The organism is Streptomyces sp. MA5143a, from assembly GCF_900290235.1.
Classification (GTDB): Bacteria; Actinomycetota; Actinomycetes; order Streptomycetales; family Streptomycetaceae; genus Streptomyces.
Window position 1 is genome coordinate 1 of the sequence record NZ_OLMK01000031.1, and the last position, 55,239, is coordinate 55,239.

Sequence of the window (55,239 nt, forward strand, 5' to 3'; positions counted from 1 at the left end):
CCGTCGCTGCACTTCGGCTGGTCGCTGTGGTGCGGGCTGACCATCGCGATCGTCGCCCCACGGTGGTGGATGAAGGCCCTGGGCCTGCTGCACCCGACGTTCACGGTCGTCGCGATCGTCGCGACCGGCAACCACTGGGTCCTCGACGCGGTCGGCGGGGCCGCGGTCGTCGGCGCGGGCTTCGCCCTCACCCACCTCCTGACCGGACCACGGGCAGCCCCGGGCACGGACGAGGACGACGGGAAGACGGACGACGGGGCCCCGCGGACCGCCACAAGCGGCCCACGCGACCCCGTCCGTGGCTGACCATCAGTCCCGACGCGTCCGTGGCTGACCATCAGTCCCGACGCGTCGGCGGCTGACCATCAGTCCCGACGGCGGCAGGCCATCAGCCGATCATCCACAGGGAGACCGCAACCGTCATCGTGGAAGCGGGCACACGGCTCAGAGACCTGAAGCCCGCCCTGGCCCGGGAAGGCCTGTCCCCCACCGACGCGGGCGACATCAGGGAGCAGACCGTCACCGGCGCGACCAGCACGGCCGCTCATGGCACCGGCCGCAGCCCGGCCGCGAACGCGACCCGGATACTCGGCCCTGAAGCAACCGGTGACGGCCGATGTCGGTCTTGGGCCATTGCCTGAGCGGTTGCCTGGGGCACGGCAGGCCTGGAGGGGAGTTCGGCAGTTCGATTTACGTGGCGATCGCGTGCTCGGGTCGGAGTCTTTGTCGTTTCATGGTGAGAGGGGACTCCGGACGGATGGCGCCGGGGAGGTAGGTTGTCGACCATGAGTTCGATCTTCGAACGCGAGCAGCCCGCTCAGCGGTTGGCAGGCAAAGTAGTCGTCGTCACGGGAGCGGGCCGCGGACAGGGCGCGGCCGAGGTTCGGGCGCTGGCTCGAGCCGGTGCCACCGTGGTGGCCACCGATGTACGTCCCGAGGGCGAGGGATGCCGGCGGCTCGACATCAGCAGCGAGAGCGACTGGGACGAACTGGCCGCCGAACTGAAGGACACGTACGGCCACGTCCACGGGCTGGTCAACAACGCGGGGATCATCGAGAGGAAGCGGCTCGACGACGTACGCCCCGAGGACATGGCGCATGTGCAGGCGGTGAACACCACTGGCCCGCTGCTGGGCATCCAGCGGCTGTCCCCGCTCATGCCGCCCGGCTCGTCCATCGTGAACATCGGGTCGGCGACCGCCCTCACCGGCTACTACCCCGTCGCCTACACCGCGAGTAAATGGGCACTGCGTGCCGTCTCGAAGATCGCGGCAACAGAACTCGGGCCGAAAGGGATCAGGGTCAACACCGTACTCCCCGGCTACATCGAGACCGAGATGACCGCCCAGGCCACACAGGCCTTTCGTGACGCGACCATCAAGGAGACCCCACTCGGCAGAAGCGGGACGGTCGATGACATCGCCCCGCTCGTGGTGTTCCTGCTCTCGGACGAGTCGTCCTTCATCAGCGGTGCGGAGATCGCGGTGGACGGGGGGCTCACGGCGCACGGCGGCGTCAAGTCCATCTCGGACGCCCTGAAGAGCTGAGGAGCTTGAGCGGTCTGCTGCCCCGACGACTTTGAGCGGCCGGCCTGAGCGGTTACCGGCGGCGGCAGCAGAACTCGGCATGAGTAGCACGGGGGAAGGCGCGGGAGACGATGTCGAATCCGGCTCGTCGCAGCATGCCCTCTACGATCCAGGTGTAGGTGGAGAACTCCTCTCGGACGTGGGCTTCGAAGTCGGCCCTGGTGAAGCCCTCGCCGTCCGGACGGCCTGCGGTGTTGATCCACTGCTGCAGGTGTGTCTCCGCGCTGGAGGGCTCGAAACTGAAGATCACGTCCCACAAGTAGAAGGACCCGCCGGGGCGGAGCATCCTCGCCGCGTTGAGCAGGGCCCCACGCACGGCCGCGCCTTCCGCCAGTACGCAGCCGATGCCCTGGACCTATGGGCCCGATACCGCAGCTACGGCACTGCCGACGACGAACTCGACGGACACCTGCGGGTGTTCGCCTCCGTCACCGCGTGCCACACCCTCCTGCCCAAACTGCTCACCCCCTTGCGCGCCGCGCACCCGCGCGTGAGCATCTCCTTACGCACCGGCGACGCCGCGGCCGCCCTTGCCCTGCTCGACCAGGGCGAGACCGACCTGGCCGTCGCTGCCCTCCCCGCCCGGATCCCCGCCACAGTGCTCGCCCGGCAGATCACACAGACCCCGCTCGTCCTCGTCCAGGCCGGGTCCATACTCGCCCACGAGGAGTTCACCGCCGCTGAGGAGCCCTTCGTCCTGCCACGGCAGGGGCTTGTGCGCGCTGCCGCAGACCGGTGGTTCCGAGACCTGAGCATCCATCCGCACATCGCTGCCGAAACCGAGGGCCATGAAGCGCTGCTCACCCTGGTCGCTCTGGGCTACGGCACGGGTGTCATCCCCGACCTTGTCCTACAGCACAGCGGACTCCGCGCGAGACTTCGGCAGGTGACCGCCCCATCCGTACCAGATCGCCTCACCATCGGCGTCTGCATCCGACGGGCCGACGTACACCGCCCCTTGGTGGCCGCAGCCTGGGCGGCAACCCAGCCGGACACAGCGGACCACCTGGCTCAGCCGCGAGATGGGTTCAAAAGCACGCACTGACACCGCGCAGTGGCCCGCCGGCCCATCCCCCGCATGCCCAGCCGCTCGACACCGCACCCACGCTGCCCGGCCCTGCTCAGCCACGACAGCGAGGCCCGCTACCGAACCGGTGACACCGGCTCCGCGCCGAACACCTGACCGTCAAGGAACCACTCGACCTACAGGACGCTCCGCGCAAGGTGGCCGACAAGTGCACCGCTCTCTCGGCCTCCCGCAGGTATGTCTTCGGACCTCATCAGTCATTCGGGCATCGTCGCAACCTCGATATCACAGCCGATGACGGGTCCGCGTTGTGAATCGACCGGCCGCCCTGTCAGGCTGCGGCTTCTTGGTGGGCGGCCCTGGGTGCGGCCAGGTCCGCCGCGCGCCTGACCGAATCGGCTGAGGCGGCCAGCAGGGGCAGCCGGACGGCTGGGCTGGGTATACGGCCCTGAGCGTGCAACACCCCCTTGATCACAGCCGGGTTCGGTTCGGCGAAGAGCGCGGCGGACAGCCGGGCCAGCTCGGCTCCGAGTCTGCGGGCCGGTCCGGCGGCGTCGCGCTGCCACAGCGAGATGAGCTCGGCGAAGTCAGCGGTGCGGACGTTGGCCGACGCGAGGATGCCGCCGCGGGCGCCCGCCGCGAGCAGCGGCGAGATGACGGCGTCATCGCCGCCGAGCACCGAGAAGCCTGGGACCGGCGAGCCGAGCAGTTCCATCGCGGCCGCGTCGAGCACACCGGTCGCGTACTTGACCCCGACGACCTGCGGCAGGTGGCCGAGCGCGGTGAGCGAGCTGGTGTTGAGGCGCTGACCGGTGCGGTACGGGATGTCGTAGACGACCAGCGGCAGCCCCCCGTGTTCGGCGAGTGCCGTGAAGTGCGCCAGCGTTCCCGCCTCGCCGGGCCGGGTGTAGGGCGGTGTGGGAACCAGCGCCGCGGCGACATCACCGCTCCGAGCGAGCTCCCGCAACGTCGTGATGGCGGTGGCGGTGTCGTTCGTGCCTACGCCGACGATCAGTGGGGCGCCGTGTGCCCGGCAGGCAGCCGAGCAGATTCGGACCACGGCCCGCTTCTCCTCGGTGGTCAGCGTGGCCGCCTCCGCGGTGGTGCCCAGGGCGACGAGTCCGCGAGCGCCGCCGTCCAGTGCCTCGTCGGCGAGGCGGGCGAGCGCGTCCGGGGCGAGGCGCAGGTCGGCGGTGAACGGGGTCACCAAGGGGACAAACAGGCCGGTGAGGTTCGCTTCGGGCTTCATGTGCCCAGCCTGCCGACCCAAACCCGGTAGATCCAGTTCATGTTTCTACGCTCACACGTAAGCTCACCTTATGCTCGATGTCCGACGTCTCCACCTGCTGCGCGAACTGGACCGACGCGGCACCATCGCGGCCGTCGCCGAGGCGCTGACCTTCACCGCCTCGGCCGTCTCCCAGCAACTGAGCGTGCTGGAGCGCGAGGCGGGCGTACCCCTGTTGGAACGAAGCGGCAGACGGGTGGTGCTCACCCCGGCGGGCCGCACCCTCGTCACCCACGCCGACGCCGTCCTGGAACGCCTCGAACTGGCGGTCTCCGAACTGGCCGGGGCACGCGAGGGCATCGGCGGGCCGCTGCGCATCGGGACGTTCCCCTCCGGCGGCCCCGCGATCGTGCCCGCCACGCTGGCCGAACTGGCGCAGCGGCATCCCGCGCTGGAACCGATGGTGCAGGAGATCGACTCGACGCGGGTCTCCGACCGGCTACGCGCCGGCGAACTCGATGTGGCCCTCGTCCACGACTACGACTTCGTGCCCGCCTCCCCGGACACCACGGTCGACCAGGTGCCCCTGTTGGAGGAGCCGATGTACCTGGCCACGGGCGCCGCCATCGACACCGATCCCGCGAGAGGTACCGCCGCCCGCGGTGACACGCTGGCGGAACTGCTCGGACCGTGGGCCACGACCCCATGGATCACGGCCCGGGACGGCACGACCGGTCACGCGATGGCCGTACGCGCCTGTCAGGCGGCTGGTTTCCAGCCGCGCATCCGCCATCAGGTCAACGACTTCCGTACGGTGCTGGCACTGGCCGCCATCGGGCAAGGCGCCGGATTCGTACCGGAGATGGCTACGGAACGCACCCCCAAGGGCGTGTTCCTGACCCGGCTGCCCCTCTTCCGCCGCTCGAAGGTCGCCTTCCGTGCGGGCGGCGGCACTCACCCGGCGATCGCCGCGTTCGTGGCGGCGGCGCGAGCAGCGGTGGGCGCCACGGGCCTCACTTCCTCCGTGTCCACCGGGAGGCCGGCACCCTCCCGGAATCGGGAGTGAGCATCGCCTCCGGCGGCAACGCCGGTCTCGCGGGCGCGGGCGTGTGGGCCCGCCCTCCAGCAGGGCGTACCCGCGTCCTCACCGTCTGCCGGGTGTACGCCACCACCACCCGTACCCGAGTCGAACAGCAAGCAGCCGGCTGACCGCTTGATCTTCGGGCTGACGCCCCCTACCGTCGGACGATCACTCGCCTTCCCCACTGGAAGTGCCCATGCCTCGCCGGTCACCGGGCGAGATCAGAACCGAACGACGCCGTCGCGGATACGCCAGCAACCGCCGGGTCATCCCTGGTCTGTCCGCTGCGGCGAACCGACAGATCGCACAGTTCGAAGTTCAGTGCCGGTTGCCTCCCGGTCACGTCGCCCAGGCCTTCCGGGCATGGGCTCTGGCGCTTCACCCATGGCCGGGGAACCACCCTCTGGAGGGACAGGCACGCGCGAACACTGCTGCAAGGCGCGGCCTCGGCCATGAATCGCAAGTCGCGCCGTGAACTTCTCAGCGTGGTCGCTCCCCTGGACGACCGCTTCCTGACCGCTGACGGAAGTTACGGGCCCGCAGCGGTCCGCCCTGCGGAGCGGTGAAGAGCAACTCCTCATCTCCCCGCCCCTGGACATGGGGCTCCAGCTCCTCGGCCAGGAACCGCGGGATCGGCACCGACCGGCGCTCGTGGTTGTTGGGGGTGTCGAGGTAGAGCTTGCCGTTGTCCTCGGCGTACGCCTCGACGATGCGGGCTCGGCAGACGTCCAGATCTACGCGGCCCACCTTCAGCGCGGACGCCTCGCCCCAGCGCAAACCGGTGTAGGCCATCAACAGGATGAACACCCGGTAAGCACCTGACGCGTTGGCCAGCGCGTCGACCTGCATGTCATCGAGGTACACGTGGTCGGCCGGCGCCGCCTTCGGCAAGGGCACGCCGACAGCCGGGTTGACCGCCAGACGACGAGCCTTGACCGTGTAGCCGAGAACGCGGCTGAGGACGCCGTACGCCTTGCGGACCGAGCGGGGGCTGAGCTTCCGACCGCCGGTCGCCTCGCCGGACAGCAGGTCCGCGAGCCACTCGGCGATGTCCTCGAAGTTGATGCGGTCCAGTGGAGTGGTGCCCCACTTGGGGATCACGTGGACGTCGAGAACGCCGCGATACCGGCCCCGAGTCGAACGCTTGAGATGGATCTGCGCGGCCAGCCAGGACTCGGCCACCTCTGCGAACTTCACGCGGGCGGCTGCGGGATCGCGGTAGGAGCCGTCGTTGAGGCGGGACTCCATCTTCGTTCGCTCCGCGTCGGCGTCGACCTTGCGGGCGAAGGTCTTCATCTTCGGCTTGCCGTCGGGGTCGTACCAGCGGACCCGGTAGCGCCCGGGTGGCGTACGGCCAGCCCTCTTGGCATCAGCCACGGCACGTGCGTACGCCGCGTGCCCTATGCGGTCCTCAATCCAGACCCGTGCCAACTAGCACCCCCTCCGGTCATCGCTGGACACCGACGGGGGCGGCAGGAGCAGGTTCGTGGGAGGAACACCGAGCGCGGTGGCGATGGCGACGAGGTCGTCGATATCGCAGCGTCGGTGGGCGCGTTCGGTTCGGCTGAGGGCCGTGTTGGACATCGGGCGGCCCAGCGTCGTACAGCGGGCGGCGAGCTGGTGCTGGGTCAGGCCGCGCACGAGGCGTAGGCGCTCGATGGCGCGGGCGGTGTGGAGGCCGGCGGGGCCTATTTCGACAGGTCGGGTTGCCATGACAGGTAGCCGTAACTTGCGTCCGGCCGTCATGGCAAGAGTTAGTTCTTAAACCCTATAGAAGTCACCCGGGCCGAAGTGGTGTTCGTCTCGTCGAATTCCGGCACATCACGAGCCTTTTCAACTGAGAGGCCGTGCTATCTTCCCTCCGCGTAATGAAGATGGGCGATTTGAGCAACTATCGACCACAGTGCCCGGCGGGCTACAGCGGCACTGATGACTGCTGGTCGCCATCTCTGAGCTGCGGAGGTAACGGATTCCGACCCCTCTGCCAGCCGTTGGGCCACAGAAAAATTTCAGCCTCCGCAGAAGCGATTTCGGCAGCCGGGGATCCGCCCTTACTGTTTGGTCTCCCCCGGCCACGCCGACAGAAATAGTACAGAGTTTTAGAACTAACTCTGGACTTTTCTCTGGGCGGTGTGGCTGTGTTGTCCATGCCCGTTCTGCAAGACCGAAAAGGAGCCTTGTGCCGAAGACCTCTACCCGCAATACCAACGCCTCCGCCACCACCGCGACTGCCCAGCGCGGCCCGCTGGCCACCCCTGCGGAAGTCGCCGCGTACCTCGGGGTACCGGTGAAGACGCTCTACCAGTGGAAGTACCGGGGCATCGGCCCGAACGTGCACAAGGTCGGCCGTCACCTGCGCTACCGCTGGCACGAGGTGGACGCCTGGCTGAACTCCCAGTCCGCGTACGACTTGGCGGTCTGACGCCGCTTCTGGGACAGCGAAACGGCTCTCGGCGAGCCACCGCCGAGAGCCGCACAGTGCCTGCCCCATCGCCCCTGAATGACCGATCCGGTGGGCCGGGCCTTGCCCGTCCGGCCCACCAGGGAGGAACGCCTGTGGACGAACCTACGTCCTCCACCACCCCTACCCCATCCCCGACGCCCACCTGGCCGCCCGTCGCCGTCCCCGGCCAGGCAGCTCCCGCAATACCCGAACCCTCGCCCGCCGAGGACGAGAAGCCGCCCCAGGCTCCAGAGGGCGCCGCCTTGCTGGACGAGCTGCGGGAAGCCATCGCCCGGTACGTGATCCTGCCCAGCAGCGAGGCGCTGACCGCCGTCACACTGTGGGTCGCGGCCACGCACATCCAGCCCGCCCTCCAGCACGCGCCTCGTCTCGCGGTGGTCGGACCGGCGAAACGGTGCGGCAAGTCCCGCCTGCTGGATGTGATCACGGAGACCGTGCGCGAGCCGCTGATCACGGTCAACACCAGCCCGGCGGTCGTCTTCCGCGCCATCGGCGATGACCCGCCCACCCTGCTGGTGGACGAGGCCGACACCATCTTCGGCAGCATCAAGGCCGCCGAGAAGAACGAGGAGCTGCGCGGCCTGCTCAATGCCGGCCACCAGCGCAACCGACCCGCCCTGCGCATCTCCGGGCCCGAGCACAAGCCTCAGGCGTTCCCCACCTTCGCCATGGCAGCGCTCGCCGGCATCGGGGATCTACCGGACACGGTCATGGACCGGGCGGTGGTGATCCGCATGCAGCGCCGCAAGGATGGTGAGCGGGTCGAGCAGTTCCGCTCCCGCCGCGACATCCCGACCCTGCACGGCCTGCGCGACCGGCTGACCGCCTGGCTGCGCCCCCTGATGGACACCGCAGCGGACTTGGTACCGCCGATGCCGGTGCAGGACCGGGCGGCAGACACCTGGGAACCGCTCGTAATCGTCGCGGAACTGGCGGGCGGCACCTGGCCCGAGGAGGCCCGTGCCGCGTGTGCGTCCATGTGCGCGGCCGAGGCAGGCAAGGACGACGAGTCGAACCTGAAGACCCGCCTGCTGCAGGACATCCGGCGCGCCTTCGCACGCTGCGGTGATCCCGACATCATGCGCACCCGGGACCTGCTGGACGAACTCCTCAAGGACCAGGAGGCGCCGTGGGCCGAGTACGGCACCGCCGGCCTGAGCCCACGCCACCTGGGCATCCTCCTCAAGGACTTCGATATCAAGGCCGCCACTCACCGCTTTGAAGGCGGCCGGCAGGCCAAGGGCTTCGCCCGCCTCCGCTTCGCCGACGCCTGGGCCCGCTACTGCCCCGAGGAGCCGACGCCCGACAGCGGCGACGAGAGCACCGCCCCCGGCCCGGGCCTGCACTCGTAAAGACTCGTCGCACTCGTCGCGTCGCAGGTCAGCCCCGCGACGAGTGTCCTCGCCGTGACGAGTCCACTCGTATCACGCCAACCTTCCGTACCTGCTGTGACCAGGCACGCGACGAGTGCGACGAGTGCGCACCCCCTCCCACCAGCCTCACTCGGTGCCCATGGCACCCGCTCCCCGCCTGGAGTACCCCGCTTGCCTTCACGCACCGCCCAAGCTCCCTCGCCAGTACTGACCGCAGCGATCCGCCTCGGGGTCGCCCTGGACGGCACGATCGGCTTCGCCCTCTCCTACGACGCTCTGCGGCAGATGGCCGTCGCCATCCACGTCCGCGGAATCCTCACGTACGCCTTCCCCCTGGTGATCGACGGTTTCATCGCCATCGGCGTCGCCGCCCTGCTCATCCTGCGCACCGCACCCTGGCGCTCCCGGCTGTACGTCTGGGCACTCGTCGGCATCGCCACGATCACCAGCATCTGGGCCAACGCCCTGCATGCCGTCCGCCTCAACCAGCAGGCTCACACCACCGGGCTCCACCTGGACGACATCACCGTCGGCGCCCTGTCAGCCATCGCCCCGCTGGCACTGGCCGGAGCCGTCCACCTTGACCTGGTCATCCGCCCCCACCCCACACGCCACGTTCAAGAGGTCGCCACCACAAAGAGCCACAACGCCCCTGGCTACGGCCACAACCACACCGACTACGCCGAGCCGACTCCGTCATCCGAGGGCAACGCCGGTCTGCCAGAGCAAGCAGAGATGCCCGATGTGGCCGGTCGCCCCCGCGACGTGGTGCGGGACGCCGCCAATGTGCCGCAGGCTCGGAAACCGCTCGCCACGGCAGAGGGCCACGAACGCGACGTCACCTTCGACGAACTCCTCGCCCTCGCCCGCACGGCACCGCTGGGACGCGGAGGCCGCGCGTCACGCCGCAACATCGAGGCGGCGATACGAGACGCCGGCTACCGCATCGGCAAGGACCGCCTGACCCGGATCAAGGACTGGGTGCAGGCCGAACTCGACCAGGCCGCCAGCCAGTGGCGGGCCGAGCCCGACAAGGAACCCGCCAACGCCCTCTGAGGCTCCCAGCAGCACCCACCACCCTGCGAACTCGACTTCTCTCGCTCGTCCCCGCGCTGACCAGTACGGGGACGAGCCAGCCGTCGAATCGCGTCACCGTCGCACCGCAACACCACATGGAGAACCGCTCTATGCCCGACCTCCACAATGAACTCCCCACCAGCCAGCAGGAGGTGACCACCGCCGTCACCCAGCCAGCAAGGTATGACGTTGGACCGTCCAAGGGCCGGTCCAACGCGGACACCTCCGCCCCGGGGGTGGCGGAGGACTTCGGGCACCAGGGGGTGCCCGAGGAGGAGGCACCCGCCGACGCAGCCGAGCAGTCGCCCGCCGCCAGCGCCGACGAAGTCACCTTGTGTCGTCTCGCCCGCCGCCGTTCCCGCGAGGACGTCCAGCGCAAAAAGCGTGTCGACGTCCGCTACAGCGTCGACGAGAAGACCCGGATCCTCACCCGGGCCCGTGAGATGGGCATCGCCGGCGCCCACCTCGTCGGCGCCGTGATCATGGCCTACCTCGATGGCGATCTCACCGTGGGCCTGGCCGGGCAGCGCACCCAGCTCGATGATTGCCTCGACAAGCTCGACGCCCTGCGGGCCGAGGTCGCCCGCATCGGCAACAACGTCAACCAGATCGCCCACCGCCTCAACGCCGGAGGGGATCCACACCCTGTGGACACCGCCGTCCTCGCGCAGACCGAGCGCACCCTGGACGCAGTCCGCGCCGCGATCGGCGCCTTCGCGCAGACCATGAACCACGCTGTCTCCGCGAAGGCGGCCCAGTAATCGCCAAGATCGGCAGCGGCAAGGACACCGCCGGCCTGATCCGGTACCTGTTCGACACGAAGAAGGCCAAGGACCACACCGACCCGCACCTGATCGCCTCCTGGGACGGCTTCGCACCCGACCCAGGCCGCGCCGACGACTTCGACGCCACAAAGAAGCGCCTCGTGGCCGACCTCGACCTGCGGGTCAAGCAAGCCCGCCGACTGGGCCGGGTACCCGAGCGGCACGTGTGGCACTGCTCGGTACGTGCCGCCCCCGGCGACCGGCACCTCACCGACGCCGAGTGGGCGGACATCGCGCGTCGCATTGTGGCGGCCACCGGCATCGCGCCACAAGGCGACCCCGACGGGTGCCGTTGGGTCGCCGTACGCCACGCCGACGACCACATCCACATCGCCGCCACCAAGGTCCGAGGAGACCTGAGCACCGCCCGCCACTGGAACGACTACCTGAAGGCCGACAAGGAACTCGCCGCCATCGAGAAGGAATACGGACTCCTGCAGGTCGTGCGCGGCGACCGCACCGCCACCAAGCGCCCCACCCGCGCCGAGATGGAGAAAGCCCGCCGCGCCGGCACGACTCGGACCTCCCGCGAGCGCCTGCGCACCACCGTCCGCCAGCTGGTGTCCATCGCCACCAGCCCGGAGGAATTCCTCCACCTGCTCGACGGCGTCGAAGGCGTCCTCGTCGATGTTCTTCCCTCCGGCGACGTACGCGGGTACAAGGTCGCCGTGGCAGGCGACACCAACGCCGCCGGCGAGCCGATCTGGTTCTCCGGCGCCAAACTCGCCCCCGACCTGTCCTTCCCCAAGATCCGCGAACGCCTCACCGCCATCGAGGCTCCGCCCGCAGCGGAGCCGGGCAGCCGGCGCAGGCCCAACCCCTGGTACCAGGCCACCGCCGCGGCCGAGCGCATCCCCCACCACCTCGACCACGGTGACGACGCGGCAGCCCAGGCCCACATCGCAGCCTTTGGCGAAGCCATCGATGTCCTGCCGCTGCTCGCCCCCAGCCACCTGCGGCCACAGCTGCAACAGGCCGCCACAGCGTTCGAACGCGCCACCCGCTCCCGCATCCGCGCCCAGCAGGACCAGGCACGCGCCCTCCGGGGCGCCGTCCGCGCGCTGCGCACCGTGCCGGTCACCGGTGACGGGTCCGGGCTGGCGATGTTCCTCGACATCGCCGTGCTCGTCATCTTCGCCACAGCCCGCTGGCACCAGGCTCGCCGGCACGACCAGCAGGTCGCCGCCGCCCACCAGGCCCTGGTCCACCTGCAGGCCGTCTACCAACAGGCTGCTGCCGAGCCACTGGCCGCCCTGGCCCAGCGCCAACCACCGGCTCGCACCATGGAACGGCACGCCCAGCGGATCCTCGTGATCGTGCCCGAACACGCTCAGCAGATCCTCGACGACCCCGCCTGGCCGGCACTGGCCGCCGCCCTGACCGAAGCCGAGACCGCCGGCCACGATCCCGAGCTGCTCCTCCAGCATGCCGCCCGCCAGCGCACCCTGGACGACGCCCGCTCCACCGCCAGGACCCTCACCTGGCGCATCCAACGCCTCGCCGCCCGGCAGGCCCCCAGCGCCCGAGCACGAGCCGACCAAGCCCGCACGAGCGTTGCAGCACGAACGGCACAGCGTGGCCAGACCCCACCGAGCCCTTCGCAGCCTGGGCCTGCGGCACCTTCTCGACACCGGTAATTCCGGCACTGACGGCCTCGCGCGCGAGGCCGTCAGCAGGAGGAAGGCACCTGTCCCGTTCACCCCCAGGTTTCCCACACCGCTGACACCACACAACGGGCGCTTGGCCGGTCCAGGACGGGCGCGGGTTTCCTGAGTGAACATTCGCGCGTTTCCTGAGTGAACGCTCTGGTGTTTCCTGAGTGAACGGTCTTTGCCCGGGGGACCCCCTCCTACTTCCGGATCACCTCGCCTCGGCAGCAGCCCAGCACGTCCGCACGAGGAGGAGTGATTGCCTCGCTCCCCGGTGACCTCGTCGGCAGCCTGGCGAACGGGCGTCGACGATGATCACTGCGGTCCTCCCCGGTGAAGGAACCGCGTCACCGCACCGTGCCGACCAGAGGCTCCAGCAACTCCAGCGCTTCCTCCCAGCGGAAGCGATCCGCCGCGCCACCGGCCCTCGGCCGGTGCGGTTCGCACGAGCCGATCAGGACGCCCATACCCTGCAGACGGTCCAGGCTCTGCTGATAGGCAGGGTGGGCGGCCTGGGCTGAGTTCAGGTAGGGCAGTGCCACGGTCGGGATGCCCATGCCGTACGCCTCGGACAGGATGCCCAGGGCGAGGGTGTCTGAGATCCCGGCGGCCCACTTGTTGATCGTGTTGAACGTGGCGGGAGCGACGGCGATCGCGTCCGCCGGAGGCAGGGGGCGCGGGTCTCCCGGTGATCGCCAGGCGGAGCGGATCGGGTAGCCGGTCTGTGCCTCGATCGCCTTGGCGTCGATGAAGCCGAGTCCCTGCGGTGTGGCGATGGCGCCGACGTCCCAGTGCGCCTCCTGTGCGGTGGTGATGAGCTTGCCGACGTCACGGGCAACACCTGCCGCGCACACGACGACGTACAGGAAGGGCTTCTTGTCCGGAGCGGTCGGCTCGGTCACGCGGGGACTCCCAGTTGGCGGCTGAAGTGGTGCAGTTCCGGCAGGGTACGACGGCGGTCGCGGGCGGCCATGTCGGCGACCAGGTTGCGGACGTCGGGACGGCGGATGTCCTGGGCGGCGCAGGTCTCGGCGATGCGCAGGGCCTGGTAGCCGTCGGCGAGGCGGCCCTGCTGGCTGTAGGCACGAGCCGCCTCCACCCATAGGGCGGCGCGGCGCTCGGGGACCGGGATGTGTCGGCGCATGAGGGGTCGGGCCGCCTGGAGGGCGAGACCGGCGTCACCGAAGGCCACCAGGGCGCTCAGCTCGTGCAGGGCGACATTGGTCGGGCTGAAGGTGGCCCAAGCGTCAGGCCGGTCCAGGGTCACGTACCGGGAGACTTCCTTGGCCTCTGTGAGGAATTCCTTCGTGGCCGCGCGATCACCGCGGCTGCTGGCCGCGGTCACGCCGCGCAGGAGTAGCAGTCCTACAGCAGCGAGGTACTTCGGAGAGCGCCGGTCGTACGAACCGGTGAGCTGGTCGGCGGTGTGCCTGACCAGAGTGACGGCTTCGGTGGCGTGCTTCTCGCGCACCAGGACGTGGGCCTGGACACGGACGCTGGAGGCGAGGACCACCGGGTCGCCCGAGCGTTCTGCTTCGGCCATCGCCCGGCCGACGGCGAGCCATGCGTTGCCCTGGTCGTGCTGTTTGAGCAGCAGGCTGGTCGCGGTCTGGTACGCCGTGGCCAGGAGCCCGGACACCGTGTCCCTGTCCGTCGCATCGCCGGCGGCCATCCCGCAGGTCGGCGATCAGGTTCGGGAGGGTGCGCTCCAGCTCTGTGTAGTGACAGGTGTGGAAAAGCCTGAGTGCTGATCCGACGCGTTCGTACAGGACGGCCGTGTCCTGTGGGCCACCGGCGCCCGCAGGGCCGGCGCCGGGCAGGAGGGCCTGGACGAGGGCGGTGTGTGAGGCCGAAGAGCCGGCCGGGGCCGCGAGCGCTGCGATGCTCCCGGCGAGGAAGGTGCGGCGGTGCATGTCGGAACGAGCGCGACGCGCTCATAGAGACCGGCCTCCACTGGATCGGCCATCGTCAACCGGACGCGGACGGCCTGCTGTACATCGTGAACTCCACGGCCGCCTACCTCGCTGCCATGCCGCACATCCTGGACGAGATAAGCAACGTCACCGGCGCCCACGCCTTCCACGTGCGCAACCTGCCCCTGCTGAAGGGTCAGCGCGTCACAGTCAGCCGTCTCAAAACCTGATCTTCAGACGCCGTGTCGTCGGGGCAAGTCCGCCCGCGCTGCAGGCTGCCTTACGGGAGGGGACACACTGGAGGTGGCCTTGGCAAGCCGGGCCTGGCGCGAACCCATGCGCTCGTACTCGCGGCAGAGCCCGGACCGTGGGGACGGCCCGTGAGGTGATGCGGCCCCTACCGTGCCGCGCGCCCGTCGAAGCAGCCGCTTCCGGTTGCGGCCGACGTACGGTTGAAGTACCGAGGGCACCACGCACTCCGGCCGCCCCGCCGGGTCGTCCTCGGCGAGAGACGAACCCCGGGCCGCCCCAGTGGTCGGCGCGGAGACGGGTCGGCATCATGTCCGCCGCGGTCGAAGCAACTCCGCGCAAGCTCATCATGGCAGGGGCCGCGCTGAACACCCGTGCAGGTCCGCAACCCCGCCGAGGGGAGGCGTGATGGCCTTTGCCCGGCTGGACATCCATCGGCGGAACCGAGGAGAGCGGACGCTCGTCACGCTTGCCGGCGACATCGGGCCGGCCACGACGCCGCTGCTGCGGGCCGCAGTGGAGCAGTGTCTGCTGGACGGTGTCACCGTGATCGACATCGATATGACCACGGTCGGCTCCTGCGACGCCAGGGGCTTGGACGTCCTCCTGTCGGCATCACGGCGCGCCAGCCGGGTCCACGCTCGCCTGCGGCTGCACCATCCGTGCGCGCAGATCACCCGGCTCCTCGATACCACCGGATCGACTTCGCTGCTCCTTACGGCCCCCGTGAGTCCCGTGCCGCCCGCCGCATCCGGCGACCTCATGAGTACCGCGACGCGGGCGCCCGAGGACCCCGCTCGTCGGCCGGATCAGCCGGTCCTCAGGGACGGGATCCGCCTTCGACGGCTGACCCGCTGGCAGGCAGAAGACATGCGCGAGGACATCGCGGACCTGGCTGCGGAGTCCGTCGCGGGCACCGCCGGCGAGGCGTACCACGACCGTGGAGACTTCCTGCACCGCTTGGCGGTCACCGCCCACCGCCCTGGCTTCGCCCTGCTGGTCGCAGAAACGACGGTGCTGATCGGTTGCGCCTTCGGTTATCCGGTGGACCCTGACGGCTCCGACCGCCGGTGGTTCGACGGAACGCTCCAGGAGATCATCCAGCGGCTCACCTCCCGCGCACGGTTCGTCGTCCTCACCCAGGTCGTGGCCCATCCGCACGCTCAGCACCGCGATATCGCCCGCCGCCTGCAACAGCGTCTGCTCACAGACCTGCGGTCCTCCCTCGGGGTCACCCTGCTGCATCCTGCCGACCAGGCAGGACAAGCCGCCTTCTCGTCCTGGGGCTGGCAGAACATGGGCGAGGTGGTCGGGCTGCCCGGCCCCGTCGCCCCCTGTGTGTTGACCCTGTCTTCCGAAGGGCAGCCCTCGGCACGCCGATGATTCGGCAGAGGAGCGATGAGCCGGCGCCGGTCGTACGCGGCCCGGGCCGCCACGCCACCCGTCGTCCGCCGTACGGACGTGTCTCGACGCGATGGCTGCGCGCCACGCCGCCCGCCACAGCCGGGAGTAGCCTGACAGGTACCGAGAACTGTCGGGCGCACGACCACGGCGGCGCCGTTCCCGGCGAGTGACAGACACGGGCAGCCGGAAACCGCCCGGATCGGGATCGCACGATGAACGCCATCACCAAGTCCGCCAAAGGTACGGCCCCAGGTGACGGACACTCCTACCGGATGCCCTTGCCCCGGCTGCGCCTCACGCCGGATGTCAGCCATGGCCCGCTGGACGGCGCATGGTGGCCGCGCTGCGACGCACTGGAACTGGAGCTGCCCGCGCTGGTCGGCTCCTTGGATCCGAGCATCGGCACCATCACGCGCGTGACCGTGGGTACCGCCGCCTGGCCAGATGCCCCGCAGGAGGTGATGGCACCGGGGCATGTGATCGAGGTGGCCCTGAGCAACGGGGCGGCCGAGATGCATGCCATCACCGTGGACTGCGGCACCGTGGGGCGCTGGGAACTGCTCGTGGTCCCACCGGACGAACCGGCCGGAACGGCAGCCCTGCTGCTGACCGCCGCCTCCGACCCCGAGAACCCCTTGTCCGCCCCGCGCCTGCTGGCACTCGCCGAGAGCGGCCTCGACGGACAGGACACATGGGAGTCGGAAGGAGGAGCCGGACCCAGGTAAGCAGCCCGACCCGGCCTGCCACGCGTACCCGGCGGGCCCGGGCGTCCACGACCCCGTGATGGAGCCATGGCACCGACAGATCCCTTGTCATACCGGCCCGCCCCTGACCATGGCGGGTGAGGGGATGACGGCAGGACTGCGCGCGGACCGCTCCGAGAGCTTCGGAGAAGCTCTCCTCGGAGAGATCCTCGACAGCGCGCACGAATTGCCGCCCCATCTCATCGGGCCCCTGATCGCTGACGTGGTGGACCGGCTCGGTGGCCGCCGACCGCAGGTGCTGTTGCAGGACTACGGCCAGCTGCTGCTCGTACCGCTGCCCGGTGAGGGCCTCACGGGCGGGGAACCTCAGGTGATCGACGACTCCGAGGCGGGCCGCTGCTTCCTCGACGCGGTCCCCGTGGAGGTGCCCCGGGAGGACGGCGTCCGGGTCCACCTGCCCCTGCTGGACGGCGGTGACCAGGTGGGGGTCATGGTCGTGACGCTGGACAGCGTCGACGACCACGACCGCCGCCTGCTGCTCAGAATCTCCGGCCTGGTGGCCGACCTGCTGGTGACCAAGCACGGCTACTCCGACCTGTTCTTCGGCGTCCGACGCGGCGAGGCGATGAGCGTCGCCGCGGAGATCCAGTGGTCGCTGCTGCCACCGCTAGCGATGATCATGCCCCGGGTCGCCGTCGCCGGGATCCTGGAACCCGCCTACGACGTGGGCGGTGACAGCTTCGATTACGCGCTCAACGATGACGTCCTCCACGTGGCCATGATCGACGCGATGGGCCACGGACTGGACGCGGCCACGATGGCCACCGTGGCCATCGGCGCCTACCGCCACGCCCGCCGGGCCGGCATCGGACTGCCGGAGATCTACGACTTCATGGACCGCGCCGTGGCAGAGCAGTTCGGTCCCGAGCACTTCGTCACCGCACAGATGATGCAGCTGGACACGACGACGGGACGGGCGCAGTGGATCAACGCCGGGCACCCGTCGCCGATCCTCGTCCGCGACCACCGCGTCGCACAGCGTCTGGTCGCCCCGACGACCCTTCCCGTCGGCCTGGGTGGTTCGGTGCCTCGGATCAGCGAGCTGGGGCTAGTGCGCGGGGATCGCGTCCTCTGTTTCACCGACGGAGTGGTCGAGGAGCACAAGAGCGGTGGGGAGGAGTTCGGGGAGGACCAGCTGATCGACTGTGTGAACCAACTGGAGAGGACCGGGCGCGGCATCCGGGCGGTGACGCGATCCCTGTCCCACACGCTCAAGCAGGCAAGGGGCGGGCGGACCAGCGATGACGCGACCCTGCTCATGGTGGAGTGGCGCGGCTGACCTCTCACTCCCGCCGTCCGACACCGTTGTGCCGGCCGCGCCCGGCGGCGACGGCCCTTCAGCCCGAAGGACGGGAGCTCCCGGCACGCGCTGACACTGCCGGGAGATCACCCGGCCGGTACTCCACTCCATGTGGCCACTGCTCCGCGCCGCAGCGAAACGCGGAGTAGTGTGGACAGTACCGAGGGCATTTCGCACACCGGCTTCCACGCCGGGTCGTCCCCGGCGAAAGATGAAACCCGGGCCGCCGCAGAGGCGGCCCGGAGACGGGTCCGCATCATGTCGGCGACCTTGTACTCCACTCTGCCGCACCCCGAGTCCGTCGCAGCCCCGGCCGCGCGTCTCGCACTGAAGACCGAGAGCCCCTCCCGCGGACTCCTGGACGGAGCCTGGTGGCCCCGCTCCCGTGATCTGCTGAGCGAACTGCCGGCACTCACCGACGTGTTGGATCCCCTGTGGGGCCGTATCACCCGCATCGCCGTAAACCCGGAACACTGGCCGGTCATCCCCCGCACGGTTCCCGTGGACGGCCACATCGTCAAGGTCGGCTGGTTCACCCCGGAGATCGACCCGCACAAGCTGCTGCTGCTCTCCTACGGCACCGGCCGCTGGGATCTCCTGGTCATCCCGCCCGAGACCGGGGCGGAGTCTGCGGCCCGGCTGATGGCTGCCGCGTCCGACCACGACGGCCCGCCCCTGACCGCGAGCGCGCTCATCGCCGCGGACGAGGCCCGGCACGGCGTCTTGGCGGCCGACCAGCCACTGGACCCGGGCGAGGCATGGGAGTACGAGGGCGGCGCCTCCGCGGTGTCCGTAGCCGTTCCCCCGCAGACCGGTCCGCCCGGCCGGGCCAGCCGGCTGATCATCGGTATGTGAGGTGGCCGCCATGAACGCCTTCCTGACAGCCGCCGCTTTCGTGGTCCTCATCGCAGCGGCGGCGTACGTGATCCACCGGCTCGGCCTCCAGCACGCCGACAGGATCGCCGCGTACCGGTACAGCACCCCCCGGCCCGGCCGCCGCGGCCGCTGCCTGCCGCAGCCGTACCGGGCACCACGAGTGAGCATCCGGGCGCCCCACCGGCCGCCCGGCCGCGCCTCGGTACCGTCGGCTCAGTCCGCGGCGACGCGTGCCCGGGTGTACACCCGGGCCCCGGGCCGGGCGGGAAGCGGCCGGGCCCCGTGGACCGAGGCATCTGAGCATCCGAACCGAGGCGTCATGACTCTTCCGCAGCTGAACATCTACCGGCACGACCGGGACAGGCGGGCACTGGTCACCCTGGCCGGTGTGATCGACCCCGCCACCGCGCCCCAGGTGCGCGCCGTTCTGGAGCGGTGCCTGCAGGACGGCATCACCCTCATCGACATCGATCTGACCACCGTCGACCGCTGTGACAGCAGCGGCCTGCGCGTCTTCCTCGACGTGTCACGGCACGCCGCCGAGACGCACGCGTCCCTGCGGCTGCACCACCCCTCCCCGCAGACCGAACGACTGCTCATGGACACGGGCTCCGACCGTCTGCTTCGTACGACGAGGCCAGGAGGGGCGCGGCCTCAGCGGGCCGGGCGCCGAGGAGATCGCCACACGGAGCGGGCCGCCGCCAGGTAGAGCAGATCGGCGATGAGGAGCAGTACACCGGCGGAGGTCAGATAGAGCATGCCGTCGACGCCCGCCCCGATGGCGATCAGAGCGATTCCGGCGACGAGCAGGGTCAGGAACAGGACCATGCGGAATGCCTCCCTGGAGAGAACCGCGGCGTAGATGACTTTGGGGCAGTCGTGAAGACCTGCCCTGCGAGCCAGACCGGGTCCCCCGTTGGGAGTCAGGCCCTGTGGATCTCAGCCGACGCGTCGTGCGCGGTGGCGGACTTCCTTGAGTCGGACCTTCGAGGGGAGGCGGTCCAAGCCGGCCGAGTCCCGCGCGTGCGTGAGTGTTTCCCGGCTCAGTCGCCCCAGAGTCCACGCTGGATCCGCATGAGGCTCCAGCAACAGCCGCACGCGCGCAGCCGGAGCGGAGCTTCGGCCCGTCAGCCGTGCATGCGCCCCCGAGACCCCGTCCAGGGCCTGCGCCTCTTCCTCGATCACGTCCTCCAGTGCGCCGCCGTCGAGCCGGGCCGCCGCCCCGTCCCCGCTGTCGACGAGGACGCCGCCCAGGCGGCGCCTGCGCTGTGCGAGGAGCCACCACAGCAGCAGGACCAGCAGCACCGCGAGCACCGCGATGACGGTCGGCCACCACCAGCCTTCCTCCCGCCACCGGGTGCGTCCCTCGGTTCCCAGCACCACGTCGTCCGGCCCGCGGAAGGGCCACCAGCCCGGCATGCCGAAGTCCCAGCGGCGCGGCAGGTCCAGCCCGCCCAGCAGCACACCGCCGCCCAGAGCGAACAGTCCAAGGCCGAGAAGCCCCAGCAGCACCCGGTTCACCGTCCTGAGCATCAGGATCACCTCAGCCCTTCTTCGGACGCCGGACGCGCACGGTCAGCGTGGGTTGCCGGGCGAGTCCCAAGGACGTCACGGCTTGGCCCAGCTCGCTGTCCAGGTCCGCGCGGACGTCCTCGAGTTCGCGGAAATGGGCGCGCGCCCGGGCTTTGACCTTCCGGCGGCCGACAGCGACGCGTGCCGACTGGACACCGGGCACCTGCACGGCCCGGTCGCGCAGAACCAGGGCGGCCGCGCGGCGGTCGAGCCCGGCGCGGACCTCCCCTGTCCCAGGGATACCGGTGGGCTGGCGCATGGGCAGCAGCCTGCGCAGTCCCGGCGTCACCGCCAGCAGGAACAGCCACAGGCCGAGGGCCATCGCCACTGCGGCCCCGACGATCACCCAGATGTCATCCAGTGGCCGTGTGGCCAGTTCCTCGGCGAGCCGCAGCCGCCAGCGCATCGCAGACCGACCTGCCCGGACCGAGACCACGTCGTACAGGAGCAATCCGATGGCCGCGGCGGACAGCAGGGCCACCACGGCCGCGGGAATCCGCCGCGTTGACCAGAAACGGCGCGCCGACCGGCCTGGTTCATCGATCGCCGCCGTCGCGCCCGAGCCCGCCCCCGGGGTGCCGTCGGCGGACGGAGCTGCCTGTCCGGGTTCGGGGGGAAGGTCGCTGTCACCGGTCGGCTGCCGCCAGGTGTTCGCGCTCATCTCACCCTCTCCTGGTCCGTGTGGCGCGTATGCACCGAGTGCAGCCTCTCGACCGACACCGCAAGGTCGGACACCTCCATGCCGGCCCATGTCCTGAGCCGTTCGGTAACCTCCCGGCGCACTGCGGCGCACTGCGCCCCGATGTCGGACGGATAGCCGAGCTCGACGGTGATGCGCATCCGTGCCTCGCCGAGCGCCGCCTGCCGTCCGCCGGCAGCCTCGGCGCCTCGTCCTGCGGTATCCCGCTCCGGTGCCCGCCGCACGGAAGTGGTCACGCGTGGCATCCGGCGGCCGGGTGGTACGTGGTCGACCGAGTCGGTGAACCGGCTCAGCGCCTCGCGCGCCACGTGGGAAGCGATCTTCGCAACGACCCGGTCGGCGATGGTGATCGCACCACGCTCCCCACGGGGAATGCCCGGACGCCGATTGGCTTCACCGGTCACTGCCGCCAGTCTCCCCGTGCCCGTCGCCGGTCATCTCGGATCCGCTCCTGCCGGTCCCGGCGGCGGACGAAGTCGCCCGGTTCGAGATCGCCTTCCATGAACCGCCCGACCACGAGTCCGACGACACCCAGCCCCAGCACCAGCAGGAAAGCCCAGAAGTCACCGAAATACGCGGCGAAACCCAGCGCCATCCCGGCCATCAGGCCCACCACGGCTCTGCTCATCACGCGCTCCTTCGCTCACGCGGGCTGCTGCGCCCCGGCTACTGGATCCGCTGCCGCTCTTCCCCTTCGTCCTCCTCGTCGGGGAGCTTCACATCGCTGACCGTGATGTTGACTTCGACGACTTCGCGATCCGCCATCCGCTCCACCGCGGAGATCACGTTCTCCCGCACCTCACCGGCCACGTCCGTGATGGAGACGCCGTAGTCGACGACGATCTCCAGGTCGATGGCCGCCTGCTTCTCTCCGACCTCGACGCTGACCCCGCGTGTGACGGACTTGCCGCTGCCTGCGCCGGGCATCCGCTCCCGCATGGATCCCATTGAGCGCGCGAATCCGCTGCCCAGGGCATAGACGCCGCGCACGTCCCGTGCTGCCATTCCGGCGATCTTCTCCACCACCACATCAGCGACCGTCGTCCGGCCACGAGAAGCGGGAGCGCCACTGCGCCTTACGGCGGTGATCTCGGTCATCGGGATATTCCTCCCTTAGAGGCCCACCTGACCCTCTTTTCTGCGATTATATTCACGTTAGGGCGCATTGCCGGAATTGAACACTGCGAGGCACGAGGGTCCGACAAGTCACCTGAAAGAGGGTGTGAGGCCGGTGAAGACCGAAGCAGGGACGCAGGCGGTACGGCACCAGTTCGGCCTGGGCCGGCTGCTCCCGCTGGGCGGGCCCGCCGACGGGGCTTGGATCACCGAGCAAGCGGCCGTCCAGACCCTCAGGCGGGCCGCGAACGAGATTCCCGGGGTGCGGCTGGAGTCTCTGCGCATCGGGCCAGCGCCGCTCGAATCCGTGTCCGAGCCGGCCGTCCGTCCGCCGGCCAGCGCGATGCCGCCGGGCCCGCTCAGGATCGAAGCCGCCTTTTCGGCATCACTCGGGGAGCCACTGCCCGAAACCGCCGACCAGTTGAGGAGCAGACTGCTGGACGCGGCCGCTCGACGGCTCGGCCTGGCCACGGTGGCAGCCGACCTGCGCGTCACGGATCTCCATGAGGCCCCGCTGACAGCCACGGAGACGCGGACCGTTGTGAGATCCATGACGCTCACGCCGCAAAGCACAGCCGCAGCAAGGACCGCAGCCGCACGGAGCTCGCTCCCCGTGACCGGAGCGGGCTCCCCGCGAAGGCCCGTCGGGGATCTGGCGGACGTCGCAACGGGTGTTCCGGGCGTCGCCGGCCTCACCACCGTGCTGGGGAGCCGCCCGGTCAAGATGGAGGACCATGCCGACCCACCCGGCCGGCGTGTCGAGGTCCACCTCGCGGTCGCCCCTGGACACCATCCTCTGGAAGTCGCGCGCACCGTCCGGGCCGCCGTGGCCGACGCGGCGACCACCGACGCCCCGGGCCCGGTCACCGTTGCCGTCCTCATCACCGAAACCGCGGCTTGACCGGACAGGCGTCGAGCACTCATCAGCGATCAGCAGATCCGCTTCACCGGCCGGAGTCGGTTCTGTCTGCCGACATGCACGCGGACCGCTCCGGAAGCCCCGCCTGACACGGTGTGAGACGCCCGCGGCGGGGTACCCGCCAGAAACTGAGGGCCTGCGCAGCAGCCGCTGACGGACGAAGCCGAAGCAGACGCCTCCCAGCTCCGTTGTCGCGTGATGGGTCCGCAACCACGGAGGACGAAAAGCGCTCCCTGCGGCCCGTTCCCCAGCGGCTCCCGGGGCGGCGCCGAGCCAACCGGCCTTCTTCGGAGAGAGTTTCACCATCATGAGTAGTGACACCACGGTCCGCCCCCCGCCCTCGGAGGCGTCCGGAAGTGACTTCGCCCGCCTGTCGAGAAAGATCGCCGCCGCCGGGCTGCTGGGGCGCCGTCCCGGCTACTACGCGCTGCGGACCACGGTGGTGGCCGGGCTCTACGTCAGTGGGTGGGCCGCCGTCGCGCTCATCGGCGACAGTTGGTGGACTCTGGCGGTCGCCGCGTTCCTGGCCGTCGTGTTCGGCCAGGTCGCCCTGCTCGCCCATGACGCGGCGCACCGCCAGGTGTTCCGCCGGCGGCGGGCCAGCGAGGTGTCCGGACGGATCGCCGGTGCCGGTATCGGGATGGGCTACGGCTGGTGGCAGGACAAGCACACCCGCCACCACGCCAACCCCAACCACGAGGAACTCGACCCCGACCTCGACCCCGACCTGCTGGTCTGGTCCCAGGACCAAGCGCGGGCGGCCAAGGGGCTCCCCCGCCTGATCGGCCGCTGGCAGGCGTTCCTGTTCTTCCCGCTCCTCACCCTGGAGGGCTTCAACCTGCACGTGTCGAGCGTGAAGGCACTGGCCAATCGTTCGCTGAAGCACCGCACGCTCGACGGCGTCCTGCTGTTCACGCACTTCGTGCTCTACCTGACCGTGCTGCTGTGGCTGCTGCCGCCCGGCATGGCGATCGCCTTCCTCGCCGTCCACCAGTGCCTGTTCGGCGTCTACCTGGGCTCCCTCTTCGCGCCCAACCACAAGGGCATGCCGATCCTGACAGGCGAGGACCGCCCGGACTTCCTCCGTCGCCAGGTGCTCACCTCACGCAACGTGCGCGGCGGCATGCTCACCGACATCGCACTGGGCGGGCTGAACCACCAGATCGAGCACCACCTGTTCCCCAGCATGCCCAGCCCCAACCTGTGCAGGGCCCGGACCATCGTGCGGCGCCACTGCCAGGAACTGGGTGTGGACTACGTGGAAACCGGGTTGGTCGCCTCCTACCGGTTGGCCCTCGCCAGTCTCCACCGTGCCGGAGCACCGCTCCGGCAGGCACGTGTCCCCATCTGAGAGACCCTGCCGGAGCCGTCGGAGGCCGTGATGTGGCCACCGTCGACACGCCCCGGTCCGCGCGGAGCACCGCGAAGAGCACGACGGCTGCAGTGGCGCGGCTGACCTCGCCCCGCCGTCCGACACCGTTGCGCCGTCGAGCCCGGCGGTGATCCGTCAGCCCGACGAACCGCGCCCGCTCCCGGTGTCGATGAGGATCTGTTCCGCCTGGCTGATGTTGTCCGCCAGGACCGCCTGGGCCATCGCGGTGCGGGCGGCGTCCGGTGCCGCGTCCGGCGGGACCACCAAGAGCGAGAAGATGTCCCGGTCGGCCCGGGTGATCAGGACCGTGTCGTCACCGACCGGGAAGGAATCGATGTGCACCACGCGGTCGTCCACGAGGATGCGCGTCGGGAGACCTTCCCAAGCTGCGGTGTCCAACCCCACGCGGGCCACAGGGCCGAGATGGGCGATGAGGGCACTCAGCAGCGCGGGCAGCTCGGCGCCCATGTCGCGCGAGCGCGGCCACCACGCACCATCGAGGACGCCTTCACGTGATGCGGTCGTCTCCAGCCGGAGAAGCGCACAACCCGGCCGCACGGCCTCGTGGACACCGCTGGGCAGACGCCGGGGAACAGGAGGTGTATCCGAGCTGGTCATGAGGACCACCCGTCTGTAGGGCAGGTGCGACAACGGGACCGCCTCGCACCTGCCACGCTACTCCTGGTGCCACGCGCGCCGACGTCTCCGAAATCGCCCTCTACCGACCGGCCCCAGCCGGAACGGATCCAGCACACATGAGGCCGGGAAACCCCGTGAACACACGAGAACTACAGAGGAGTGTTTTCCCAGGCCAGGCGGCCTGAAGCGAGCGTTTCAGCAGGTCGCAGGCCCGTTCGGAGAAAACTCCCAGATCCGTACTCACCACCCACAGATCCCTGGTGGAAGCGCCGCCTCACGGAGTGACCATGTTCCGCCCGGCCGGAACCAGGAGAGCAGGTCGCGGCTGCCGGGCAGAACCGGCGCTCGGCGGCCCGGCAGGACATCAGTCCGTGCCCGGGCCGCGGCCGTCAGGGCCAGCCCAGCGACATCAATGTCAGTGCCCGGCCGTAGGGTGCATGGAGCATGGCCTGTCACCGGCCGCACCCGCAGGAGTAAGCCACCCCACCGGCCCCGCACCGTCGGCCGGAAGCTGAAAGAGAGCAACGTCCCGCCGTGTTTCAAGAGACTCCCATCTTCAGCCGCCTCGTCGACGAGCGTGGCGACATCCCCGCTCAGGTGCGCGGTGAAGCCGAACGCATACGCCGCGAACTCGCGCGGGTGATGCCCTGGCCCCCTGGTTCCGATCTGCCCGCCCGCACCATGCCAGACCGTGGCAGGCCCTGAACCTGAGGCCGTCCTTGGCAAGGCGGGCGGCTGACGAGGCAAGGTCGCGCGGCGGCTCGCTGTCGTCAGGCAGCCAGCCGCCCACCGTCGACAGCCGGGACGGCGCCGTGGATCGCGGCGCCGGTACGCCGCAGTCGTGTCCACCGGGCTGCAACCTTCACACAACCGTTCGTGCACCTCGTGAGTCACATCCCCGTAAGCCATCAACCTCATTGTCTGCTTTGACCAGGGGAGTTCACCGTGCGCGCACGCACCTTGGCCGCCACCGCCGCCGTAGCGGCACTCACCGCGACCGGCCTGACCCTGCCGCTCGCCGGGAGCGCCGCCGCCGCTACCGTTCCGCGGTTCGACTTCAACGGCGACGGATACGCGGACATCGCGGTCGGTATGCCCGACGCCACGGTGAACGGCAAGGCCAAGGCCGGTTACGTCAGCGTGATTTTCGGAGGCCCGCAGAGCCCGAGCCAGTCCACCGGGGTCATCAGCCAGGCGGAGACCGGCGTACCCGGAACGCCCGAGGCGGGCGACCGCTTCGGCTCCTCCCTGGCCCCTGTCGACGTCAACGGCGACGGCGTCTTCGAGCTCGTCGTCGGTGCGAGCGGCGAGTCGCTCACCTCGGACCAGTACAAGGACGAGGGCACCCTCACGGTTCTGGACGGCTCGGGGTGGAACGTCAAGGACACCACCGTGGCCAGGGGCACCTCCGAGTACAGCGGCATCGGCAGCACCATCGCCACCGGTGACTACGACGGCGACGGCGACACCGACCTCGTGTACGGCGAGAACGGCGAGGAGCACGGCGCGCTCCGGTTCCGGCCGGGCCCGCTCACCGCCGACCCGGTGACCCCCACCACCTTGCGCAGGTACAGCATGGGCGGCCGTACCGGTGCCCTTGCCACCGGCGACTTCGACGGTGACGGCCGGGACGACCTCGCCACCACCTGGCGGGCTCTCGACGACTCCGGGACCTTCATCACACGGTGGGACGACCAGGCCGAGCCCGCCCAGTGGTGGAGCGACACCGACCGCGGCAGCGCGCTCACCGCCGCCGACTTCGACCAGGACGGCACCGACGACCTCGCCGTCGGGCTCGTACAGCCCAACCCGGAGACGGAGACGACGCATTGCGAGGACCGGCTCGGCGGTGCGGTGCTCCTCCTCAAGGGCTCGAAGACCGCGAAGTTCGGCACCGAGCACGACTGCGTCACGCAGTCGAGCCCGGAGGTCGGCGGTGCCGCCGAGCAGGGCGACGACTTCGGCGCCGCGCTGTCCGCCGGTGACCTGAACGGCGACAGCCGTCCCGAGCTGGTGGTCGGTGTGCCCGGTGAGGACGTGGGCACCGTGACGGACGCGGGCGGATACGTCGTCATGAACGGTACGGAGAAGGGCCTCTACGGCGGTCTGGCCCGCAGCCAGAGCAGCCCGAACATGCCGGGCACGGCCGAGGCCGGCGACCGGTTCGGCGCCCAGGTGGCCGTCGGCGACTACAACCGCGACGGTCTGTGGGACACGGCGGTGAGCGCGCCCGGGGAGAACGCCGGGGACCCCAGGTCGGGTGGTGTCTGGTTCGTGCCGACCAGCGCCGAGGAGACGTACCCGCAGGGCAAGTCGCTCACCCCGTTCGGCTTCGCGCTGCCCAACGGCGCCATCGAGTACGGCGAAGTGCTGGGCTTCTAGGGGCGGTACACCGGCGCTTGCGGCCACGCCGTTGACCGGACCGGGCACGGGACCACGCGGCCCCCGAGCACGACCGCGGGAGCGCTCACCGCTCTCCGTGCGCCCGGTCGCGCCGCCGCGCGCTCTGTGGTGGGTTGGTGTGGATCGTCAGAATGTCTTTCCGGCTCTGATGGTGAGCCGGTTCGGCAGCACGGCCTGCCCGTCTGCTGCGTGACCCACCTGGACCCTCGGTCCCGGCTTCCCGGTAGACGGCATGGCCGTCTCCGGAGGACGTCGACGGACGGGTGAGGGTGCAGCGTGGTGGAGCCGCTTCGGTACGGGATCGATCCCGAGCGCGTGGGGCCGTACGAAGTGATGGGTCGTCTGGGCTCCGGCGGCATGGGCCGCGTGTACCTTGCCCGCGTTGTGGGTGGTACGCGGCTCGTGGCGCTCAAGACGATCCGGCCCGAGCTGTCGAAGGTGTCCGGTTACCGGGAACGCTTCGCCCGTGAGATCGAGGTCGCCCGCAGTGTCCGCAGCTCGTACATCGCGCAGCTCATCGACTTCGATCCCGACGCCGAGGTGCCCTGGCTGGCGACGGAACTCGTACTCGGCCCCACCCTCGCGGAGGTCCTGGCCTCTCACGGTCCACTGCCGGCCGACAGTGTGCGGGTTCTGGCAGCGGGGCTCGCGGAGGCACTCGGCGCGATCCATGCCGCGGGCATCGTGCATCGCGACGTCAAGCCGTCCAATGTCCTCCTCTCCGAAAGCGGACCCCGCCTGGTCGACTTCGGGGTCGCGCGGCCGGTGCGGCAGGCCGGACTGACCTCGACGGGACAGTTCGTCGGAACCTCCGCCTACGCCTCCCCCGAGCAGTTGCTCGGCCAGGAGGTGGGTCCGCCCAGCGACATGTTCTCCCTCGGCGTCCTCCTGACCGAGACCGCGAGCCCCGGCGCGGGCTCCTCGGAACGCCAGGCACCCGCTGTCGACGTCATCGAGGGCCGTACTCCCGCCCTGTCCTGCCTGCCGCGGGATCTGCGTACCGTCGTACGCACGTGCCTCGCCCGCGATCCCGCCGACCGGCCCTCCCCGGCCGAGGTCCCCGGCATGCTGGCGGGCCGTGCGAGGCCCGACCGTCAGAGCGGACGTCCGTGGCTCCCGGCCCCCGTCTTCTCCTCCGTGCGCCGGAGTTCGGAGTGTCTGCGGGCCGTCACGCACCCGGCGACCGCGTTCGACCCCGGCCGGATGGACCAGCAGCCCACGGCGACCGCGGACTTCCCCCGCGTCGCCACCACCGCGATGCCCGGCTCACGCACCCCCGCGCCCGGGTTGCCGGCAGGGAGACGGCCGGCTCTCACCGTGGGGCTTTCGCTGGTGACGGGGCTGTTGGTCGTGGCGGGTGTGCTGCTGATGCGGCCGGGCGGTGATTCCGGTACCGGGCTCGGGGTGGGGGACGCGACGCCCGGGGCGACCGTCACCGTCACGGCCTCGGCCCGGCCGTTCGACGACAGGCCGAACTCCACCACCACCCCGCCCCGGACCACGCCCTCCCCCGCCCGCACACCGGCGGCGTCCGGGCGGGCCCCCTCGGCCGCGCCGCCCCAGCGGCCCGCCTTCACCCGAGGGACACTGGGCGTCTCCCGCTACCAGGAGCCGGGGTACGCGGCCACGGTGACCTCGGTGGTCGCGCACGGACACCAGCTGACCGTGGGCTTGCGCGCGAGGGGCAGGACGGACCTGCGGGAGGCGAACACCACGTGCCTCGAAGTGCGTGGTTCAGACGGGACGTTCACCGTGCATCCGTTCGCCCAGCACGCAGAAACAGCCCGGCCCGGCACCTTCGACGGAACCCTGGCCTTTCCCCTGCTCGTATCGGGAAGGTACGCCCTGCGGTACTCCTGCCGGAGCGACTACTCGACGGTCGACCTCGGCACGGCTCGTGTGCCGCACATCAGCATCTCCCGCTACAGCGACGAGTACTTCGCCGTGATCCTTTCGACGGACCGCACATCCCGCGGGCTCCAGGTGGTGTTCGCCTCCACCGGAAGAACAGACCTTCGGGACCCCCGCACCTCGTGCCTGAACCGCGGCGGCGCGGAAGAGCACCCGGTGGACGTCCGGCTGGACCGCAGCGAGACGACGCTCGATCACTTCCACTACGGCGTCATGGACTTCCCACCCGTCGCGGCGAACAGCAGCTTCACCTACTCGTGTTTCCCCGACTACAGTGCCGCGCCCCTGGCCTGACCAGTTGATGGCTCCGCTTGATTGCTCCGCTCGACAGCTCCGACCTCAGGGTGGCAACTCAAAGTTTCGTATCATCGACGCATTGTGATTGACGCTCGGGTCCCGCACTGTGATCTGCCATGGACAACGGATCGCAGGCGGGGGAGATCGTCCTGGTCGAACTGGTCGTGCCCGGCATCGGCTTGATGGACCGCATGGAGGCGTTGGAGCCTCCGCTCATCCGCCGGATCAGCGGGGACGCGGGCGCCGGCTGGTACGAGGCGGTGCGGGAGGACAGCTCAGAGCCGCCGGTGAGGCGCCAGGTGTACGACTGGAGCCGGCTGACGGTCGGCGGCGCGAGCCGGGTGGTGTGGCTGTTCCTGCTGCCCTTTCTGCTGATCAATCTGGTGCCGTGGATGCAGCCCAGACTGCCTCCGCTGAGCAGACTGTCGGGGTGGCTCTACGACTTCGGGGCCCGACTGCTCGGCCTGTCGCTGACGGTCGTGCTGGTGGGCGTGTTCGGGCAGGTGGCCATGGACCAGATCGTGTGGCAGTGCGCTGCGCCCACATCGTCCCCCTGCGCCGCGGCGAACCCTTTGATCGAGGCCGCACGCGACGTGGACACCGGGACCGGGTTGGCCCTCGCCGCGCTGGTGCCGTTGCTCGTCGGTGCGGTGCTGGCGTTCGGCGCGCGGGACGCCAAGAAGGAGTACCGGCCGGTCCTGGAGACGGTGACCGGCGACGACCACCGGCGGGGCCTGGCGACCGGCGACGCGCGGCGTCCGCTCGAAGTCCGCGGGTTCTGGGAGTACCACTGGCGGGCCGAGGGTCTCACCGCCCAGCACTGGTGCGCCGGACTCCTCACCGTCGCGATGTTGCAGGTCGTGCCCCCGTTGCAGTACGACACGCGCCGAGGGGACCCGGTCGCGGGCCTGGTGCTGTTCGTGCTGGTTCTGGTGCTGGCGGCGCTGGTGGTCGCCGACGGGCCCTGGTTCCGCACAACGGCGTGGGAGAAGTGGTGGCCGCTCAACCACCGGCGCACAGCCCTCACCGTGTGCTTCGCCATGACGGCTGGCGCCACGCTCTACTGCGCGCTCCCCACACGGGACTGGCAGGCGGCGCGGGGCGGTTCCCGGATGCTGCCGGGGATGGGTGAGGAGGCCAACGACGTCCTGATCGCCCAGGGCGTCGGGGTGCTGCTGATGGTGGTCGCCTGCCTGGTGATGTTCCTCAGGGACATCACCAGGGGCAGGAGGATGTCGCTGTACGGGCTGCTGGGACCCGTCACCGCAGTGCTGGCCTGCTTCATCGGATGGCTCTACACGGCGGCGTTCTCCATGTGGGCGCAGGGCTGGCTCACCGCGGACGGGGACCCGTACGCCACCGAGGTCCCGAGGGCGGTGGGGGTGATCGCCGCCGGCTTCCCGCTGGTGGTGGTACTGGGCGGACTGATCGTCGGCGTCAACGCCCTGCGGAAGTTGTGGAAGCACCGGCAGGACGCCGCCAACACGCGCCCCGCCGAGAGAGGGGAGGACGGGCGTCATCTGCGTGAGATCAACCTGGCGGAGACCCCGGTACGCGCCGGCATGGGCTGGTACGACCAGGGCCTCGCCGTGCTGGCCTCCCTCATCGTGTCCGTGATCCTCACCCTCTACCTGGCGCACTGGCTCGGTGACGGTTCCCTGTCGAGGAACGTACGCGAGACGACGATCGGCACGATCAAGCAGCTCACCTCTCTCGGGACCGTCGCCCTGATCGCCTTGGTGGCGGCGGCGGTGCTCGCCGTACGAGCCGTCGTGCTCCGTCCCGAGATGCGCCGGAACACAAGCATCGCCTGGGCCTTCGGCGTCTTCTGGCCGCGCGCCTCGCACCCCTTCGCGCCGGCTGCCTGGACCGCACGGGCCGTGCCCGAACTCACGCACCGCATCAAGCACTTGCTCGACTCGGGCACGGGCACGGGCACGGGCACAGGCACGGACACGCGGATTCTGGTGCACGCGCACTCCATGGGGGCGGCGTTCGCCGTGGCCGCACTGTGGCAGATACCCGCCGAACTACGGCCGCGTATCGCCCTGTTGACCACGGGAAGCCCGATCAGCAGGGTGTTCAGACGCCACTACCCCGGCTATGTCACCGTCGAGTCCCTCGAGTCACTCGTCCACGGTGGAGAGGGCGACGAAGGACCTCGGCTGTGTGCCTGGACCAACGTCTACCGTCCGACCGACCCGTTGGCCGGGCCGACCGGCATCCGCGGCGTGAGGGAACTGAAGTGGATGGACGGGGTGGATCCCGGCGACGAGCGGTCGCACGCCCGAACCCCTGCCCAGCCCGTCTTCTGGCCCCTGGAGCGGCACAACGGATACCGCCGCGACCCCCGGATCGCGGCGGTCCGCCGACAGATCCTCAACGATCTCGTCGGGCCCACTCGTCCCTCGCCGCCCGCGGTGGTTCCTCCTGCTCCGCGCCGGCCCACGCCCCCGACCGGACCGGGGACGGGCTCACCGGACGGTGCCGTCAGCGGCTGAGGTCCAGCCGCCGACCGGTACCGCCCGCACGACGGCGGCCGGGAAGACCGGGCTTGGACGCGGGCCGGACGGCCGCGGTGGGTCAGATGCCGCCGGTGTTGAGCAGTCGGTTGGGGGTGTCGGCGCGGACGCCCCGCACGACGCCACGGGTGGCCGTACGGTCGAGCCAGACGTGCACCTCGTCGGCCGTGGCGCGGGGGTGGGCCGACAGGTACAGCGCGATCACGCCGGTCGCGTGCGGCGCGGCCCAGGACGTCGCGCCGAACTCCTCGGTGACCGTACCGCCGCCGGCGAGGGCGGCGGTGACCTTCTGGCCGGGGGCGTACAGGTCCACGCACCGCCCGTAGCCCGATCCGTGGGAGGCGGTGTCGTTCCAGACCCGGTCCTTCGAGGTGGAGGCCGCGACGACGATCGTGCCGCGGACGCCGGCCGGGGAGTGCTCGCAGGCGTCGTCGCGGAAGTTGCCGGCCGACACCACCGTCGGGATCCCGGCGTCGATCATCTTCTTCACCGCGGCGTCCAGGGCCGCCGACCGGCGGTCGAGGTTGAGCGACATGTTCACCACCGCGGGCTTCTGCGCGTGGGCGGTGACCCACTTGACCGACTTCACCAGGGCCGCCTCGGCGGCCGCCCGGGAGCCGCCGCCGTCGCTCTCGCACAGGATGCCCTGGACGCGGACGAGGTCCGCCTTGGGCGCCACGCCGTACTTCGCCCCGCCGATCACGCCCGCGACGAAGGTGCCGTGGCCGACGCCCTCTTCGCTGAAGCAGTCACCGGAGTCCTTCGGGCCGACGAAGTCGGCTCCGCGGTGAGCGCGTCCGCCGAACTCCTTGTGGGAGATGTCCATCCCCGTGTCGATCACATAGACGTGGACGCCCTTGCCCGTGGCTCTGGTGGTGAACTTGCCGTTCAGGGGCCGCGCGCGCTGGTCCAGGATGTCCAGGTTCCACGGCACCTTCCGGGTGAGGGGCGCCGCCGCGGTCCGTGCCAGCCCGGCCGACTTTCCCTCGATGTCGGTGTGCGCCGAGGACTCCCCCGTACGGGACGTCCCGCGGCCCCCCTCGGCCGCCGCACCGGCCTCACCGCCGCAGGCCGAGGCCCCGAACACCGTCAGCATGGCCATCACCACAAGACCGGCCTTTGTCATATTTCGCTCCACAACGTCCCCCTTGGTCCTCTTCGCGCACAGTCAGCGCACTAGACGACGAGGGAGGGGTGTGCGGTTCCGGCCACGTGTGCGGGCAGATCGGGTCACGACGAGGCGTTCGCCGGCGATTCGACGGGGCTTCGACGGGGAGACGTCGGCGACGGCGTGTTTCGTACCCTGGGCGGCATGCGCATGCGCCCCACCTTGAGCTGGTCCCCCGCCGAGGACCTTCCGCCGGGCACCACGGATCTCGGACCCGTCGCCGACGCCCTGGGTTCCGGTGGTGTGCTGGTGCTCAGCGGGGCGGGCATCTCCACGGAGTCGGGCATCCCCGACTACCGGGGCGAGAGCGGCAGCCTGAGCCGGCACACCCCGATGACCTACCAGGACTTCACTGCGAGCGCCCAGGCGCGGCGTCGGTACTGGGCGCGCAGCCACCTCGGCTGGCGCACCTTCGGGCGCGCGCGCCCCAACGCCGGACACCGTGCCGTGGCCGCGTTCGGACGACAGGGCCTGCTCTCGGGTGTGATCACCCAGAACGTCGACGGTCTGCACCAGGCCGCGGGCAGTGAGGCGGTCGTGGAGCTGCACGGAAGCCTGGACCGGGTCGTCTGCCTCTCCTGCGGCGCGTTCAGTCCGCGCCGGGAACTCGGCCGGCGGCTGGCGGAGGCCAACGAGGGCTTCGCGCCGGTGGCCGCCGGGATCAACCCGGACGGCGACGCCGATCTCACCGACGAACAGGTCGGGGACTTCCGTGTCGTGCCGTGCGCCGTCTGCGGCGGCGTCCTCAAGCCGGACGTGGTGTTCTTCGGGGAGGCCGTTCCGCCGCAGCGGGTCGAGCACTGCCGCTCCCTGGTCCGCCGGGCGGCGTGCCTGCTGGTCCTGGGCTCCTCGCTGACGGTGATGTCGGGGCTCCGGTTCGTCCGCCAGGCGGCCGAGGCCGGGACGCCCGTGCTGATCGTCAACCGGGACGCGACTCGGGGTGACCGGCACGCCGTCACCCGGGTCGCCCTCCCCCTGGGAACGGCGCTCACCACGGTGGCCGGCCGTCTGGGCGTACCCGTCGACGACGGGGCCGCCTCCGGGGCGGGATAGCGCTCAGGCCGGGCGTTCGGGCTGGGTCGGGGGCCGCATGCTCCACCTGATCGCCCTTGTCAGGGCGTGGCCCGTGAGCGGTATCGCGACGCCCTCCAGACCGGGGAGGTGAGGCAGGCCCAGCAGGGTGCGGGCCCATTCCGGGAGGGAGGTCACCGCGTTGGCGGCGAGCAGGGCGTAGGCGGGCCGGGCCGCGAGCGGCAGCGGTGGGTGGATCAGCAGGAAGCGTGCGGCCGCCCTGCTCTCCGGTGTGGCACGGAGTTCCGGACGGTACGCGGCGAGGCGTGAGTCGAGTTCCGCCCGGGTGCGCGGCGGGTCCGGCACCCCGAGAGCCGTCGCCACCTTCGCCGTGTCGGCCACATAGGCGTCGTAGTCGGCGGAGGAGAGGGTCCGCGCCCCGAAGCGTTCGTGGGCGCGCAGGAAGCTGTCCGTCTCGGTGATGTGCACCCATTCGAGCAGATGGGGGTCGGCGGCCCGGTAGTGCTCGCCCTCCGTCGTCGTCCCCCTGACCCGCTCGTGGATCGCGCGGACCCGTTCGACCGCGCTGCGGGCGTCGTCGGCGGTTCCGAAGGTCGTCACGGCCAGGAACGTACTGGTGCGTTGCAGTCGTCCCCAGGGGTCGCCGCGGTATCCGGAGTGGGCGGCCACGGCGGCCATGGCCAGCGGGTGCAGGGACTGCAGCAGCAGGGCCCGCAGGCCGCCGATGAACATGGAGGCGTCGCCGTGCACGACGCGGATGGGCCGCTCCGGGCCGAACCAGCGTGGGCCCGGCGTGTGGTGGATGCGGGCACGGTTCGCGGGACCGTCCGGCCCCGCGACGCGCCGGAAGAGTGCTTTGCCGAGCCTGTCCCGCACGCCCGAGACCGTGAGGACGTCCCTGTCCATGGTCCTATTCTGCGTCGTCGTCGGCGAGAAAACAGGTGGCGGTGTTCGTCGGGGCGTCCGCCGAATGCCGGACCACCCCGTGTGAGCGGGCGGGTGTCGTGGCAGCGATCCCTTCATGTCCCTGGTGATCACGCGTGCCGGCCCGGTCGAGGTGCTGCGATGCCTGTGACCGCCCGTACGGTTCCGGCGCGTCCCGGATCGCCGTCCGTGCCCGCGCTGCTCGTCGCCGCCCACGGCGGGCCCGCGCTCGCGGTCACCGCCGTCGCGGCCCTGCTCGCGCTACGTGCCGGGCTGCGCCCGTTCGACGTCGTCGCCGTCACCTCGGCGGTGTTCGCCGGTCAGCTGACCATCGGCTGGGGCAACGATCTGCTGGACGTGCGTCGTGATCGCGCCGTCGGTCGCGCCGACAAGCCGCTGGCCACCGGGGTCCTGCCGGTCGGGCGGGTGGTGACGGCCCTGGTCGTGGCGGCATGCGCCTGCCTGGTGCTGTCCGTGCTGGCCGACTGGCGGAGCGGGCTGCTCAACGCCACCCTCGCCACCGGTGCGGGCCACGCCTACAACCTGGGGCTCAAGGCGACCGTGTGGTCCTGGGCGCCGTACGCCTGCGCGTTCGGGACGCTGCCCTCCGTCGTCACTCTCGCCGCCCCCGCCCGGGGCTGGGCCCCGCTGTGGATGACCGGCGCGAGCGCCGCACTCGGGGTCGGGGCGCACCTGCTCAACACCCTGCCCGATCTCGCCGACGACGAACGGACCGGTGTCCGCGGCCTCCCCCACCGGATCGGTGAACGCCGCTCACGCGTCCTCGCCGCCGTGCTCCTGGCTGCGGCCTCGCTGCTCGCCGTGCTCGGCCCCGCGGGAACGCCACCGGCCTGGGCATGGGTGGTGTTCGCCCTGGTGACGGTGCTGGCACTGCTCACGCTGGTCGCCCCGGCCCGTGCTCCCTTCCGTGTCGCGGTGGCCATCGCTCTCTTCGACGTCTTCCTGCTCTTGGCGGCCGGTGGATGACCCCGGCAGCCGTCCACGACGTCTCAGGAACGCAGGGGTCCTACAGGAGCCACAGGGCTACGGGGCCACAGGAGCAAGGGGAGACAGGAGCAAGGGGAGACAGCATGAGCACGCGCATCGTCAGCGTTCGCGGCGTCCTGCCGGAGCATCGTCATCGGCAGGAGGACATCACCGAGTTAGTCATCGCCACCATGATGGCCGAGGACCCGGCCAGACACGTCGTCGTCGAACGGATGCACCGCAATGTGTGCGTCGAGACCCGGCACACCGTGCTGCCACTGGAGGAGTACGCGCGGCTCGAGGACTTCGGCCAGTCGAACGACGTCTTCATCCGGGCCGGCGTCGAACTCGGCGCTCGCGCGGTCGTGGACGCGCTCAAGGGCGTGGGCCTCACACCGGCCGACGTCGACTACATCGTGTCGTGCACGGTGACCGGCCTGGCCGTCCCCTCGCTGGAGGCCCGTGTCGCGGCGGAGATCGGGCTGCGTCCCGATGTGGTGCGCCTGCCCCTGGTGGGCCTGGGCTGCGTGGCGGGAGCGGCCGGCATCGCCCGTCTGCACGACCTGCTGCGCGGTCGCCCGGACGGGGTCGCGGTGCTGATGTCGGTCGAGCTGTGCTCGCTCACGCTGCAGCGCACCGACACCTCGGCCGCCAACATCGTGGCCGGTGGGCTGTTCGGGGACGGCGCCGCGGCGGTGGTCGCCGTGGGCGCCGAGCACCCGCTCGCGCAGTCCGACGACCCGGCCCGCCCGGAGGTCCTCGCGTCGCGCAGCCGCCTCTACCCCGACTCGGAACGCATGATGGGCTGGGACGTGGGTGCCGGGGGGCTGAAGATCGTGCTCGATCCCTCCGTCCCCGACCTGGTGCGTCACCACGTGGGAGAGGACGTCCGCGGCTTCCTCGCCGACCACGGGCTGACCCGTGACGACCTCGGCTGGTACGTGGCGCACCCCGGCGGACCGAAGGTGCTGGAAGCGCTGCGGGACGCCCTCGGGGTCGAGCGGGACGCCCTCCGCATGACCTGGGACTCGTTGCGCCGGATCGGCAACCTGTCCTCGTCCTCGGTACTGCACGTCCTGGCGGACACGCTGGCCGAGCGTCCGCCCCCGCCGGGTTCCCACGGGCTCATGCTCGCCATGGGGCCGGGCTTCTGCTCCGAGTTGGTACTCCTGCGCGCTCCGGGTGGTGCGGCGTGAGCAGCGAGGCCCTGTTCACCGTCCTGGTGCTGGCGGTCGGCCTGGAGCGGGTCGCCGAGCTGGTCGTGTCGCGGCACAACGCCACCCTGAGCCTCGCGCGGGGCGGCGTGGAGGCCGGGCGGGGGCACTACCCGTTCATGGTGGTCCTGCACACGGGTCTGCTCGTCGGCGCGCTCGTGGAGGTGTGGCTGCGCCGGCCGGACACCGTGGCGGTCCTCGCCTGGACCATGCTCGCCGTCGTCGCGGCCTCGCAGGCGTTGCGCTGGTGGTGCATCGCCACCCTGGGACGGCAGTGGAACACCCGGGTGATCGTCGTGCCGGGGGCCGCGCGCGTGGCGGACGGCCCCTACCGCTGGGTCCCGCATCCCAACTATGTCGCCGTCGTCGCGGAGGGGCTCGCGCTCCCCCTGGTGCATTCGGCGTGGGTCACGGCGATCGCCTTCACCGCGCTGAACGGGTTCCTGCTCGCCACCCGCATCCGCACCGAGGACGCCGCCCTGGCCCAACTGACCTGAAGGAGAGCATCCATGGACCTGCTCGTCGTCGGCGGAGGACCGGCAGGCCTGGCCAGCGCCCTGCACGCGGCCCGCGCCGGGCTCGACGTCGCCGTGTGGGAGCAACGTGCGGGCACCGTCGACAAGGCGTGCGGCGAGGGGCTGATGCCCGGCGCCGTCGCCGCGCTGGCGGCGCTCGGCGTGCACCCGCCCGGCCATGCCCTGCGCGGCATCCGCTATGTGGCCGAACGGCACCGGGTCGACGCGGACTTCGCTGCGGGCCCCGGCCGGGGCGTTCGCCGTACCGCGCTGCACGCGGCGCTGCGTGAGGCGGTGCTCGCCGCGGGCGTACGGATCGAGCAGCGCACCGCGCGTCGCGTCGAGCAGGACGACGACGGTGTGCGGGTCGACGGCACCCGTGCCGCCCATCTCGTCGCCGCGGACGGCCTGCACTCGCCGATCCGCCGGGCCCTGGGGCTCGACCGGCTCCACCGGATCCGCTCGCGGCCGGCGGCGGGGCGGGAGGCGGGGCACGGGTCGGGAAGCGGGGCGGGGCAGGGATCGGGACGTGGAACGGGGCGCCGGGCGGGGCGGGGATTGCGGCACGGGTTGCGGCGCCACCACCAACTCGCCCCGTGGAGCGATCACGTCGAGGTGCACTGGGCTCCGAGCGCGGAGGCCTATGTGACGCCGGTGGCCGACGATCTCGTGGGGGTCGCGGTGCTCACCGCCGCCCGGGGATCCTTCGACGACCACCTCGCCGCCTTCCCCGAACTGCGGGAGCGGCTGGCGGGGTCCCCGGTCGGACCGGTACGCGGGGCGGGCCCGCTGCGCCAGGACACGAGCGCGCGAACCGCCGGGCGCGTGCTGCTCGTCGGCGACGCCGCCGGTTACGTCGACGCCCTGACCGGTGAGGGCATCGCGTTGGCGCTCGCGCAGGCGCAGGCGGCCGTCCGGGCCGTGGTCGAAGGCGACGTGGCCGGATACGAACGGGAGTGGCGCCGGCTCACGCGGCGCTACCGCTGGCTGACCCACGCGTTGCTCGGCGCGACGCGGGTGCCCCCGGTTCGAGCAGCTCTGGTGCCTCTCGCTCAACGGCTGCCGTGGCTGTTCACGGCCGCCGTGGACGTACTGGCCGGCCCGGTGCGGGGGGACCGGGCCGGAGTCCTGGACCCGGCCCGGATGTGACGCGTCAACCTGTACCTTCGTCATCGGAAGGCGTCGTCGGCTCCGGTCCTGGTCCGGACGAGAGGGAGTCGTGGAGAGAACCATGCGGGCCGGCTCCGCCGGGCGTTCACGAGCGCCGCTGAGCACGGAGCGGGTTCTGGGCGCCGCCGTCGCCCTGGCCGACGAGGGCGGAGTGGACGCGCTGAGCATGCGCCGGATCGCGCAGTCGCTGGGTTCGGCCCAGGTCATCGAGTCTCGCGTCAAGGCGCGGACCACTCCGACCCCCGCGGTCATGGAGTACCTGGACTCGATGATCGGGGTCTTCCGGGACGGAGGGTTCTCGCTCGACCTCGTCCATCACGCCCTGTACCCCGACAGGCGTCCTGGTCGCCAACGGCGGCGGCTCGCCCGGCCACGCGTTCGGGGCGATGGGTTCCATGCTGCGGCTGAGCGCGGTCAACCCGCTCGTCCGGCAGCGGCTCCGGCCGATCCTGCCGTCCGCCCCGGCCGGGCCCACCCACGAGGACCTGCTCGCCGTGACGGCGCTCATCGAGGCGGACAAGCTCCGCCCGGTCGTCGACCGGACGTACCGGTTGGAGGACACCGCCCAGGGTGTGCGCCACATGGAGGAGGGACACGCTCGCGGCAAGGCCGTGGTCAGGGTGGCTGAGGGGGCGTGATCTGAGGTCGCGGCCGGGGCCGGGGCGGGCAGCCAAGTGCGTTGTACGATCGTCGTGTCGGCCTCATGGACGTCCCGTGGCGAACTCGCGGGCCCGTTGTCGGCAGCTACGCGAGGACTTTGCATGAGGCTGCCCGCATTACCTGCCCTTGTCGTGTTCGCATTGGTTTCCGCGCTGGTGCCGGCCCTGGCCGGCTGCACTCTCAGCAGCGGTGCCGAGGAACCCGGCCGACGCCCGCCGGGCACCGGCTCTCCCTCCGCCCCGACGCCGGATCCCACGGACAACGGCATCCAGGCGATCCTCGACAAGTCCCTGCCCCGCGGTGGGAGCGGAACGGTGATCGCCGCCCGCGACGGCGAGGTCACGCACTGCACGGGCTACGGGATGGCCGATCGGGCCCACGGCATCCCGGCGACCTGCGACACGGTGTACGACCTCATGTCGATGACCAAGTCGTTCACGGCCGTGGCGATCATGAGGCTGCGGATGGCGGGCAAGCTCCGGGTCAGCGACAGGATCAGCGAGTTCGTCGGGCAGGTCCCCGCGGACAAGCGCGCCATCACGATTCACCACTTGCTCACCCACACCTCCGGGCTGCCCGAGGCCCTGGGGGACGACTACGATCCGGTCTCCCGCCAGGAGATGATCGACGAAGCGGTCACGTCCGAGCTGGTCGCCCCGCCCGGCACGAAGTTCTCCTACTCCAACCTGGGATACAGCCTGCTGGCCGCCATCATCGAGAACGCCTCCGGCATGGACTACGAGCACTTCCTGGCGGAGCAGATCTTCGCTCCCGCCGGGATGAAGGACACCGGCTATGTCCTGCCGCGCTGGGACACGGAGCGGATCGCGGTGGAGTACGACGCACGGGGCGTCTCCCGGGGGCGGCCGCTGGACCATCGATGGGCCGCTGACGGCCCGTACTGGAATGTGCGCGGCAACGGCGGTCTGCTGTCCACCGCCCGCGACATGTACCGCTTCCACCGTTCCCTGGCCGACGGCACCCTCCTGGACCGCGACGCGCGGACCGCGATGTTCACGGCCCACTCCCCCACCGGCCTGCCCGGCTACGACGGCTACGCCATCGGCTACGGGTGGGTCATCACGCCCGACAGGGGCCTCGCGACCCACTCCGGCGGCAACGAGTGGTCCTACGGCGTGAACGTACACGCCGTGCGCGGCGACCTGATGGTGTTCTGGATCAGCAACCAGGCAGTACGGGACGGGAAATGGGACCTCCAGGAGATCGCCCGCTCCCTCACCGTCGCACTCATCAAGCAGCTCCGAGGCGGAGCGTCACCGCCGGTCGGCGGACGACGGGAGCCTCGGTACTCGCGGTGATCCCATGGTGTCGATCACACGCGAGGCCGGTTCAACAGCCGGGAGAGCACGATGGCGCTCTCGGTCCGTTCGACAGGAGCGGTGGCACGCACACGTTGGATGGCCTGTTCCAGGTGGGTGATGTCCCTGGCCAGCATGTGGACGACCGCGTCGGCGGCGCCGGAGACGGTACAGGCCTCGACGACCTCGGGGATGCCCTCCAGGGCTCGGCGCAGTTCGGCGGGGGTGGGATTGCCGACGCAGTAGACCTCGACGAAGGCCTCGGTGTGCCAGGCCAACGCCTGAGGATCGATGAGAGCGGTGAAACCGCGGATCGCGCCGGTGGCCACCAGGCGGTCGAGACGCCGCTTCGCGGCGGGCGCGGACAACCCGGCCGCCTTGCCGATCTCGGCGTACGTGGCACGTGCGTCGTGCAGCACGCAGCGGATGATCGCTTCATCGATGGCGTCCATGACCTTCACTCCCGACGTCAGAGCCCGTGGCGCGGCGCAAGAAGTAGCCATGAACCCGCTGACATTGCAAGAAAGTGTCGGTGGCCAGCAGGAAATGGTGATTGCTTGCGTTGTCCGCCGAAACCTAGTCTCCGGCTTGTCCTGATGTCACGTGCTGGGAGCAGTGTTGAGATGACGGCAAGCCTGAGCGATGTGGAGGCCTCGGCACTGGCCGCGGTGGACGAGGCGGCCATCGCCCGGCTGCTGCTGGAACTCCTCGCTGTTCCGAGCGTGACGGGCAGCGCCGCGGAGTCCGAGATTCAGCACGTTCTGGCCCGGCATCTGGAACGGATGGACCTCGATGTCGACCTGTGGTCCATGAACCTGCCCGAGCTTCGTGCCCATCCCGATTTTCCCGGCAGCGAGGCCCCGCGCACGGAAGCGTGGGGCCTGGTGGCCGGCACGCCGCCCCGGGGCGACGGGCCGAACCTGGTCCTCCAGGGGCACGTCGACGTCGTCCCTTCCGGAGACCTGGCGCAGTGGGAGGGTGACCCCTTCCGTCCCCGGCTCACCGGGGACGTGGTGCACGCACGAGGAGCGTGCGACATGAAGGCGGGGGTGGTGGCGATACTCGCCGCCGTGGCCGCGATACGGGAGGCGGGCGCGAGGCTGCGCGGTCAGGTGTCCGCGCACCTCGTGGTCAGCGAAGAGGACGGGGGACTCGGAGCGTTCGGCACCCTCCAGCGCGGCCACACCGGTGACGCCTGCATCATCACCGAACCGACCAGCGGCGCGCTCATGACGGCGAACGCCGGCGCCCTGACCTTTCGCATCCAGGTACCCGGCCGGGCCACCCACGGCAGCACCAGATATGTGGGGGTGAGCGCCATCGACGCCTACCTGCCCATCCACCGCGCGCTCGCCCGTCTGGAAGCCCGCCGCAACGTCGGCCCCGACCCGCTCATGTCGGAATACCCCATCCCCTACCCGCTGTCCGTCGGCACCGTCCATTCCGGCGACTGGGCCAGCAGTGTGCCCGACCTGCTGGTGGCCGAAGGAAGGCTGGGCGTCCGGCTCGGCGAGGATCCCGCCCAGGCACGCACCGAACTGGAAGTGTGCGTGGCCGAAGCCTGCGCGGCCGACCCCTGGCTGCGCTCCCACCCCGCCACGGTGACGTGGCCCGGCGGACAGTTCGCGAGCGGACGGCTGCCGGCCGGGCATCCGCTCGCGGCCCAGGTCGGCGACGCGCACGCCGACGTCACCAGCGGTCCGCGGCCTTCTGAGCGAGGCGCCCCCTACGGCAGCGACCTGCGCCTGTACTCCGGGGCGGGCATCCCCACGCTTCAGTACGGCCCCGGCGACGTACGCCTCGCACACGGTCCACAGGAACAGGTGCGCGTGAGCGAGGTCGTCACCGTCACCCGGGCCCTGGTGCTCGCCACACTGCGCACGGTCGGCACCAAGTAGGAGCCGACCTCCCCAACGGCCTCCCTGGCGGCGTGCGGTGAGTTGGATGGATCGGATCACGGGGCGCCGTGTGTCACGATCACGTGCCCGACGGGTGATCTTGCTGCTGTTCCGTGTCGGGGCGGCCGCCGGCGTGGTGGTCGACCTCGATACTCCGGCCATGAGATCAGCCCGTTCACCCCGGCCGCGGCTCGCCGCGGTCACCGCTCTGACCGTGCTCCTCGCCCTCGGCGCCCCGGCCACCGCGGTCGGCACCACAGCCCTCACCACCACGTCCGGCGGTACGGCCGCCCGCACGGCCGTGGGCGCGGCGGAGCGCGACGGTCATCGCCGGGCCTACGTCAATTCCGCGGCGCCCGGGCGCGGCAAGGCACGTGACATCCGTCGGATCGCCGAGAGGGCCCAGGCCGCATCAGGGCTCAAGTCCGTGATCCTGCGGGTCACGCTCGGCGGCCGGGAGCTCATCACCACCGCGCTCGGCGAGTCGATGACGGGGGTTCCGGCGCGGCCCGCCATGCATTTCCGCAACGGCAACGTCGCCATCAGCTACATGGGCACAGCCCTGCTGCGGCTGGTGGACCAGGGCCGGGTCCGCCTCGACGACCCCGTCGCACGGTGGCTTCCCCACCTCCAGGACGGCAAGCGGATCACGCTCCGCATGCTGGCCTCGTCGACGACCGGGCTCGCCGACTACGTCACCGCGCCGGGATTCGCCCGGACCGTCGCCGCCAACCCGTTCCGTCGATGGACGGCCCAGGAGCTGGTGGACGTCTCCACCAGCCGGGCTCGCTGGTACCGGCCGGGCACCAACTGGAACTACTCGCACGCCAACTTCGTGCTGCTCGGTGCCGCCCTGGAGAAGATCACCGGGACCCGTCTGGACGTCCTCCTCCAACGGGAGGTCATGGGGCCGCTCGGGCTGCGTGAGACCCGTAACAGCTTCACGCCCGAGATCCCCGAACCCGTCCTGCACGCCTTCACCTCCGACCGGGGCACCTACGAGGAGTCCACCTTCTGGAACCCCTCCTGGACCACGGCCCCCGGCGCCGTGCAGACGACCGACATCTGCGACCTCGCCCGTTCCGCGACCGGCATCGGCTCCGGTGCGCTCCTCTCCGCCGGCGCCTACCGGGAGCTCCTGGATCCCGGCACCGTGGGTCTGGGCAGGCCGACCCGAGCCTGCCCGGCGCCCATCTGCCTCGCCAACACGGGGAAGACCCACTACGGGATGGGCGTCCTCGTGCTCGGGGACTGGGTCGCCCAGCACCCCCTCTTCTTCGGGTACTCCGCGTCGCAGGCCTACCTGCCCGACCAGGATCTCGCCATCGCCGTCGCCACCACACAAGGGCCCGCGAGTCCCGACGGCCACACCGCTCACGCCATCGTCCAGCGCATCGCCGCCGCCCTCACCCCGGACCACCCCATCCCCAACTACCCGTGATCCGAGGGCGAGTGGGGGAGGTCGGGAGCGCCGGGAGCCGGGTCGGACGGGGTAACGTGTCGGTTCGCCGGACGAGACGGCCGGTGATCCGGACCGCCCCGAGCCGCCTTGGGAGTACTCCTCATGACCATGGTCGACGGCATCGACGCCCGGGGTATGCAGCACTGCGAGACGACCACGCTCGCGGTGCTGCTGCGCCACCAGGGACTCGATCTGTCCGAAGCCATGCTCTTCGGGCTCGGTGCCGGGCTGTCCTTCATCTACTGGGACAGCAAGAGCATGGACTTCCCCTTCCTCGGGGGACGCGTCAAGCCCTTCGCTCTCACCACCGGCCTCGCGGACAGGCTCGGGCTGGAACTCCAGGTGAAGGAGACCACCTCGCCCCGCAAGGCCTGGGAGAACGTGACGGCCGCCGTCGGGACCGGCCGGCCCGTGGGGCTGCAACTGGACAGCTACCACCTCGACTACTTCACCTCCCGCGTGCACTTCGGCGGGCACATCGTCGCCCTGTACGGCTACGACGACCAGCACGCCCATCTCGTCGACACGGCCCAGCAGGGCGGCGCGGTGACCACCAGCCTGGACGGTCTCGCCCGGGCCCGGGCCGAACGCGGGCCGATGGCCGCGAGGCACCGCTCCTTCACCCTCACCGTCCCGGCGGACGCCGCCCCGCCCCGGGAACGGATCGTCCCGGCCATCACCGCCTGCGCCGGTGCCTTCCTCGACCCGCCCATCGCCAACCTGGGCCACCGGGGCATCGACAAGGCCGGAAAGCTGGTCCCCACCTGGCTCCGGCGGAGCGACGATCCCGAGCACGATCTGCCGCAGGCGGCCCTGCTGATGGAGAAGGCCGGGACCGGCGGTGCCCTCTTCCGCAACCTCTACCGCGACTTCCTCGCCGAATGCGCCGAACAGATCGACAGCCACCACCTGCGCACGGGGCACGCGCTGTACGCGGAGGCCGCCGGGCTGTGGACGCACACCGCGGCACTCATCACCCGAGCCGGTCGGACCGGCGACGCCCAGTACCTCGTCCAGGCCGGCACCCAGCTGCGTGAACTCGCACGGATGGAACGCGAAGCAATGCAGACACTCAGCCGTCTGGAGCCCTGAACGCGCTCACGGCCCGCCCGCGTCCTTCGCGAGCACCCGGCGGTGCGGCGTACGGCATCCGACGGTGCGGCGTACGGCATACGGCGGCGGGCGGTCGTACCGTCGGACCCGTCACCGAGGAGGACTTCCGATGCGCAGAGTGACCTATTCGATGAACATCTCGCTCGACGGGTACATCGTCGGACCGGACGGCGGCTTCGACTGGGCGCCGCCCGACGAGGAGGTCTTCCGCTCCTGGATCGACGAGATCCGAGGGGTCGGCACCCATCTGCTGGGGCGGCGCCTGTACGAGACGATGCTGTACTGGGAGACCGCCGACGAGGATCCCTCGCTCGACGAGGCGCAGCGCGAGTGGACCGCGCTCTGGAACCCGCTTCCCAAGGTGGTGTTCTCCAGCACGCTGTCGACGGTGCGGGGCCATGCCCGCCTGGCCTCGGGCGGCCTGGCGGAGGAGATCGAGCGGCTGCGGGCCGAGCCGGAAACGGGCGACATCGCGATCGGCGGTGCGACCCTCGCCGCCGAGGCCGCCGAGCAGGGGCTGATCGACGAGTACCGGGCCAGGGTCTACCCGGTGCTGGTCGGGGGTGGCATCTCCTTCTTCCCCCGGCACGAGCGGCACGTGGATCTCGAACTCCTCGACACCCGGACCTTCACCTCGAAGGTCGTCTACCTCCGCTACCGCGTGGTGCGCTGAGAGCCGCCCCCCGGCGTCTCACCGTCCGCCCACTGCCGCGTCATCTCCTCCACGAGAGCCTCCGCGGCCGGCGACGTCCACCGCCTGCGGTGGCGGGCCAGCCGTACGGGCACATCGCTGAAGTCCGGCGCCGGTACGCGCGCCAGTCCGCCCTGGCGTACCTGCTCCTCCACGCTCGTCAGCGGCAGGAGGGTCAGCCCCAGTCCGGCGGCGACGCACGAGCGGGCGGCGTCGACGCCACCGAAACGGGTCAGCCGCGGCCGGGCGTCCGGCACGGCGAGCAGCCGCCGCTCCAGCGCGTCGCTGTACGAGCAGCCCTCCTCCAGCAGGAAGAAGGTCTCCCTCGCCAACCGCGCCCAGGTCGGAGCATGTTCGCGTCCGGCGAGGGGGTGCCCGGAGGCGCAGACGAGGGCGAGCTCCTCACGCGCCACCGTCTCGGCCACGACATCCGGGAACGGCAGCTCCGCCTCGTCCTCCAGCAGCAGCGCCAGATCCAGCCGCCCGGACCGCAGACCGTCCACGCATTCGCCCGTTCCGGCCGCGTACAGGTCGACGTCCACCTCGGGATGACGGGTCCGCAGTGCGGCGATCACCGGGGGCAGCCTGGTCGCGCACAGCGACTCGGGGGTGCCGACGCGGACCCGCCCCCGTACGACCCCGTCACCGCCCTCGCCGGCCCCCGCACCACCGGCCCGGAGCCGTGCCACGGCGTCGAGCACCTCCTGTGCTCCTTCCAGCCGTCGTCGCCCCGACTCGGTGAGCAGCGTTCCGGTCGGCAGCCGGTCGAACAACCGGGTGCCCCAGGAGTCGGGCGTCCACGAGGCCAGGGTAGGTGTCTGCCGCTGTGCCTGCGTCTATGTGCTCTGCCGATCGGTTCGATCGATGATGATCGTTGGACGCGATCGGTGGGCCACTGGCAGCTTGGACGCATGACCAGCGACACGTACGACAAGAACGATGTGACCGGCATGGGTTCAGGGGCCGTCGCCGTCCTGCGCTACTCCGCCTTCACCGGCGACGCGGCAGGTGGCAATCCGGCCGGAGTGGTCCTCGACGCCTCCGCGCTCGACGACGCGGCGATGCTCGCGATCGCCGCCGAGGTGGGGTACTCGGAGACGGCTTTCGTCACCTCCGGCGACGCGTCCACGCGCCGCTTCCGGGTCCGTTACTTCAGTCCGCTCGCCGAGGTGGCGTTCTGCGGTCACGCGACGGTGGCCCTTGCCGTGGCCCTCGCGGAACGGCTGGGCGCGGGTGACCTCCTCTTCGACACGCCCGTCGGCGAGATCCCCGTCGCCACCGCGATCGACCCCGCCGACGGCGCGGCCCGTGCGACCCTCACCAGCGTGCCGGCCCGCTCCCGCCCGGCCACGCCGGGTGAACTGGGCGAGGCCCTCGAAGCCCTGCGCTGGTCCGTGGAGGACCTGGACACCGCCCTGCCTCCCCATGTGGCGTTCGGCGGCAACGAGCACCTCGTCCTCGCCGCCGCCTCCCGGGCCCGTCTCGCCGACCTGGACTACGACTTCGACGGCCTCGCCGACGTGATGCGCCGCCACGGCTGGACGACGGTCCACCTGGTGTGGCGGGAGTCGCCGTGCCTCTTCCACGCCCGCGACCCGTTCCCCGTGGGCGGGGTCGTCGAGGACCCGGCGACCGGCGCGGCCGCGGCGGCCTTCGGCGGATATCTGCGCGCTCTCGGCCTGATCACCGCCCCGTCCACGATCGGCATCCGTCAGGGCGAGGACATGGGTCGCCCCAGCGACCTGCGGATCGATGTGTCCGCCGAGGACGGCCGTGTCCGCGTCACGGGCGGGGCGGTGCCCATCGGGTGACCCCGCACCGGGTTGGGTGAAGGTGGCACCGGCTGTGGCCGGTCCGCGGGCGGCATGCAGAATCTAGCCAGGACGCGCAACTGCCGATGGCTGGAACTCGTCCCTTGTACCCGAGCCGACGAGGCTCGCAGAGCACTCGAACCACGAAGTGGGGGGCGGAACATGAACCTGACGCCGAGGAAGAGCCGACGCAGACCCGGCGCCGTCCGGACGGCCGTGTTGAGCGTGTGCGCCGCTGCGGCGCTGGGCCTGACCGGTTGCTCCGGGGCCGGCGGCACGGACGACACCGGCAGCGACGCGCAGCCGAGCGCGAAGGCGACGAGCGGCGCCGGCACAAAGGGGGACAAGAAGGGGGCGAACGCCGGTACCACGACGGGCGGGAAGTCCGACGCGAAGGCATCCGAGGGCACGGACGCGGGCTCGGGTGCGGACAGCGGCGGCAAGTCGGGCGGCGGCACCTCGGTCACCTCGAAGCCGTCCGAGCCCGCGACGACGGGGTCCGGGGGCGGTGGGGGCGGCTCCGACGAGGGTGACGACTGCGACCACAAGATGCCCATCTCCCCCGACGAGATCGCGGTCTACCGCTACACACCGGAAGGGGGGTCCTTGAACCTGATCGTGAAGCACGGCAACTGGGGATGCGGCACCCCCGACTCGGACGGCGCACCCTTCGAGACGGTCGGCAAGGAGACGTACATCCCGATGGACCAGGCCGCGTACGTCACCGTGACCAACCCCATCGTCGAAAGCACCACGAACCAGAAGATCGGCGTCCAGGAGTTCCTCGACTGGCTCGACGCGAACCCGAACTCGGGGCTCGTCTTCACGTACCACCTGGGCGACAACGGGGCCATCGACAGCCTCGAGGAGGTCTTCACCCCCTAGGGGCTGTCGTCAAACTCCCGTCGTCGCACGGCATGATCGGGGGATGACCGAGCGCGCACCGGACGGGTACCTCCTGGACAACCGACAGCCCGAGGCGGGCGACCGTTTCGAGGCGCTGGCCGCCCTCTTCGACGGCTCCACCTTCCGGCACGTCGACCGTCTCGGCATCGCGGCGGGCGGGCGCTGCTGGGAGGTGGGGGCCGGTGGTCCCTCGGTGATCCGGGGTCTCGCGGAGCGGGTCGGGCCCGACGGATACGTACTGGCGACGGACATCGACACCTCGTGGATGACGGCGGCGACGGCGCGGCAGGTCGAGTTGCTCCGCCATGACATCGCCGTCGACGCGCCACCGTCCGGTGCTTTCGACCTCGTCCACGCCCGTCTGGTGCTCGTCCATGTCAGAAACCGTGAACGGGCTCTGCGGGTCATGGTGGACGCCCTGCGGCCCGGTGGGTGGCTCCTGCTGGAAGACGCCGATCCCGCGCTGCAACCACTGGCCTGCCCTGATGAATCCGGACCGAGGCAGCAGCTCGCCAACGAGATCCGCCGCGGATTTCGCCGGCTGCTCGGCGAGCGCGGGGCGGACCTCTCCTACGGACGCCGGCTCCCACGCCTGCTGCGCTCGGCGGGCCTGAGGGACGTACAGGCGGACGCGTACTTCCCGCTCACCAGCCCGGCGGGCACCGCCCTGGAGCGGGCGACGGTGCTCCAGATCCGCGAGCAGTTGACGGCCAAGGGCTACGCCACGGACACCGACATCGACACCCACCTCACCAACATCGCGACAGGCGAACTCGACGTGGCTACGGCGCCGATGATCTCGGCATGGGGGCGGAAGCCCGGTGCGAGGCCCAGCTAGCCGGACACCGTGGCGCACGCGGCGCCGGTGTGCGGGCGTGGCGCATACGATCTGGGTATGGGTTCGTGGGAGCGGGGTCTTGATGCTGCGGGGGTTCGGGGAGCCCGATTGCGTGGGGACTATGGGGCGCAGCGGAGCGTCGTGGCTCGGTTTCGGCGGGCTTCCTATGTGGCGGTCCGGCTGTTGTTGCCGCCGTCCTTGGTGCCTCATGTGGTGGCTGCCACGGCCGTGATGCATCACGGGGACAATCTGCTGGACACCGGGACCCGGGCGCGGCGTGCGACGGCGTGGGCGAGCTGGGAGGGCCGGGTTCGGCGGGCGTTGGAGACGGGGGTCGGCGACGATCCGTTGATGCGGACCCTGGTGCACACCATGGAGGCGTATCCGCGGCTTCGCGGTGTGGTGGAGGCGTATCTGTCCACGGCCACCGCCGAGTTGGAGTTCGACGGCTTCGCCACCGAGACGGATTTCCAGGCGTACGTGGACGCCTACTCGCTGCCGGGTTTCATGCTCGTCGCCTCGTTGATCGGGCCGGACGCCGACGACGGGTCGTTCCGGGCGGGGTGCCGGACGTTCATCGAGGCGGGCCAGCGGCTCGACTTCGTCAACGACCTCGCGGAGGACCTGCGGGAGGGGAGGCTCGGCGTGCCGATGGAGACGCTGAAGCGGTTCTCCGTCAGCGTGGAGGATCTCGCGGCGGGGCGTGAGTCGCCGGGTGTACGCGAGTTGGTGGAGGAGCAGGTGCGGGCGGCCCGTGTCGGGTTGTTGGCGTCCCGGGAGCTGTCGGCCCTTGTTCCTGGGCCCAGTCGGGCGTTGGTGGAGGCGCTCGTGGAGATCGAGTTGCTGACCGCCGACTCGGCGCTGCGGCGGGGTGCCGAGCTGCTGCGTGGCTCGGCGTCCCCGCCTCCTCTGGGCGCCGTGCGGGTGTTGGCACGCGGCTGGCGGAGGGCTCGCGCGGAGCGTTGAGTCGTCCGGCCGGGCCCTGCGCGGACCGGGTCAGGTGTCGCGGTCGGCTTCCTTCGCCGCCTCTTCCAGCCGGCTTCTGTACCTCTCCCACCAGGCCGGATCCCCCGACGGCAGGCTCGTGTTGCTCACGCTCATGCCCGCGGAGCCGTCCAGGAGTTCCCTGACGATGTCGGCGTGGCCGGCGTGGCGGTGGGTGTCCGCGGTCACGCGGACCACGGCGTGGTGGAGGGTCACCTCGTTGCGGTGGCTCGGCCACCACGGCACCCTGCCGATCGTGTCGAGAGGCAGCGCGTCGATCGTCGCGTCCGCGTGCGCCCAGGCTCGGCGGTAGAGGTCGACGAGGTACGCGCGGGACTCCTCCACGGTGGCCCACATGTCCGCGTTGAGATCCGCCCCGTCGTCGAGCCAGGGCAGGGGCTCACCCGAGGGGCGGGCGAAGGTGTCGCCCAGATAGCCGAGTTCGATGCCGGCGCAGTGCTTCACCAGACCCAGGAGATTGGTGCCGGTGGGGGTCATCGGGCGGCGGATGTCGTACTCCGACAGCCCTTCCAGCTTCCAGAGCAGGGCGTCGCGGGCTTCCTGCAGAGAGAAGCGGAGGTCGGCCTTGGGGTCAGTGGGGCCCATGGGGACGGCACGGACTGTGGGACCAGCCGTGGCGGTGGGGTCTGGTGAGGTCATGGGGGTCAGTCTGCCGCTCCTGCGATCTCCGTCCATCTGCCCAGGTAGGTCACCGGGCCGGGGTCCGGGACCTCGATCTCGTGGAAGCCGAGGCAGTCGTAGAAAGCGCGGGCCGGTGTGTTGGCGGTCAGCATGGAGAGGTGGACGGCGTTCACCTCTCGCTCGCGCAGGGCCCCGAGGAAGGTGTGCATCAGGGCTCGGCCATGGCCCTGCCCCTGCCAGTCGGGGAGCAGATCGATGTGCAAGTGGGCGGGGTAGGCGGCCACCTCGGGGACGAGCATGCGCTCGGGGCGGTACAAGAGCTCGGTGATCGCCTCGTCGGGTGTGCGCGGCGGGGACGGCGGCGCCGGGAAGCGCTTCGCCACGCGGGGGAGCCACTTCGTACGGAATTTCTCCACGAAGGCGGGGGTGTCCGCGGTGCCGAGGATGTAGCCGACGGCCCGGCCCTCACCGTCGTCCAGGACGAACGTCAGGCCCGGTTCGAGGTGGGCGTAGGGCGTCGCGAAGATCGCCGGGAAGATGTCGGGGTCGGCGTAGTGGGGGCGGCTGTCCTGACCGACGTGGGCGGTGCGTACGCAGATCTCGTGGAGCGCCTCGGCGTCCTCGGGGCGGTACGGGCGTACGGCGGCGGGCGCGGCGGGTCGAGTCACCGCAACATCCTGTGCGTTCCGGGGCCGTTGTGGCAACCGTCGCTCCCTCCGGCCGGCCTGGCGCGGCCCGCCCCGCTTTCAAGGGCCCGGACATGGTGCGGCCCGGGTGAGAGGGCTCACCCGGGCGTGTGGGGACCTCCCCGCCGGCGGTCAGTGCGCCAGGCGTCGGCTCAGCATCTGCTTGCCGAGTTCGGCTCCCTTGCGGCTGTCGGCCTGTGCCTTGCGGAACAGCTCGGTCACCTCGGCGTCGCCGGCCCGCTCCGCGTCCTGGATGTAGGTCTCGAGCCGCAGCGCGTTCTCCAGGCAGGCCTCGACGTACCAGATCAGGTTGTAGTCCTTGTCTGCCGTGCCGGTCACATGGCCGGTCTCAGCGGTGCTGGTCACGTTCTCCTCCTCCTCGGTCGGGGGCTGGGCCGCGCCGGTTCGGCGCGGCTTCCTGAGCGCAGCACGGGTACCCGGCCCGTGGAGGCGTACACGGCCCTGTGCCGTCCGACGGCAAGGTGTCCCGACCGCGTGCGAGGGCACACGGCTGTCACCACCTCATGGGAGAAGGGCCAGATCACGTGCGTACCGTCGGAGTGGAAGAAGAACTCCTCTTGGTCGATCCGGAAACCGGTGAGCCGCAGGCCAGGGCCGCGGCGGTGCTCGCGCGCGCCTCGCGGGACGGAACGGGGCAGGACGTGTTCGAGAAGGAGCTGCACGACGAGCAGGTCGAGTTCGCGACGCATCCCCAGTCGAAGATGACGGACCTCGGGTCGGAGATCGTCCGCTGCCGCAAGGACGCGGCACGGCACGCCGAGGAGGTGGGCGGTGCCGTCGTGGCGCTGGCCACGTCGCCGCTGCCCGTGCACCCGACGATCACGATGAACAGCCGGTACCAGTGGATGGCCCGGGAGTTCGGCCTCGACACGCAGGTGCAGCTGGTGTGCGGCTGCCATGTCCATGTGTCGGTGGAGTCCGAGGACGAGGGCGTGGCCGTGCTGGACCGTATCCGGCCGTGGCTGTCCGTGCTGACGGCGCTCAGCGCGAACTCGCCGTTCTGGCAGGGCCGCGACAGCGGGTACGCCAGCTACCGCAGTCAGGTGTGGGACATGTGGCCGATGGCCGGTCCGACGGAGCTCTTCGGCACGGCCGAGCGGTACCACCGCTGCGTGGCGGAGCTGACCGCCACGGGAGTCGTGCGCGACGAGGGAATGGTGTACTTCGAGGCGCGGCTCGCCCAGCGGTATCCGACCGTGGAGATCCGGGTCGCGGACGTGTGTCTGCACCCCGACACCGCGGTCCTCGTCGCGGCGCTGACCCGGGGGCTCGTCGAGACCGCGGCCCGGGAGTGGCGGGCCGGCCGGGAACCGCTCGGTCACACGGCCGGGCTGCTGCGGCTGGCCCGGTGGCGGGCCGCCCGTTCCGGTACGACGGAGAACCTCCTGGACCCGGCGACGATGCGCCCCCGGCCCGCCGACGAGGTGATCCACTCCCTCGTGGACCACGTCGAGGAGGCCCTCGCCGACAACGGCGACCTCGATCTGGTCCGCGACACGATCGCCACGCTCTCGCGGCGCGGCAACGGTGCCCGGGTGCAGCGGGAGGTGATGGAACGGACGGGCAGCCTGCGTGAGGTCGTCGCCGCCTGCGTCCGGCACACACAGGCGTGAGGTCACCCTGGCCGGGCGGCCTTCCCTGGGCGAAAATGTCGTGCGCGTAGGTCGGCGCGTACGGGGTATTGCGTTCCGAACGTGCGTCGGCGCTCCTCCCCCGGTGTGAGGCCGGCGGCGGCCCCGTTCGCAGAGTCTCGAAGGCGAGGAATCCGAGCATGAACGCGTGGAGTCCCGACCACACCGCCGGGCGGCGTCCCGGTCCCGCGGTGCGGTCGCCAGGCGAGCTGCCCGACCTGGTGCACGCGGGCATGTATGTGGTCGACGACCACGGGTCCATCGTCGCGGTGAACGCTCGGGCCGAGTTCCTGCTCGGCCGTTCGGCCGACGCGCTCGTCGGCCGGGACGCCCACGATCTGCTGCACCGCGACGGCCTCGGCCAGAGCATGCCGCGGGCCGCCTGCCCCATGATGCACGCGTTCCTCGGCGGCAGTACGCGGGGCGGGGCGCACGAGTGGTTCGCCCGGGGCGACGACACCCTGCTGCCGGTGTCCTGGCTGGTCACCCCGTGCAGGCTCGGAGGGGGCGTGCTCGGCGCCGCGGTCCTGTTCTACGAGACGGACCCCGAGGAAGGGGTGCCCTCGACGGCGGCCTCGCCGACGCTGTCGCAGCTGGACCGGCTGGCCCTGCTCGCCGAGACGACGACCCGGCTGACCTCCACGCTGGATGCCGAGGAGGCCGTGGCACGGCTGGTGCGGCTGGTGGTGCCTCGGCTCGCGGACTGGGCGGTGATCGACCTGATCACCGAGAGCGACGACGTCTGGCGGACCGCGGTGGCGACCCATCACGGCGGTGCCGTGGTGCGGTGCGAGGAACTGGAGGGGCCGCTGCCGCCGGTGCACGAGGAGTCGCTCATGCCGTTGTCGCGGGCGCTGCGGGGGGCGGCGTCCACCCTGGCCGGGCCGCAGACGTACCAGGGGCCGCCGGACTCGGGGATCGCGGTGGCACAGCAGCGGTTGTTCAAGGTGACGGGCATGCAGTCGGCGGCGATCGCGCCCATCCGGGGGCCGCGCGCGGTGCTGGGCGCCCTCACGCTGGGCCGCAACGCCGAGTCGGGGGTCATGACGGACGCCGAGCTGTCGCTGCTGGAGGACATCGCGCGGCGGGCGGGGCTGGCGCTGGAGAACGCCCGGCTGTACCAGCGGCAGCGGCACATCGCGGAGACCATGCAGCGGCATCTGCTGCCGCAGCTGCCGGAGGTGCCGGGACTGAGCATGGCCGCGCGGTACGTGCCGGCGTCGCAGTCGGCGCAGGTCGGCGGCGACTGGTACGACGCGTTCACCCTGGCGGACGGGGCGACGGCGGTGGCCATCGGGGAC

The 55,239-nt window shown here is 70.9% G+C and carries 56 protein-coding genes and 3 pseudogenes (1 of these 59 only partly in view); 39 read left to right on the forward strand and 20 right to left on the reverse strand.

Annotated elements, in window-relative coordinates; translation table 11 throughout:
- The 3 genes and pseudogenes from SMA5143A_RS15835 to SMA5143A_RS15845 form a co-directional block, all read left to right on the forward strand.
- Positions 1–306, forward strand: a 306-nt coding sequence (locus tag SMA5143A_RS15835) for a phosphatase PAP2 family protein (RefSeq protein WP_181361873.1), incomplete at its 5' end; no start/stop codon positions are given.
- A gap of 92 nt (positions 307–398) precedes the next feature.
- Positions 399–614 (forward strand): annotated as a pseudogene (locus tag SMA5143A_RS15840) (FAD-binding protein); the annotation flags it as partial.
- 171 nt (positions 615–785) lie between these two features.
- Positions 786–1,547 (forward strand): SDR family NAD(P)-dependent oxidoreductase, encoded by a 762-nt coding sequence (locus SMA5143A_RS15845; RefSeq protein ID WP_107463565.1) that lies wholly within the window; start codon positions 786–788, stop codon positions 1,545–1,547.
- A 52-nt stretch (positions 1,548–1,599) separates the two neighbouring features.
- Here SMA5143A_RS15845 and SMA5143A_RS42995 read toward each other — a convergent pair whose 3' ends face one another.
- Complete coding sequence (locus SMA5143A_RS42995) at positions 1,600–1,902, reverse strand: hypothetical protein (protein ID WP_181361874.1); 303 nt, start codon at positions 1,900–1,902, stop codon at positions 1,600–1,602.
- A gap of 99 nt (positions 1,903–2,001) precedes the next feature.
- Between SMA5143A_RS42995 and SMA5143A_RS44755 the strand changes: the two genes are divergently transcribed.
- The gene (locus SMA5143A_RS44755) at positions 2,002–2,631 is read left to right on the forward strand and encodes a LysR substrate-binding domain-containing protein (RefSeq protein WP_181361875.1); all 630 of its coding nucleotides are present in this window, start codon (positions 2,002–2,004) and stop codon (positions 2,629–2,631) included.
- A 313-nt stretch (positions 2,632–2,944) separates the two neighbouring features.
- Here the strand turns inward: SMA5143A_RS44755 and SMA5143A_RS15855 are convergent, their stop codons facing one another.
- Positions 2,945–3,862: a dihydrodipicolinate synthase family protein gene (locus tag SMA5143A_RS15855; protein WP_107463567.1), complete on the reverse strand. Its 918-nt coding sequence runs from the start codon at positions 3,860–3,862 to the stop codon at positions 2,945–2,947.
- Positions 3,863–3,932: 70 nt separating this feature from the next.
- Here SMA5143A_RS15855 and SMA5143A_RS15860 point away from each other — a divergent pair, with 70 nt between their 5' ends.
- A complete protein-coding gene (locus SMA5143A_RS15860) occupies positions 3,933–4,907 on the forward strand; it encodes a LysR family transcriptional regulator (RefSeq protein ID WP_107463568.1) in 975 nt (324 codons plus the stop codon).
- Positions 4,904–5,050 carry a hypothetical protein gene (locus tag SMA5143A_RS44760; RefSeq protein WP_181361880.1) on the forward strand — a complete coding sequence of 49 codons (147 nt, stop codon included), beginning with the start codon at positions 4,904–4,906 and terminating at the stop codon, positions 5,048–5,050. The genes SMA5143A_RS15860 and SMA5143A_RS44760 overlap by 4 nt, the downstream gene beginning before the upstream one ends.
- 352 nt (positions 5,051–5,402) lie before the next feature.
- On the opposite strand, the gene SMA5143A_RS15870 is transcribed toward SMA5143A_RS44760, so the two are convergent.
- Both SMA5143A_RS15870 and SMA5143A_RS15875 read right to left on the reverse strand, forming a co-directional pair.
- Complete coding sequence (locus tag SMA5143A_RS15870; protein WP_258193552.1) at positions 5,403–6,299, reverse strand: tyrosine-type recombinase/integrase; 897 nt, start codon at positions 6,297–6,299, stop codon at positions 5,403–5,405.
- A gap of 54 nt (positions 6,300–6,353) precedes the next feature.
- Entirely contained in the window at positions 6,354–6,635 is a 282-nt protein-coding gene (locus tag SMA5143A_RS15875; RefSeq protein WP_107463569.1) for a helix-turn-helix domain-containing protein, read from the reverse strand.
- Between the two features lie 466 nt (positions 6,636–7,101).
- On the opposite strand from SMA5143A_RS15875, the gene SMA5143A_RS15880 reads away from it, so the two are divergent.
- The 5 genes from SMA5143A_RS15880 to SMA5143A_RS15900 all read left to right on the forward strand — a co-directional run bounded on the left by SMA5143A_RS15880 (position 7,102) and on the right by SMA5143A_RS15900 (position 12,297).
- Positions 7,102–7,344, forward strand: coding sequence for a helix-turn-helix transcriptional regulator (locus SMA5143A_RS15880; protein WP_181361876.1), 243 nt, complete (start codon positions 7,102–7,104; stop codon positions 7,342–7,344).
- 134 nt (positions 7,345–7,478) lie between these two features.
- Positions 7,479–8,738, forward strand: a complete 1,260-nt coding sequence (locus SMA5143A_RS15885) for a DUF3631 domain-containing protein (protein WP_107463570.1) — start codon at positions 7,479–7,481, stop codon at positions 8,736–8,738.
- Positions 8,739–8,930: 192 nt separating this feature from the next.
- Entirely contained in the window at positions 8,931–9,815 is an 885-nt protein-coding gene (locus SMA5143A_RS15890; protein WP_107463571.1) for a DUF2637 domain-containing protein, read from the forward strand.
- A 131-nt stretch (positions 9,816–9,946) separates the two neighbouring features.
- Positions 9,947–10,597: a MobC family plasmid mobilization relaxosome protein gene (locus tag SMA5143A_RS15895; RefSeq protein ID WP_107463615.1), complete on the forward strand. Its 651-nt coding sequence runs from the start codon at positions 9,947–9,949 to the stop codon at positions 10,595–10,597.
- Positions 10,597–12,297 carry a relaxase/mobilization nuclease domain-containing protein gene (locus SMA5143A_RS15900; RefSeq protein WP_107463616.1) on the forward strand — a complete coding sequence of 567 codons (1,701 nt, stop codon included), beginning with the start codon at positions 10,597–10,599 and terminating at the stop codon, positions 12,295–12,297. Before SMA5143A_RS15895 ends, SMA5143A_RS15900 begins: the two co-directional genes overlap by 1 nt.
- A 359-nt stretch (positions 12,298–12,656) precedes the next feature.
- On the opposite strand, the gene SMA5143A_RS15905 is transcribed toward SMA5143A_RS15900, so the two are convergent.
- On the reverse strand, positions 12,657–13,211 hold the full coding sequence (locus SMA5143A_RS15905) for a flavoprotein (protein WP_107463572.1): 555 nt from the start codon (positions 13,209–13,211) through the stop codon (positions 12,657–12,659).
- A pseudogene (locus SMA5143A_RS15910) lies at positions 13,208–14,225 on the reverse strand (helix-turn-helix domain-containing protein); the annotation flags it as partial. The pseudogene SMA5143A_RS15910 and the gene SMA5143A_RS15905, both read right to left, overlap by 4 nt.
- An 83-nt stretch (positions 14,226–14,308) precedes the next feature.
- Here SMA5143A_RS15910 and SMA5143A_RS43010 point away from each other — a divergent pair.
- From SMA5143A_RS43010 to SMA5143A_RS43885, 6 genes are all read left to right on the forward strand, one after another.
- Positions 14,309–14,452, forward strand: a complete 144-nt coding sequence (locus SMA5143A_RS43010) for a hypothetical protein (protein ID WP_157873151.1) — start codon at positions 14,309–14,311, stop codon at positions 14,450–14,452.
- Between the two features lie 427 nt (positions 14,453–14,879).
- Positions 14,880–15,854 carry an STAS domain-containing protein gene (locus tag SMA5143A_RS15915; protein WP_107463573.1) on the forward strand — a complete coding sequence of 325 codons (975 nt, stop codon included), beginning with the start codon at positions 14,880–14,882 and terminating at the stop codon, positions 15,852–15,854.
- 233 nt (positions 15,855–16,087) lie between these two features.
- The gene (locus SMA5143A_RS15920) at positions 16,088–16,600 is read left to right on the forward strand and encodes a DUF5994 family protein (RefSeq protein WP_228473096.1); all 513 of its coding nucleotides are present in this window, start codon (positions 16,088–16,090) and stop codon (positions 16,598–16,600) included.
- A 124-nt stretch (positions 16,601–16,724) separates the two neighbouring features.
- Positions 16,725–17,918, forward strand: a complete 1,194-nt coding sequence (locus SMA5143A_RS15925; RefSeq protein ID WP_107463574.1) for a PP2C family protein-serine/threonine phosphatase — start codon at positions 16,725–16,727, stop codon at positions 17,916–17,918.
- A gap of 171 nt (positions 17,919–18,089) precedes the next feature.
- Positions 18,090–18,794, forward strand: a complete 705-nt coding sequence (locus tag SMA5143A_RS15930) for a DUF5994 family protein (RefSeq protein WP_055539108.1) — start codon at positions 18,090–18,092, stop codon at positions 18,792–18,794.
- A 10-nt stretch (positions 18,795–18,804) separates the two neighbouring features.
- Positions 18,805–19,524 carry an STAS domain-containing protein gene (locus tag SMA5143A_RS43885; protein WP_258193553.1) on the forward strand — a complete coding sequence of 240 codons (720 nt, stop codon included), beginning with the start codon at positions 18,805–18,807 and terminating at the stop codon, positions 19,522–19,524.
- Here SMA5143A_RS43885 and SMA5143A_RS43015 read toward each other — a convergent pair.
- The 6 genes from SMA5143A_RS43015 to SMA5143A_RS15965 all read right to left on the reverse strand — a co-directional run bounded on the left by SMA5143A_RS43015 (position 19,470) and on the right by SMA5143A_RS15965 (position 22,185).
- A complete protein-coding gene (locus tag SMA5143A_RS43015; RefSeq protein ID WP_181361877.1) occupies positions 19,470–19,643 on the reverse strand; it encodes a hypothetical protein in 174 nt (57 codons plus the stop codon). The two genes, SMA5143A_RS43885 and SMA5143A_RS43015, sit on opposite strands and share 55 nt — an antisense overlap.
- A gap of 111 nt (positions 19,644–19,754) precedes the next feature.
- Positions 19,755–20,348 (reverse strand): alkaline shock response membrane anchor protein AmaP, encoded by a 594-nt coding sequence (gene amaP / locus SMA5143A_RS15945; RefSeq protein ID WP_055539127.1) that lies wholly within the window; start codon positions 20,346–20,348, stop codon positions 19,755–19,757.
- Between the two features lie 10 nt (positions 20,349–20,358).
- Complete coding sequence (locus SMA5143A_RS15950; protein ID WP_055539111.1) at positions 20,359–21,048, reverse strand: DUF6286 domain-containing protein; 690 nt, start codon at positions 21,046–21,048, stop codon at positions 20,359–20,361.
- Positions 21,045–21,491 carry an Asp23/Gls24 family envelope stress response protein gene (locus SMA5143A_RS15955; protein ID WP_107463575.1) on the reverse strand — a complete coding sequence of 149 codons (447 nt, stop codon included), beginning with the start codon at positions 21,489–21,491 and terminating at the stop codon, positions 21,045–21,047. Before SMA5143A_RS15955 ends, SMA5143A_RS15950 begins: the two co-directional genes overlap by 4 nt.
- Positions 21,488–21,715 carry a hypothetical protein gene (locus tag SMA5143A_RS15960; RefSeq protein ID WP_055539113.1) on the reverse strand — a complete coding sequence of 76 codons (228 nt, stop codon included), beginning with the start codon at positions 21,713–21,715 and terminating at the stop codon, positions 21,488–21,490. Before SMA5143A_RS15960 ends, SMA5143A_RS15955 begins: the two co-directional genes overlap by 4 nt.
- A gap of 38 nt (positions 21,716–21,753) precedes the next feature.
- Positions 21,754–22,185 (reverse strand): Asp23/Gls24 family envelope stress response protein, encoded by a 432-nt coding sequence (locus SMA5143A_RS15965; RefSeq protein WP_086698432.1) that lies wholly within the window; start codon positions 22,183–22,185, stop codon positions 21,754–21,756.
- Between the two features lie 133 nt (positions 22,186–22,318).
- On the opposite strand from SMA5143A_RS15965, the gene SMA5143A_RS15970 reads away from it, so the two are divergent.
- Both SMA5143A_RS15970 and SMA5143A_RS15975 read left to right on the forward strand, forming a co-directional pair.
- On the forward strand, positions 22,319–23,104 hold the full coding sequence (locus SMA5143A_RS15970) for a hypothetical protein (protein WP_107463618.1): 786 nt from the start codon (positions 22,319–22,321) through the stop codon (positions 23,102–23,104).
- Between the two features lie 325 nt (positions 23,105–23,429).
- Positions 23,430–24,473, forward strand: coding sequence for a fatty acid desaturase family protein (locus tag SMA5143A_RS15975; RefSeq protein ID WP_107463576.1), 1,044 nt, complete (start codon positions 23,430–23,432; stop codon positions 24,471–24,473).
- Positions 24,474–24,629: 156 nt separating this feature from the next.
- On the opposite strand, the gene SMA5143A_RS15980 is transcribed toward SMA5143A_RS15975, so the two are convergent.
- Positions 24,630–25,112, reverse strand: coding sequence for a DUF5994 family protein (locus SMA5143A_RS15980; RefSeq protein ID WP_181361878.1), 483 nt, complete (start codon positions 25,110–25,112; stop codon positions 24,630–24,632).
- Positions 25,113–26,078: 966 nt separating this feature from the next.
- Here SMA5143A_RS15980 and SMA5143A_RS15985 point away from each other — a divergent pair.
- The 3 genes from SMA5143A_RS15985 (at position 26,079) to SMA5143A_RS15995 (ending at position 32,245) form a co-directional block, all read left to right on the forward strand.
- Positions 26,079–27,515: an FG-GAP repeat protein gene (locus tag SMA5143A_RS15985; RefSeq protein WP_107463577.1), complete on the forward strand. Its 1,437-nt coding sequence runs from the start codon at positions 26,079–26,081 to the stop codon at positions 27,513–27,515.
- A gap of 297 nt (positions 27,516–27,812) precedes the next feature.
- Positions 27,813–29,741 carry a serine/threonine-protein kinase gene (locus tag SMA5143A_RS15990; RefSeq protein ID WP_146193911.1) on the forward strand — a complete coding sequence of 643 codons (1,929 nt, stop codon included), beginning with the start codon at positions 27,813–27,815 and terminating at the stop codon, positions 29,739–29,741.
- A gap of 119 nt (positions 29,742–29,860) precedes the next feature.
- On the forward strand, positions 29,861–32,245 hold the full coding sequence (locus tag SMA5143A_RS15995) for a hypothetical protein (RefSeq protein ID WP_107463579.1): 2,385 nt from the start codon (positions 29,861–29,863) through the stop codon (positions 32,243–32,245).
- 82 nt (positions 32,246–32,327) lie between these two features.
- Here SMA5143A_RS15995 and SMA5143A_RS16000 read toward each other — a convergent pair whose 3' ends face one another.
- Positions 32,328–33,392, reverse strand: coding sequence for a S8 family peptidase (locus SMA5143A_RS16000; RefSeq protein WP_107463580.1), 1,065 nt, complete (start codon positions 33,390–33,392; stop codon positions 32,328–32,330).
- A 186-nt stretch (positions 33,393–33,578) separates the two neighbouring features.
- Here SMA5143A_RS16000 and SMA5143A_RS16005 point away from each other — a divergent pair, with 186 nt between their 5' ends.
- Positions 33,579–34,487 (forward strand): NAD-dependent protein deacetylase, encoded by a 909-nt coding sequence (locus SMA5143A_RS16005; protein WP_107463620.1) that lies wholly within the window; start codon positions 33,579–33,581, stop codon positions 34,485–34,487.
- Between the two features lie 3 nt (positions 34,488–34,490).
- Here SMA5143A_RS16005 and SMA5143A_RS16010 read toward each other — a convergent pair whose 3' ends face one another.
- Entirely contained in the window at positions 34,491–35,372 is an 882-nt protein-coding gene (locus SMA5143A_RS16010; RefSeq protein WP_107463581.1) for an oxygenase MpaB family protein, read from the reverse strand.
- Positions 35,373–35,531: 159 nt separating this feature from the next.
- Between SMA5143A_RS16010 and SMA5143A_RS16015 the strand changes: the two genes are divergently transcribed.
- The 6 genes from SMA5143A_RS16015 to SMA5143A_RS16045 all read left to right on the forward strand — a co-directional run bounded on the left by SMA5143A_RS16015 (position 35,532) and on the right by SMA5143A_RS16045 (position 41,255).
- Positions 35,532–36,377 (forward strand): UbiA family prenyltransferase, encoded by an 846-nt coding sequence (locus SMA5143A_RS16015; protein WP_107463582.1) that lies wholly within the window; start codon positions 35,532–35,534, stop codon positions 36,375–36,377.
- Positions 36,378–36,481: 104 nt separating this feature from the next.
- Complete coding sequence (locus tag SMA5143A_RS16020) at positions 36,482–37,573, forward strand: type III polyketide synthase (RefSeq protein WP_107463583.1); 1,092 nt, start codon at positions 36,482–36,484, stop codon at positions 37,571–37,573.
- Positions 37,570–38,088, forward strand: a complete 519-nt coding sequence (locus SMA5143A_RS16025; protein ID WP_107463584.1) for an isoprenylcysteine carboxyl methyltransferase family protein — start codon at positions 37,570–37,572, stop codon at positions 38,086–38,088. Before SMA5143A_RS16020 ends, SMA5143A_RS16025 begins: the two co-directional genes overlap by 4 nt.
- 12 nt (positions 38,089–38,100) lie before the next feature.
- Positions 38,101–39,255 carry an NAD(P)/FAD-dependent oxidoreductase gene (locus tag SMA5143A_RS16030; protein ID WP_107463585.1) on the forward strand — a complete coding sequence of 385 codons (1,155 nt, stop codon included), beginning with the start codon at positions 38,101–38,103 and terminating at the stop codon, positions 39,253–39,255.
- Positions 39,256–39,662: 407 nt separating this feature from the next.
- Positions 39,663–39,914 (forward strand): zinc-binding dehydrogenase, encoded by a 252-nt coding sequence (locus tag SMA5143A_RS16040; RefSeq protein WP_258193554.1) that lies wholly within the window; start codon positions 39,663–39,665, stop codon positions 39,912–39,914.
- 153 nt (positions 39,915–40,067) lie between these two features.
- The gene (locus SMA5143A_RS16045) at positions 40,068–41,255 is read left to right on the forward strand and encodes a serine hydrolase domain-containing protein (RefSeq protein ID WP_181361879.1); all 1,188 of its coding nucleotides are present in this window, start codon (positions 40,068–40,070) and stop codon (positions 41,253–41,255) included.
- A 14-nt stretch (positions 41,256–41,269) separates the two neighbouring features.
- Here SMA5143A_RS16045 and SMA5143A_RS16050 read toward each other — a convergent pair whose 3' ends face one another.
- A complete protein-coding gene (locus SMA5143A_RS16050; RefSeq protein WP_107463588.1) occupies positions 41,270–41,707 on the reverse strand; it encodes an Lrp/AsnC family transcriptional regulator in 438 nt (145 codons plus the stop codon).
- A 171-nt stretch (positions 41,708–41,878) separates the two neighbouring features.
- On the opposite strand from SMA5143A_RS16050, the gene SMA5143A_RS16055 reads away from it, so the two are divergent.
- From SMA5143A_RS16055 to SMA5143A_RS16070, 4 genes are all read left to right on the forward strand, one after another.
- A complete protein-coding gene (locus SMA5143A_RS16055) occupies positions 41,879–43,153 on the forward strand; it encodes an ArgE/DapE family deacylase (protein ID WP_258193555.1) in 1,275 nt (424 codons plus the stop codon).
- Positions 43,154–43,313: 160 nt separating this feature from the next.
- Positions 43,314–44,594: a serine hydrolase domain-containing protein gene (locus tag SMA5143A_RS16060; protein ID WP_107463621.1), complete on the forward strand. Its 1,281-nt coding sequence runs from the start codon at positions 43,314–43,316 to the stop codon at positions 44,592–44,594.
- Between the two features lie 123 nt (positions 44,595–44,717).
- Positions 44,718–45,707, forward strand: a complete 990-nt coding sequence (locus SMA5143A_RS16065) for a BtrH N-terminal domain-containing protein (protein WP_107463590.1) — start codon at positions 44,718–44,720, stop codon at positions 45,705–45,707.
- Positions 45,708–45,837: 130 nt separating this feature from the next.
- On the forward strand, positions 45,838–46,401 hold the full coding sequence (locus tag SMA5143A_RS16070; protein WP_107463591.1) for a dihydrofolate reductase family protein: 564 nt from the start codon (positions 45,838–45,840) through the stop codon (positions 46,399–46,401).
- On the opposite strand, the pseudogene SMA5143A_RS16075 reads toward SMA5143A_RS16070, so the two are convergent.
- A pseudogene (locus SMA5143A_RS16075) lies at positions 46,383–47,201 on the reverse strand (substrate-binding domain-containing protein); the annotation flags it as partial. The gene SMA5143A_RS16070 and the pseudogene SMA5143A_RS16075 overlap by 19 nt on opposite strands.
- A gap of 129 nt (positions 47,202–47,330) precedes the next feature.
- On the opposite strand from SMA5143A_RS16075, the gene SMA5143A_RS16080 reads away from it, so the two are divergent.
- From SMA5143A_RS16080 to SMA5143A_RS16095, 4 genes are all read left to right on the forward strand, one after another.
- Positions 47,331–48,230, forward strand: coding sequence for a PhzF family phenazine biosynthesis protein (locus tag SMA5143A_RS16080; protein WP_258193556.1), 900 nt, complete (start codon positions 47,331–47,333; stop codon positions 48,228–48,230).
- Between the two features lie 162 nt (positions 48,231–48,392).
- Positions 48,393–49,115 carry a hypothetical protein gene (locus tag SMA5143A_RS16085; RefSeq protein ID WP_107463593.1) on the forward strand — a complete coding sequence of 241 codons (723 nt, stop codon included), beginning with the start codon at positions 48,393–48,395 and terminating at the stop codon, positions 49,113–49,115.
- A gap of 43 nt (positions 49,116–49,158) precedes the next feature.
- Positions 49,159–49,974: a methyltransferase domain-containing protein gene (locus SMA5143A_RS16090; protein ID WP_107463594.1), complete on the forward strand. Its 816-nt coding sequence runs from the start codon at positions 49,159–49,161 to the stop codon at positions 49,972–49,974.
- 57 nt (positions 49,975–50,031) lie between these two features.
- Complete coding sequence (locus SMA5143A_RS16095; RefSeq protein WP_107463595.1) at positions 50,032–50,940, forward strand: phytoene/squalene synthase family protein; 909 nt, start codon at positions 50,032–50,034, stop codon at positions 50,938–50,940.
- Positions 50,941–50,970: 30 nt separating this feature from the next.
- Here the strand turns inward: SMA5143A_RS16095 and SMA5143A_RS16100 are convergent, their stop codons facing one another.
- The 3 genes from SMA5143A_RS16100 to SMA5143A_RS16110 form a co-directional block, all read right to left on the reverse strand.
- The gene (locus SMA5143A_RS16100; protein WP_107463596.1) at positions 50,971–51,564 is read right to left on the reverse strand and encodes a DinB family protein; all 594 of its coding nucleotides are present in this window, start codon (positions 51,562–51,564) and stop codon (positions 50,971–50,973) included.
- 59 nt (positions 51,565–51,623) lie between these two features.
- Positions 51,624–52,268, reverse strand: a complete 645-nt coding sequence (locus tag SMA5143A_RS16105) for a GNAT family N-acetyltransferase (RefSeq protein WP_107463597.1) — start codon at positions 52,266–52,268, stop codon at positions 51,624–51,626.
- A gap of 150 nt (positions 52,269–52,418) precedes the next feature.
- Positions 52,419–52,652: a hypothetical protein gene (locus SMA5143A_RS16110; protein ID WP_107463598.1), complete on the reverse strand. Its 234-nt coding sequence runs from the start codon at positions 52,650–52,652 to the stop codon at positions 52,419–52,421.
- A 179-nt stretch (positions 52,653–52,831) separates the two neighbouring features.
- On the opposite strand from SMA5143A_RS16110, the gene SMA5143A_RS16115 reads away from it, so the two are divergent.
- Positions 52,832–53,920 carry a glutamate--cysteine ligase 2 gene (locus SMA5143A_RS16115; RefSeq protein ID WP_107463599.1) on the forward strand — a complete coding sequence of 363 codons (1,089 nt, stop codon included), beginning with the start codon at positions 52,832–52,834 and terminating at the stop codon, positions 53,918–53,920.
- Positions 53,921–54,078: 158 nt separating this feature from the next.
- Positions 54,079–55,239, forward strand: the 5' portion of a protein-coding gene (locus SMA5143A_RS16120; protein ID WP_107463600.1) for a SpoIIE family protein phosphatase. It continues 567 nt past the right edge of the window; only the first 1,161 of its 1,728 coding nucleotides appear in the window; the start codon lies at positions 54,079–54,081; its stop codon lies off the right edge, out of view.

Excerpts from the sequence above, each read along its gene's own strand:
- SMA5143A_RS16005 (WP_107463620.1), top strand. The coding sequence starts at position 33,579 with ATGCGCATGCGCCCCACCTTGAGCTGGTCCCCCGCCGAGGACCTTCCG.
- SMA5143A_RS16080 (WP_258193556.1), top strand. The coding sequence starts at position 47,331 with ATGACCAGCGACACGTACGACAAGAACGATGTGACCGGCATGGGTTCA.
- SMA5143A_RS16050 (WP_107463588.1), bottom strand. The coding sequence starts at position 41,707 with ATGGACGCCATCGATGAAGCGATCATCCGCTGCGTGCTGCACGACGCA.
- SMA5143A_RS16065 (WP_107463590.1), top strand. The coding sequence starts at position 44,718 with ATGACCATGGTCGACGGCATCGACGCCCGGGGTATGCAGCACTGCGAG.
- SMA5143A_RS16085 (WP_107463593.1), top strand. The coding sequence starts at position 48,393 with ATGAACCTGACGCCGAGGAAGAGCCGACGCAGACCCGGCGCCGTCCGG.
- SMA5143A_RS15845 (WP_107463565.1), top strand. The coding sequence starts at position 786 with ATGAGTTCGATCTTCGAACGCGAGCAGCCCGCTCAGCGGTTGGCAGGC.
- SMA5143A_RS16070 (WP_107463591.1), top strand. The coding sequence starts at position 45,838 with ATGCGCAGAGTGACCTATTCGATGAACATCTCGCTCGACGGGTACATC.
- SMA5143A_RS15860 (WP_107463568.1), top strand. The coding sequence starts at position 3,933 with ATGCTCGATGTCCGACGTCTCCACCTGCTGCGCGAACTGGACCGACGC.
- SMA5143A_RS16090 (WP_107463594.1), top strand. The coding sequence starts at position 49,159 with ATGACCGAGCGCGCACCGGACGGGTACCTCCTGGACAACCGACAGCCC.
- SMA5143A_RS16040 (WP_258193554.1), top strand. The coding sequence starts at position 39,663 with ATGGGTTCCATGCTGCGGCTGAGCGCGGTCAACCCGCTCGTCCGGCAG.
- SMA5143A_RS16010 (WP_107463581.1), bottom strand. The coding sequence starts at position 35,372 with ATGGACAGGGACGTCCTCACGGTCTCGGGCGTGCGGGACAGGCTCGGC.
- SMA5143A_RS16095 (WP_107463595.1), top strand. The coding sequence starts at position 50,032 with ATGGGTTCGTGGGAGCGGGGTCTTGATGCTGCGGGGGTTCGGGGAGCC.
- SMA5143A_RS16015 (WP_107463582.1), top strand. The coding sequence starts at position 35,532 with ATGCCTGTGACCGCCCGTACGGTTCCGGCGCGTCCCGGATCGCCGTCC.
- SMA5143A_RS15895 (WP_107463615.1), top strand. The coding sequence starts at position 9,947 with ATGCCCGACCTCCACAATGAACTCCCCACCAGCCAGCAGGAGGTGACC.
- SMA5143A_RS43885 (WP_258193553.1), top strand. The coding sequence starts at position 18,805 with ATGAACGCCTTCCTGACAGCCGCCGCTTTCGTGGTCCTCATCGCAGCG.
- SMA5143A_RS15960 (WP_055539113.1), bottom strand. The coding sequence starts at position 21,715 with ATGAGCAGAGCCGTGGTGGGCCTGATGGCCGGGATGGCGCTGGGTTTC.
- SMA5143A_RS15875 (WP_107463569.1), bottom strand. The coding sequence starts at position 6,635 with ATGGCAACCCGACCTGTCGAAATAGGCCCCGCCGGCCTCCACACCGCC.
- SMA5143A_RS15980 (WP_181361878.1), bottom strand. The coding sequence starts at position 25,112 with ATGACCAGCTCGGATACACCTCCTGTTCCCCGGCGTCTGCCCAGCGGT.
- SMA5143A_RS15920 (WP_228473096.1), top strand. The coding sequence starts at position 16,088 with ATGAACGCCATCACCAAGTCCGCCAAAGGTACGGCCCCAGGTGACGGA.
- SMA5143A_RS16055 (WP_258193555.1), top strand. The coding sequence starts at position 41,879 with ATGACGGCAAGCCTGAGCGATGTGGAGGCCTCGGCACTGGCCGCGGTG.
- SMA5143A_RS16000 (WP_107463580.1), bottom strand. The coding sequence starts at position 33,392 with ATGACAAAGGCCGGTCTTGTGGTGATGGCCATGCTGACGGTGTTCGGG.
- SMA5143A_RS16030 (WP_107463585.1), top strand. The coding sequence starts at position 38,101 with ATGGACCTGCTCGTCGTCGGCGGAGGACCGGCAGGCCTGGCCAGCGCC.
- SMA5143A_RS16020 (WP_107463583.1), top strand. The coding sequence starts at position 36,482 with ATGAGCACGCGCATCGTCAGCGTTCGCGGCGTCCTGCCGGAGCATCGT.
- SMA5143A_RS16060 (WP_107463621.1), top strand. The coding sequence starts at position 43,314 with ATGAGATCAGCCCGTTCACCCCGGCCGCGGCTCGCCGCGGTCACCGCT.
- SMA5143A_RS15950 (WP_055539111.1), bottom strand. The coding sequence starts at position 21,048 with ATGAGCGCGAACACCTGGCGGCAGCCGACCGGTGACAGCGACCTTCCC.
- amaP (WP_055539127.1), bottom strand. The coding sequence starts at position 20,348 with ATGCTCAGGACGGTGAACCGGGTGCTGCTGGGGCTTCTCGGCCTTGGA.
- SMA5143A_RS16100 (WP_107463596.1), bottom strand. The coding sequence starts at position 51,564 with ATGGGCCCCACTGACCCCAAGGCCGACCTCCGCTTCTCTCTGCAGGAA.
- SMA5143A_RS43015 (WP_181361877.1), bottom strand. The coding sequence starts at position 19,643 with ATGGTCCTGTTCCTGACCCTGCTCGTCGCCGGAATCGCTCTGATCGCC.
- SMA5143A_RS15995 (WP_107463579.1), top strand. The coding sequence starts at position 29,861 with ATGGACAACGGATCGCAGGCGGGGGAGATCGTCCTGGTCGAACTGGTC.
- SMA5143A_RS15965 (WP_086698432.1), bottom strand. The coding sequence starts at position 22,185 with ATGACCGAGATCACCGCCGTAAGGCGCAGTGGCGCTCCCGCTTCTCGT.
- SMA5143A_RS15915 (WP_107463573.1), top strand. The coding sequence starts at position 14,880 with ATGGCCTTTGCCCGGCTGGACATCCATCGGCGGAACCGAGGAGAGCGG.
- SMA5143A_RS15855 (WP_107463567.1), bottom strand. The coding sequence starts at position 3,862 with ATGAAGCCCGAAGCGAACCTCACCGGCCTGTTTGTCCCCTTGGTGACC.
- SMA5143A_RS15975 (WP_107463576.1), top strand. The coding sequence starts at position 23,430 with ATGAGTAGTGACACCACGGTCCGCCCCCCGCCCTCGGAGGCGTCCGGA.
- SMA5143A_RS15925 (WP_107463574.1), top strand. The coding sequence starts at position 16,725 with ATGACGGCAGGACTGCGCGCGGACCGCTCCGAGAGCTTCGGAGAAGCT.